Here is a 42,788-nt window from a genome sequence, read left to right on the forward strand (position 1 = left end):
TTTAAGAGCAGATCAAATAGCGGCAACAGACATCAAAACAACCTTATCAAGTGATCGACTTTTATTGCATAAAGAGCACTATTAACTGGCTATAACAAATAATCACCATTGCAAGTATATTTCCGCGTTTTGATACCGTAGTCCATATGTTCTAAAAGCGAATGATACTTTTTAAATTTTGTTCAGCAATCTACAGTATGTTTTTCCGCCATATCCATAGTTAATATAGAAGATAGTCGTCATATTCAAAGTAGTTTTGCTGTATTTTGGGCTCTATTGAATGGCGCTCTCTTAAAGGATCCAAACATGGTAAGAACTTTTTGGATAGAAACCCCTTGTGGAAGCGATTACCCTATAATTTCCTGTTATTTTAACTCTACTATTTCATTCTTTAAAAAGTTCAAATCTTTTTTCCTCCTGCAAATAAAAAGCACCCAATTTAATGGATGCTTAGATTTCCTTTCTTTCGTAATCTTATTTCAAATTTATCACTGAAAAATTCGCTTGCATTAAAAATAGTACTGATGTCTGAAATATCCCCTATGTTCACAATTAAGGCTTCGTCAACTTCTTGATCTGTGAGAACTATGCGATATTCATATTGATTTTCAAAGTATTTATCTTTCCAAAAATAAATATCAGTCCCTTGATTTTTATAAGAGTTCATCCTTGCTGAGGAATTGATGTTATAATCATCATATTTTACCAAGCCCCCTCTGTAAGCATAACCTTTTTCATTGAGTGTTCTAGTAATTCTGTCAATGAATTGCGATGGGGTAACAAAAATTAAGCTATCTCCGAACTCCCTGATCATTTTATCGATTTGTTCATTAGGTAAATCAAATTTGGTATAGTAATACTTTTCATCCTCGTTAACCACTTTTAACATATCGCCAATAATGGCAAACATACAATATAATGGTCTTTTTTCATTTATATTTTTTCTGAAATTCAATTTTTTAGTTCGCCCCGACATTATTAATTCATTGGTATCTTGAGTAAAGAAATTCATTGTTAATTCCGTAAAAACATGTGCTGCTTCAAATTTGTCTCCTACACCTTTTTCTCCTGAAGCACTTTCTATATCAATATACTTTTTGAAATTATTCATATATAAATCTCCAGACAAAAAACTTTCCACAAAAGGTGTGAACTTTATAAATCCAAAAACTTGGCCTTTAAATCCAACGTCTGACATTTTCATACTCTTCTTTCCCTCCTATTTAACTACTAAATTCACAAAAGGGACTATTCACCGGTATTTATTCCAAGACTATTATGAACGGTTACTATTAGTGAACATGTAAAAATGTATGCCTAGTTTACAAAGAATATACTTCAGTAAAAAACGCTTATCCAAGGGGATACAGTCTTTCTTCTTTACAGTCTTCTTTTTAACCTAGAAAAAATAGAAATACCGCTTTTATTGTAGGGTCCAATATCCTTTTTCAAATTTAATTAAAGCAGGAATCGTGAATATACCGAATATCACTTGGGCAGCGGTACTGTATAATGGAAGGATAAGTTTACCTATTTTTAATAATATATTAATTGGCGTTCAGCTTATTAACTAATCTATCGGCAGAAAGGTTGGTAACTACTTTGAGTATAAATCCAAATATGGCGGAGATAGCCTCCCTACTTGGGGAAACGTCACGTGCAACAATACTAACAAGTCTGCTGGATGGGCGTTTTCATACGGCAGGTGAATTAGCATTGATGGCTGTAATAACACCTCAAACGGCCAGCTTTCACCTTGCTAAATTAGGGGAAGGAAACCTTGTTATAGTTGAAAAACACGGACGACATCGCTATTATCAGCTAGCAAATGGAGAAATTGCGCACATTTTGGAATCGTTTCTTGCCATTTCCCCACCTCCTGAAGTTCGGTCGTTAAAGCAATCAAGTCAAGTCAAAATGCTCCAAGAAGCCAGAACTTGCTATGATCATTTGGCAGGAAAGCTAGGAGTCCAATTAACTGAATCGATGTTGAAAGCCGGATATATGAAAAAAGAAGAGCGGGAGTTTACAGTTACACCCAAAGGAGATCATTTTTTTTCTGAATTCGGCATCGATTTACTTGATTTAAGAAGAAAACGCCGTTCATTTTCCCACTCATGTTTAGACTGGAGTGAACGACATCATCATCTTGGCGGAGCTTTAGGGAATGGACTTCTTACACATTTTTTCGATTTAGGCTGGATAATCCGTGTTCCATCTATTCGCGCAGTAAAAGTCACACTTAAAGGGAAAGAAGGATTTAAAGAAGTTTTTTGTATAGAGGTATAATTAATAATCCCTCATGGTAAGAATCTTTTATTTTTCACCATGAGGGGCTTTCTGTCTTTAACGGCTTACAACAATCCATGCGATTACTATAAAGCTCTTTTAACTAATTTATTTTCCTTTTGGAAATTGCTATTTACAAGATAGATGCCAATGATGATAAACAGTCCGCCAATTAGGAGTGACGTGTATATCTGCTCACCTAATAGTGCCCACCCTGATAAAACACCGAAGAAAGGTGCCAAAAATAAAAAGGCACTTGTTTTTCCGGGATCACTCTTTTGTAAAAGGTAATACCAAACAGCAAATTGCACGATCGATGACATGATACTTAACCATAATAAAATGAACAACGAATTGCCATTCAGTATGAAAAATGGTTTTTCAAGAATAAAGCTGCCAAGTAAAAGCAGGAAACCGCCAAAAAGCATCTGATAGGCAGATAAAACCCATGTATCGTAAATCGCCCCCCATTTTTTCGCCAATAAAGTGGAAATCGCCCAGAAAACAGCAGAAAGAATGCCGAAAAGAATACCAACCTTAAATTCAAGTTGCGCTCCCATCGTTATAATTACTCCAACTAATCCTAATGAAACTCCAATCCATTGATATAGTTTATAGCGTGTTTGTGAAAAGATCGTACCGAATACAACAACAAGTAACGGGTTCGTGAATGTAAGAATGGAGGATTCACTTGCTGTAATCGTGCGTAAACTCAGGAAAATGCAGCCCATTACTCCGGCTGTTTGAAAAGTGCCGATAATGAGCATTTTAATCCAATCCCCTCTAGAGTTTGGATGCGGTCTTTTTAAAAAGTTTACGATCATCACCATTATGAGCCCTGCAAGTGTGAAGCGTAATGCTGCTAATAATAATGGGGATGAATACGGTAGACCAAGTTTAACTACTGCAAAAGAAGAACCCATCAAAAATGTCGTTAAAAGTATCAACACTGTAAATTTGTAAACATTCATTTTTTTATCTCCTGACATATTTAAATGACCGATCTACCGATATTATAGCTGGCGATTATTTCAGCTATTATCGAAATATGGAATACAAGTGGAGATAAATTTATAGTATTGACATATCATAGAGAACCTTCATAGTTTAATTGGCATAAGTAACCTCTTTAAATCATCGTATTCATTTTTGAAATCAACTAAAAAAAGAAATACCCTCAAGTTTTCCCCTCTCCCTATCAAACTTCATGCTTTATAGCCCTCTAAGCTTGTAATTCCTATTTTTCATATATTTCAAGAGGCAAATCATCCGGATCACTAAAAAAAGTGAACCTTTTTCCTGTTATCTCATCAACACGGATAGGTTCGACTGGAATGTTCTCTTTTTCTAAATCTTCAATCGCTTGATTAATATCTTCCACTTCAAAAGCAAGATGTCTAAGGCCCCTAGCTTCAGGATAACTAGGTCGATTTGGGCTATCGGGAAATGAGAACAATTCCAGCTGATATTCCCCTCCGACGATTAAGTCCAATTTATACGATTTCCTTTCTGACCGATATGTTTCCTTCTCGATATCACACCCTAAAATATTCACATAGAAGTTTTTTGATTTTTCATAATCGGAACAAATTATTGCTACATGATGTATTTTATTTACTTTCATTTGCTTCCTCCTTAAAAACATTGGTTATTTTCATCTGATTTTACCAAAGTTATACATTAATAAAAACATAGATTTAAGTGCTTCCCTCGGACTTTACTGCACGATACTGGTATATGCATTTCCCTTTCACAGGTCCACCATTTAGATTAATTGCAGAATTAGAAAAATTATATTTTAATCATGGAAAATGCCAAGGCCATACTGTTTGATTAATATTATTGCTAATGTCATATAAAAAAATAAAAAGCCCTGTTAGCTGAAATTCAGTAACATCAGGCTTTCAAGATCTAACCGATAGAGTTTTTGCACTTGTGGTATATACCCTTTCGAACAAACTTTTATAAATCCTAATACCCACTTTATCCTGCATTGATTTCAAACTATTTTACAGCAGGAATTGTTTGTGGATATTCAGTCATGAAATTTCCCTTACCCGATTTCAAGATCATAATAGCGAGAAAACAAACGACTCCGAATGAAACCAATAACCAAACAGCTCCATTAAACGATCCATCGAAAGCGGCTATGACAAAACCAATCGTTAAAGGAGCGATGAAGCCCCACCAATTGCATCTCTAAATTGACCACCCCAATGTTGAACCTCCATTGGGTGCAGTTCACTTCGGGTATGCTTTTCTTTACCAGTTTTCCGTTTTATCTAATAATTGATCAATATCAAATGCATCGAGATGAAATGGAATTGACTCTTCGGCAAGTTCTTCAGTAGCAAAAAGCAATTGGTCAATATCTATTATAGGCAAGAACAATTCCCCTCCCTTTAACTTTACCTCAAACATTACTTCTAATAGGTAATTCTTTTGAGGGTATCATAACTACATTTATTTATTCGGTAGTTCACAGGAAGACAACGCTCTTTGTCTCCACAATCTCTCCAGAACTAGCTCCAAAAAGCAGATTTTGTTCTAAGGAAGAACAAAGTACCAAGCTAAAGGTTTAATAGCCTTGAATGGTGGTTAAGCCAAAAAGCATGAGTACTTCACCATAGTTCTATATGTAAATATTCATACACCAGAATACATTTCTAATAATTTCCATTATACCGCAAATGAAACTGTATAATTTTACAGTTGTATAACAATTATCATTTAGCATTTAACTTGTATTTATCGAATTTTCATTTAAGTCCAAAAAACCTTATGGGACTTTTTATTTTTGTAAGAATGCTAATAATATAGTTCTATAAGTAAAGCGATTTTTAATAAAAGATCGCTCCCTAATGTGGAACAAGAACCGGTTAAAATAAAGATAAGTTCAGGAAATTTATACCATATTCTTTTCCGGTTTTAACTGGTATAATATGGATGATTTTGTAAGTGAGAGGGGAGAAAAGATGAATCAACTTATATTTAAGCAATTTGAGATGACGAGGGAATATTTCATCAAGAATGTAGAGTCCATTTCCATGGAACTAAAAGATGTGCAGCCAGATGGCTTTAATAACACAATTCATTGGCATACTGGTCACGTTTTGACAATTACAGAACAAACTATGTTTGGTTTCCCGAATGTAACAACCCATCTTCCCACGAATTATATAAAGTTGTTTGGGAATGGCACAAAACCAGCTGATTGGACAGGGAATATACATATACCTGCTATGGATCAGCTGGTTGTGCAGTTGAAAGATCAATTAACTCGTTTAAAGCAAATCCCTCCTGAACAGCTAGATCAAGATTTGGATACACCATTCTTAGGATGTAACACTGTTGGAGAACTTGCAGGTTTAACATTAATGCATGAAGCGACTCATATGGGGCAAATTCAGGCAGTGAAGCGTATGATTGAGCATGTAAGTCTTAAAAACTGAATTTAATAACAAAGTGTTATATTAAGCTGAAAAAACCAGTCTAATAAAACTGGTTTTTTCTTCTGTTATATTTTATACCTCATTAGTCTACACACAACAAACCATTCCTTCTTTAACAACCTTAATCTACCTATTTTTATTAAGCTATTCTGCCCCATAGCTATGATTTATCTTAATGGGGTTTTCTATTATGTCAAAAAACAATCAACTGCAAAAACAAATAGACACTCAACTATCTGTAGGTGGCCCAGCAAATCTAGCTTCAAACTCATAAAAAAACAGATAGTATCATACAGTTCTCAAGCTCAACAACAAATGAAGAAAGCAGATCAACAAGAAGAAACTCCAATAGAAAAACACAATATAAGAGATTATGATAGGGCATGGGAAGATGACCGCCATTAATAGGGGGCATCTTCCTTTAATTTTTTTGACTCAAGTCCTTCATTTACTTTCACTAAAAAGGAGATGCCGATCAGCTCCTGATAATGAAGTAAAGCACCTCTCAGCCATCCATTAAGCGCAAAAATCAGCGCTCCACTACAGAGAATGAAAATCGCGGGAAATCGCTACTCATTCTATGGCTGGGTGAGTAAGGCGATGAACTATGGTACCAATAGAGCCCATTCGTTAGTCTGACTCCAACGGCCTCGGTGCATCACAGACTAGCTCACCTCGACAATAAACCCATGAGCTAGCCTGTTTTGACCCTGATTATGTAGATGTACAAGAGTTCCCAGATTATCCTCTGGGGTTATTGTTTACTTTAAGATATCCAATCCAACTTTAAAGAATGAGTTTAACCCATAAGCCACTGATTGAACCGTATTTGCATTATCCAATAGTGACTGTTTATTCTCCCCAGTTGGATTCTCTTTTGCACGTATGAATGAGGCTTCCAGAGCTGACAACTTTTGTTTCAACTCATTGATTTGCTCTTGGACTGAACCCTTAATTGCAGTAGCTTCCCTGAAGCACTGTTTACCTTTTGGACTAATCGTTGCTCTGCTTATCTTCCCGGTTGTACTCTTTTTGATAGCTATGAGTTTCTTGTTCGCAAGTATCACTAACTCAGCCCTTACCACTTCAAGATTTTTATCGTACTTTTGAGCAATTTTACTTACACATCTTTCTCTATTGCATTCCTCAAGGAAAGAAAGTATTTGCTTTTGTAGATGATTCATATTGGTTTCTCCTCTTAAGTTTGTTTCCATTTGCAAGAATTATAAAGTTTCTTTCTACCGTTTCTTTAAAGTTTGCATACCATAAAACCCCAAAACACATATATTGTTTTTTCGTATTTTCTCTTACAAAAAACATCTTTAATTTATCACAGAAACCACAGAATCTAATATAATACTACAGAAACTAACAAATATTTTTTAAATATTCAATTAATCGCACAAAAATTGGAAGTATACACATTCATAACGTAAGGGAAAGAACGAGACAAGCATTGTTTAAGGATATAAAGACAAGAGGATCATGCTGGAAGTATTAGGCACCAACTCGAAGAGTAATAAAAACAGCTGCTATGTTAACCGAAATCGATGAATATCGTAAAAAGGATCTAAGATCATTTCACCAAGAAAAGCTGGTGGCAGAGATTACGAAAGTAATTTAAAATTCCCATATGGGTTATACCAAGATAAAATTCTGGCACCCGCTAAGAAAACAGGTTTTTTCTGAAGTATATATCAATTAGGGTTTTCCATCCTTTTCCCAAACAATGTTAGCTCGGATTTTGAAGATATATCATCTATAAATTCTTCTTCACGATTTCTATATCCCTTTTCCGTCTGAAGTAAAAAGTCATTCCACCTTGTGAAATCATATTTCCACTCAAATGCTTTACTTTCGGATAATTGATTTACCGTTTCATCTCCAAGGCTTTTTACACTTTTAAATCTTTCGATTAATCTTTAAATATTCGTTTCCAATATCATAGTCAGCCCTTCCAAAAATATTATTTTCTTAAAATTGACTTGAAATTTTTACCACAACCATTAAAATAAAGTTTTCTTCAACTAACTGCCCATTTAGTTCATTAAGAAAAACCGAAATCAGGTCATTTCGGTTTTTCTTTTTTATATACAGTACAACTTTTTTTCTAATCCACAATTTCGATTCTTATCGCAGTTAAAACATCTATTAAAAACCGATAATACTTAACAACTTTCATTTTCTTTTCATTTGTATATTGCTCAAAACTTTTGCCCTTTTTAAGCAATTAAAAACCCCCAAGATAGTAGTTGTAACATCGTTTGATCATGATTTGTTATACTGCCTACCTTAAGGGGATAATATGACTAAAAAAATTCAAATAGTCTAACTCTCTCGTGTCTATCTTAGTCCATATTATTGATTTGAACTTGCCCAAAACTTTCGAACTTCTTATTAAAATAACTTGAAGTAAGGTCAGAAATATGAACACCAGTATTCCTTGTTGTATGAATAAAGCGACCATCCCCTAGATAAATACCGACATGGGTTATCTCTTGACTTAAGTCTGTATCGCTAAAAAATACTAAGTCCCCTGCCTTGGGATCTCTGAGTTTCGGCAGCAAGGAATAGTAGTCCGCTGCCGAACCCCGTTTAAGGGAAATGCCCTGCTCCTTCATGGCCCAATAGATAAAACCACTGCAATCCATTCCAATCATCGGATCATATTCTCCGAAAACATAGGTAAATCCACGTAGAGTATAAGCATACTTTATGACATCATAAGCTCTATCATAAGAAGCCTCTTGATTTGCATAAAATGGATACAAGGGACTGCTGTATATTTGAAGATACTGTCCCTGCATCAAGCTATCAGTTGGTAACGCGTTACGCTTTTTGATTGTATCCACCGATACACCGTAATTATCCGAGATACTTTTAAGTGTTTCATTATTTTGAACGACATGCTCTCCTTTTGGTGTATACGTTTTATACTCGGCTTGGTATTGTGCAAAATATTTTTCTATGGTAGATCTCACCTGAACTGTCTCCGCTCCGTATCCAGAATTAACGAACTGATTCCCCCCCAGATAGATCCCAGCGGTCACGACTTTTGAACTCCCCTTTTCCAGAAAAAATATAACATCTCCAGCCTTAGGAGTATTTGTATCCATTCCTTGCTTATAATAGCCTTCAACTGACAAACGGTCGATAGGCACCTTTTGCCGGGAGAGTACCCAGTGAATCAATCCGCTAGAATCAAACCCTTTGATAGGTGTCTCTTCTCCAGCCGTTTTTTTAAATCCTGTAAATGATTTCGCATAATTCGCAATTTGTTTCCCTCTCTCTGACCACTGATAGTTCGAAGGAGTATAAGCAGTCTGAATGGTTAACTCCTGGCCAATATATAACTTACCATCCGGTAAACCATTCATATCCATTAATTGCTCTGTCGATATATCATAGATTGCTGCAATCGATTCTACCGTTTCTTGAGAGGATACAGTATGCACTGGATCTGCTGCTTCAACTTTTAAGCCAGATAAAAAAGTAAAACTAGCGATGCCTAGTAATAAAAACAACATACTACCTAATATTCTTTTCGCCATTTAACCCTTCCTTTAACATACAGATTTTGTTCCTTCCTAATGAAATTCTATAAAATATCAACTGTATAACTTTAACATAAAAATACTATTAATTGGATTCACTTCTACTTTCATCATTGAACTAACCTTCTCTTTTGTTTATACTTTTTGCGATATTAATATAAGGCCATTTTGTAAAAAAATGCCCCTTTGTAGGAGTGTCTTTTACGAAATACGCTATTAAGCTAATTATAGGATCAACAATAAGAATGATATGACGTGAAATACAAAAAGCTCAGTTCCGAAGTAAGAAAGAACTGAGTTCAGACTGTAGACGAACTCGATGAAGAACAAGTTTGTCTCCATTTTATTTAGGTTTATAAAACCTTGAACGTCGCTTGGAACATAGGGCACTCGTTTTTCGCGGGCGGTCCGCCCTCGGTGCTTTTGCGCCTGTGGGGTCTCCCTCGACGTGCTTGTCCCGCAGGAGTCTCCCACATACGCTCCAATCAACTCTGTTTTGAATTTTAGATAAAACCCCCTTTTTTCCCCGGACGTATATAAATTTATATAGAGAATATCTATAAAGCGACCGATCTAGATCGTAATCAAATTATCCATTTGGCCTTTTTTATCGCTGCACATTCAAAAAGAGTATAAATGTATCCTCCATAAACATAAAAATTACTGAATTCCCTCTCCCCTGCAACTGCTGTATCGTTTCTTCTTCCAAGGAAATGTTTTTAACATTCCCTTGGATTTTTTCTTTATATGCAAAAAAAAGAGCCCTCCAGCAAAGTTGAGTAATCTAACACCACTCATCTTCCTGAAGAAGCTCTATTTTACCTGTAATTATCACATCAAACGAAATTGACTGATTGATAGAACCAGCTATTAACCCTTACACGTTTTTATACTGCCGTATAACCGCCGTCGACAATTAGGCTAGTGCCAGTAACAAATGATGCATCGTCACTTGCAAGGAAGAGAACGGCTTTAGCCACTTCTTCCGCTCTGCCTAAACGGCCGATTGGATGTAAATCGATCAAACCTTGTCTTATTTCACCTTGTGCTTCGGCAATAAGTGGTGTATCAATATATCCAGGGCAAACGGCATTAACACGGATGCCATCTTTCGCATAAGTCGTACCTAATGTTTGTGTCAATAGTTTGACCCCGCCTTTAGCAGCAGAATAGGCTGTTACCCCCGGTTTCCCTGCATGGCTATGGATGGAGCCTGTATTGACAATGGCGCCTCCAGTAGATTGTTTTTGCATTTGCTCTATCGCATATTTATCGGATAGGAAGACACCCGATAAATTAATATCAATCGTTTTTTGCCATTGCTCGTAGCTTAACTCATGAATGTTTCCGTCTCTGGCAATTCCTGCGTTTGCGAACATGATATCCAGTTTTCCATATTTGTTAACCGTCTCTTCGATCATATTCTTTACGTCATTTTCATTCGTCACGTCCGTTTTAACAAAAAGAGTATCATGCCCTTTTCCATTTAACTCTTCTGACACCGCTTGTCCATGATCAGCAAAATCGGCAATGACCACCTTTGCTCCTTCTTCTGCAAATAATTTAGCCGTACTTGCTCCAATCCCGCTTGCTCCCCCTGTTACGATTGCCACTTTATTTTCTAATCTCATATCTAAACACTCCTTAGTTTTTAGTTTCTAATATCCGCTAGAAAGTTAGGTTTTAGCGAGCAGTCGCTCCGCCGTCTATCACAAATTCAGTTTACCTTTCGTATAGGAAGATTCGTCCGAGGCAATGAAAAGCACTGTATTCGCCACATTATTGACGCTGCCCAGATGTCCCAACGGGAATTCTTTACCCAATTCATCTATTGAACTGCCCGTTTGTTCAAAGGCATAGTCCGCCTATCAAAAGTTTCGATCGTTTCCTTTGCAACCTTTTTCCAATCTTCTTCATTGCTGACATCATGACGGGTGAATACGGCCTCACCGCCGATTGCCCGAATGTCTTTCACAGCTTGATCACCGGATTCCTGGTTGATGTCAGTGATGACCATTTTTGCTCCCTCCGTAGGAAATAACAATGCGTTTCTTTCCCGATTCCGGTACCCCGCCTGTAATGATTTCCACTTTGTTTCCAAGTCTCATCATATTACCAGATCTCCTTTTCTTATTCGTACAGATACCTTGAGCACCTGAAAATCTCCATCCCTAGAGGTTCTCCCTGGACGACCATTCTTATACAAACAAAAAGCTGATGACAATGTTGAAATAAAATGGCCACAAAATAGCTTCATTCTGTGTTCATACATTTATTTTACTCCTTACAATTTGAATTACTATCCTATAAAGTGCTGTATAATAATAGGGTTAGTTTCCCCTTTTTATAGGGTATTTTGTTTTTAGGAGAAGGAATTCACATGGCTCATCCCTTTCATGCACATGAAGAAATAACATTTCAGCAATTCATATTATTCATAAAAAGTCATAACAAAAGGATTGAAGAAAATATCAATATTCATTTGAATCTAGAGCCCTTCATATTAGAACCTGAACGTAAGATGATACAAACATTACTGGAATCATTTTTACGATTTTTATCCGCTCCAAATATCGACGACATAAAAGACACATACGAAGAGCATTTGGATACTTGGCTCCAATCACATTTACCCCTTTTAAAGGATAATCATTTCAGCATGTTCCGATTGATCTTTGAAAAGTCCATCGTTACCTCATTGGGAAACCTGAAACATGCCCAAACCCTTTCCATCCTTATGTTCCTATTATCCATTTTCTCTCATCTCATCCATAGCTATAACAAGTGGACAGGCGACGAACCGGAGCAACACCACAAAACCAAACAAGAGAATGCAGAACTTAAAAGACTGCAGCTACTGGACCAATTAGATGAACTTTTAATTATCTCAGCAGGATTTAAGGATTTTGCTTTTATCCTAAAAAAATGTGAGGATTTCTTTAACTATAAAAGATGTGTTTTTTATGCTTATATTCCTTGGTCCAATCAATTTCACGGCGCCATTGGATCCGAACTGCCAAAAGTTCAGAGTATGAGGGGACACGTCAGCTCCAAGCAATCCATGGTATTCAATTCAAAAAAGCCGGTATTTTTAAAGAATCCCCATATTTACATTAAAGAGGAACATATACAGCTATTTAATCTTTCATCTGTCATTTTTGTACCGATTGTTCATGACCAGCAAGTGTTCGGCTGGCTGACCTTTGATCAATTAGGAGAGGAATTCGATTATTCAATGGATGAAATGACTTTACTAGAACAAGTCGGAAAAAGACTCGGTTTATATTTATCAAGAAAGGATGATGAGGTATCAATTGGTACCGACATACAATTGACGGAACGTGAATCCATGATTTTATATCTGCTGGCTGAGGGCCATAACAATAAAAAAATGGCCGATTTGCTGCAATTAAGCGAGCATACCGTTAGAGATTATGTAAGCAGTTTAATGACAAAGTTTAAAGCTAAAAACCGTACACAGGCAGTCGTTTATGGTTTTCGGTTAGGCCTATTGAAGTAAGAGTGAATTACTGATTTTTTATGATGATGTGTCAATATTACCGATCTATAAAGAACCAAAAAAAGACCGAAAAATCTTTTTCGGTCTTTTGGAAATTTTTATTTATTACAAAAGAATATACTTTATTTACCTTCACTTTTTTCCACCGTTTTTCCAGATAAAAACCATCCGCCTATAGCGATAAGAAGCATGACTGACCAAAAGATTATATTCCAAATCGGTCCTTCAACAAAATCATGAGAGATAATGTGCACGGCTGGATGTGCAAGGGTATGCATTAATAACTTAACCCCTACCCAACCAACGATTAACATGGCTGCCGTTTCGAGGCTAGGCCGATCCGTCAGTACCTTGACGAAGTATCCTGCCGCAAACCGGATGACGATTAAACCTGCAATGGCCCCTAATAAAATAACAATGAACTTTGCCCCATCCATACCTCCTATATCACCCATTGGCGTATCTGGCAAGGCTATCACAAGAGCGACTGCAGCTAAAATGGAATCAATAGCAAAAGCAATATCAGCCAATGCAATTTGCGCAACGGTCATACGGTAGCTTTTCCCTTTTTTTTCTTTGTCACCATGGTCCCTTTTTAGTAAATGCTTTAATGAAATGAAAATTAGGTATGCAGCCCCAATGGCTTGAACTTGCCAAACATGGAAAAGGTACGAAATGATGAAGATTGCACCAATCCTAAATATAAAAGCCAAAAGCAACCCAATATTAATCGCTTTTTTTTGCTGTTCTTTTGGTAAATGCTTTGACATTATGGCTAAAACCAATGCATTATCAGCAGATAATAAACCTTCTAAAAAAATTAGAATAATTAACACCCAGCCATATTCCAATAATAACGATAGTTCCATGATACCCCCCTAAAAGCATGAAAAGAATGCGTATATGACTTCAAACCCAACAACACTTTCTCCTCCAATATTGTCCCATCTTCTCTTCTTCCTTATTCAATCCTTCCGTCCAATCAGCTCTATAATATTCTTTTATGCTAAGACTTCATTCCAATTAGGAAAAGTTAGGATTTACACCTTCGCACTTCGAAAAGCACCAACTCAATTCCTATTCTGCCATTAAATGATATTTCTGTAAAACTTTTTGTGATGTTCCTGGCGTCAGCAATAGTGGGGAGATATTTGTTACAAAAGCATATTCACTTTCATTTAACTCAATATTATTAAGATTAAGAATTCTCATCTTTTCATAAGCTTAATTAAAAAGTTGCAACCTTAATCAAATGAATAAAATCAAGGCTTTTCCTAAATAATAGGAAGACTAATTAACAGGGAGGGATTCATATGGATGCTAAGCGTATAAAGCAAATTCTTTCTTCTTCATCTGACATTGAGGTTAGATATAATGGAACTTCAGTTTGGATTGATAATTTAAATGAAGATGGAAGAACGGCTACAGTACATCTAAGAGGCCCATTAGAGGAAAGATCAGATGTAGCAATAGACGAACTTAAAGAAATATAATATCCATTAAAATAAGCTCCTCTTTAAAAAGAAGAGCCAGTTTGTCTAAAGTAAATTAAGGTTTTGTACAATTTGTACGTTGATCTACTCTCCAGGCATTCGCCTTCCGCGGGCGTTCCAGGAAGCCTCCCCGGCGCCTTCGCGCCTGTGGGGTCTCCCCTGGACTTGCTTTCCCGCAGGAGTCTCACACCCGCTCCCTTCTACTTTGTTTTGACCTTTTGATAGAACCCATACCCCTCGTATTAAAAAGTTCCTTTACTCATTTCAACCTTAATTTTTGACCGATATAAATTTTGTCTGGGTCTTTAATTCCGTTTAGACTGACAAGCAAGTTTACGGTTGTTTTATGTTTTTTTGCAATGAAGCTAAGTGTGTCGCCTTTTGTTACAGTATAAGTTCTGGTTGTTTCAGTTTTCAATGCACGGGGTTCGTCAGTCCTAAAAGTATTTATGGTATTTGTAAAATCCCTATAGGCTATATTCAAATCCACTTTTGTGCTGATCCCACTTACTTGACCTGTATCAGAATGCTGCCAAATGTCCGTGCTGCGCCCCAACGTCGTGTTGTATCTGGCAATCCAAAAAGCGTAGTTCTTCAACCTTGATTCATCTAAAGTATTTTCAAGAAAGTATTTACCAGTATACAGCATAGCCGTGTATCCAGCTTTTTCAATGGCAGCTAAAAAAGCGATTGCGGCATCGGTCAGCGTTTTTTTATTTGCTTTTTTTTTATTTTCCTCAAGATCAAGAACAACAGGGTAATTTAAAGCAAAAGAGCTGATTGAATCTAAAAAATAAGCAGCCTCAGCCTTTGCTTCTGCAACAGTTGCAAACTTTGCATAATGATAGGCCCCGACTTTCAATCCCGCTGCCAATGCTAGTGGTGCATTTTCTTTGAAATAGGATAGCTTAGAATAACTCGTTCCCTCTGTTGCTTTAATGAAAACGAACTTCACGCCTGCCTTTGCAACTTCCCCCCAATTTATAGCACCTTGCCAATGTGAAACATCGATTCCCTTGATATATTCCATATTAAAGTCCTCCTTAAGGAAACAACCCTATGGGGGTAAATGTTTTATGATTTTAACATATCCTTTATAAAAACATCATATAGTGAAAAATGCAGTCCTGTTGCCCACTGCCCCCTTATAATAAGATATTTGATTGAGTTAAAACAATTTTATATCTTTAAATTTGGCTCTTTTCGTAAAGATTGTTGTTTTTATAACGAAACGATTTAAGGTTGATTGGAGCGGAAGTGCGAGACTCCTGCGGGAGCAGCGGGACAGGTGAGACCCCACAGGCGTTTACGCCGAGGAGGCTCTCCCCCCGCCCCGCGGAAAGTGAGCATCTGGAGGGGAAATCAACCACACCTCACTACTTGGTAAATAGCAACAAAGTATGTGAAAACAGCCTTAAATTTAGATTAAAGCAAAGTATTATGCTGTTTCCTTTTGTTTTCAAAGATTATTTTATGCTATACTGATTTTATTAATATCAGAAGGGATGATGGGTGGCCGATGATTAACTAATCTTATTTTTTAAATTTGAAATCGCATATTTCAAATCATACAAAATAGGATTAGTCTGCCCATTTTCTATAAATTTTAGAGCTGTGAAAATAGCTCTTATTTGATAATGCACAGGTACGACTAATCCTTCCATATGAACTGGGAGGATTTTTTTTATTCTCCCTAAAGAGAGGGATGGATTATATGAAAGAACTTTTAAAATTAACCAATATAAGCTATGAAGTATTGGACCAGAACATTTTTGAAAAAGTTAATGCTACAGTTCAACAAGGTGAGATCATCGGTATCATTGGTAAAAATGGTGCCGGAAAATCTACGTTGTTGCAATTAATCAACAATGATTTAGAGCCTGCACATGGACAAATCCAATGGCTGCAGCAAGACGTGAAAGTTTTTATGGTTGAACAAGAAGTCGAGTCCCATTCTTCAGAAGATAAGACGCCCTCAGAAGTTAAATTACTTGATAAAATGCATGTACCAAGCCATGACTTCCCACAATTAAGCGGGGGAGAAAAACTGAAAGCCCGGTTAGCAAAAGGACTTTCTAAAGATGCTGACCTTTTACTATTAGATGAACCGACGAACCACCTTGATGAGGAAAGTTTAGAATTCCTCAAAGGACAAATTAAAAATTATGGAGGTACCATCATTTTTGTTTCGCACGATCGTTACTTTTTGGATGCTGTAGCAACGAAAATTTGGTCGATTGAAGATAAAAAGCTAATTGAGCACAGAGGGAATTATTCCAGTTATATGGAGGTTCGTAAACAGAGAAGACTAACACAACAACGTGAATATGAAAAACAGCAAAAAATGGTTGAACGGATTGAGGGACAAATGAAAGAAATCACTTCTTGGTCAAAAAAAGCCCATTCACAATCGACCAAAAAGGAAGGGATTAAGGAATACTATCGCGTAAAAGCAAAGCGCATGGATGCACAGGTAAAGTCTAAACAAAAGCGTCTTGAAAAAGAGCTTGAAAAAGCAAAAACTGAACCTGTTGAACCTGAATACACTGTAAGCTTTTCAATTAATGCAAAAAACAAGATGGGAAAACGTTTTTTGGAAGTTAAGAATTTAACTAAGTCTTTTAACGGTCGAACACTATTTAAAAACGTCAATTTCACGATTCAACATGGTGAGAAGGTTTCCATAATAGGTCCCAATGGCAGCGGAAAGACGACATTATTAAAAATAATCCTTGGACATGAAACTTATGAAGGCGATGTATGGATTTCACCATCTGTAAAAATAGGCTATTTGACACAGGAAGTGTTTGATTTACCACTTGAACTAACACCTGCCCAGCTATTTCATAAAGAAACTTTCGAGTCTAGAGGGCACGTTCAAACTTTAATGAAGCATTTAGGCTTCACGGTATCCCATTGGACAGAACCGATTAAGAATATGAGTATGGGTGAGCGAGTGAAATGTAAGTTAATGGAATATATATTAGAGGAAAAAGATGTGCTCATTTTGGATGAGCCGACAAATCACCTGGATTTAGCTTCACGGGAACAACTTGAGGATACCTTAGCTCAGTACACCGGAACGCTTCTCGTCGTTTCGCATGATCGATATTTTCTCGAAAAAACGACAAGCAGCAAACTCGTCATTTCAAATAATCGCATACAAAAGCAATTGTATGAATCCCCCTTAAAAAGAGATGATCTGGAAGAACTGCGATTAACGCTTGAAACAGAAAGACAAGAAGTTTTAGGAAAGCTTAGCTTTATGACTCCAAACGATAAAGCGTACACAGAACTCGACCAAAAGTTTAATGAGCTTACGAAAAAAATAAATGAAATTGCTGACAAATGACTATCAACTTTAACTTATTGAAACGGATAAATTAAATGTAGAAACCCTTAGAATGATTTAAGTCTAAGGGTTTTTTAGATAGGCTCTTTTCGTAAAGATTGTTGTTTTTAAACGAAACTATTTAAGGTTGATTGGAGCGGAAGTGCGAGACTCCTGCGGGAGCAGCGGGACAGGTGAGACCCCACAGGCGTTTACGCCGAGGAGGCTCACCGCCCGCCCCGCGGAAAGCGAGCATCTGGAGGGGAAATCAACCACAACTCACTACCTGGTAAATAGCAACAAAGTATGTGAAAACAGCCTTTAGATAAGACTCAAATCGGCCAGGATTTTTGTACACCCCTCAGTTCGAAATCCATTCCCTTCCTTTATACTCGCTTACTTTTCTTCAAGAACATGGATGAATGACGGTGTTTTTCCTACAAGAGAAAACAAAAAACATTGGTTTGAGGTATTAAAAGGATATCGGTAATGATACGATTTGCAATTTGAACAGAATAATAATGCCCCCTCGTTAATATGCTTTTAATGATGGATTTGTTAAAAGGGGGCATTAGTTATGAGTGAGAACATACAGGAAGCCAATATGAGGAATAACTCGGTAATGTTTGTTGCGCGCTCTTTAGATGAGATTCGTTTTTGGTCTAGAATAATGAAGGAACACTCGTTATTTCTAAGACTGGGCTTCAGATGTGAGGATACACAGCTAATTGAGGAAGCTAATCAGTTTTATCATTTGTTTGAACGGATAGAACAGCAATCCCATTCATTAACAAATCAAGCTGATCCCGAACAGATCAGGAGATTTAACTCGGAGGTGCAGCAAGCTGCTACAGGCATATTTTTATTTAAAAGAAAAGTATTGGGATTAATACTAACGTGTAAATTGCCTGGTGCGAACAATTTCCCGCTATTAGTTGACCATACAAGCAGGGAAGCCAATTATTTTAGAAAACGATTAAAAGAATTAAATGAGGGTAAATTGAAACCTCTTGCAGATGCGATCATCAAAGAAAATGTTTTCTTTTTAAGAATCATGGCGGATCATGCAAAATTCATCGGACATCTCCTTGATCCATCGGAAAGAAAGCTGGTGGATATGGCGCGAAACTTCAGTAATGATTTTGATCAATTAGTCTTTCAAGCCGTAGACTTAGAGTCCATGAAACCGCAATCACAAACCGCCCCTCTTCTGGATCAATTTCTAGATCAGAACCGTGTTTCCGTCGTATCACTTCGGGACTTTAAGAAAACGGCCAGGGATTTAATCGAAGAATGCAAAATCAAGAGCATTATCCATCCACTTCTGGCTGATCACGTTTTCCGTGAGGCCGAACGGTTCCTTGAAATTATCGATATGTTTGAATCCCACCTTACAGGTTAACAAATACAATTAATTGAGTTTGACGGATTTAGAAAATTGCAATTATAGGATAAAGAAATTCTAACCTAAAATGGGCCCCTCTCGATATAGAGAAGGGCTTTTATATTTGAAAAGTTAAGATTGGGAGTTCACCATAGCTTTAAGTTTCTCTTTATCAGAAACAGAAATCCAAGGTAATTCCTGATTAACTTCATTAATACCAGGTTGGATAACGCGGCTATTTAAAAGGTCACAAATACAATCATTTATTAATTGGATATCCTGTTCTGATATTTTCCGGTTATATGTAGCAGCTCCTGTTTGTTTGGTTATCCCCCCTATCAAGCCTCTTTGATTTAAAGAACTCCTGATCACTTCTCTGATAGCCTCTATACTAGTCAACGGAAATACATCAAGATGCTTAACAATCATTCTAAAAATATCCTCTCTAGATAAATCCTGTTCACTCAAATAATCCACCCCCATTTGTCAAAATATTCTCCAAATGAAACGTAAAATCCTCCTTTTTCCCTAATAAGGACGATACAGACTTCCCTTTGAGTACCGCACTGACCCTATATTCCTAATATAGAAATTAACACATAAAAACCAGATTAAATAACGATTTTCCGCAACGAACACCGCGCCTGTCCGTTTTGCAAAGGAAGCTTCATTGTATGGAAACTCATCTGCCATAACTGAATTGATTTTTTCTTTGAAAATTAACATTCATATTTTGGTGAATATTTGTATTATAATAAAATAAATATTTAATTTGTTACATTTTGATAAAGATTATTTAACGAAGGGAAGGTTGCTTATCTTTAAGACCATTCTATTCATTCACATTTGCGCTGGAGTAATATGTCTTATTAGTGGAATAGGTGCTATGTCTTCAAAGAAAAGAAGAGGTATGCATACAATTTGTGGTGAAATTTATCACAGTGCATATGTTGTAGTCTTTGTCACATCCCTGACAATGGCAATATTGAATTGGGAAAGCAGCGCATATTTATTTTTCATTGGAATATTTTCATATTCTTTTGCACTTATAGGCTATGTAGCTGGTAAGAAGAAATGGAAAAACTGGATTGCCTCTCATATTAGCGGGATGCTCGGTTCCTATATCGCTATTTGTACAGCAATTCTTGTAGTGAATGTATCCAATATTACTATCTTGAATGAATGGAACCCATTAATTTTTTGGTTTCTTCCAAGCATTATAGGTTCCCCTCTTATATTGTTGGTTGGAAAAAAGTATAAAAAATCCAATTCGATCTAAGTTCAGTACAAATACCTCCTATTAACAAGAATCATTTAACAAATCCCAAAACAAAAAACCCCTCTCAATTAAGAGAAGGGCTTTTAACAATGGAGGAGTACCACTTAGGGGGTAGTACAATAATATAATTATCGCCAAACGAATACATTTATATTCACCCCCTTCCTCAAGTTGGTGAAAACGGTCTTGCGTGACATTGAAAAGTGACGCCATAGTCGTTCCCGTTCTGCCCTTCCAACGTTTTATCTCCTTTGATCGGAGTGTTGTGATTGGCATTATATTAAAGGATTCAAATGATTAAACGGTTGGATGGTCCATCTTTGGTATTAAGGATGCCTCTTACACTATTCAATTTTCACCATGTTTCTGTTATGCTTTTATCAATTGACAAAAGAAAGGTGTAGTTACAATGATAAAGGAATTCAAGGAATTTATTACTAAAGGAAACGTTCTCGATCTTGCAATAGCTGTTGTAATGGGTGCTGCTTTTGGGAAAATCGTTTCATCACTAGTCGAAAATATTATCACACCGCTAATAGAAATTTTATTAGGTGGGGTAAATTTTTCTTCGTTATCTTTCCCAGTTGGAAAAGCAGTTGTTCAATACGGTCAATTTGTCCAAGCAGTGATTGATTTCTTGATCATTTCATTTGCGATTTTCATGTTTATGAAGGTAGCGAATTCTCTTATTAGAAAAAAACAAGAGACCGAGGAAGAGGTATTGGAAGCGGTACCCGCATCCGAGCAATATTTAAAGGAAATCCGTGATCTTTTACAAAAAAATGCACGGCAGGATGAAACATTGTAAGTATATACTGAATCATTGAAAAATACTTGAGAACAAGTTAAACCCCCTCTTAATGGAGAGGGGCTCAGACTATAGACAAACTCGATGAAAATTGAGTTTGTCTATTTTTATGACTTGTATAATTTGGAAGTCGATTGGAACGTAGGGCACTCGCTTTCCGAAGACGGTCGGCCCTCGGCTTTCGCCTGCGGGTATCCCCTAGACGCGCTTTTTCCGCAGGAGTCTCGTACACCCGCTCCAATCAACTTTGTCTTACCTTTTAGATAGAACACTTTTGCCTAGAGTCATTTTTGTTTTAAATTAAAAGTATGAAAACCTGAGGTGTTGATGTTGTTTTCTAAACATGATTCTATTCAGCAAGAGTAGACGGGGTTTTATGCCTCATCCATTCCCCAATTATAGCGCACGCTACTAAATTCCCAATTAAATCCAAATACTCACACCTTTTCATTCATGAAACAAACAATCTATTACCTTCTTAGAATGAATGTAACATACAATTAATTCACCCATTCTCCCATTGAAGCAATTTTTTACCTTTTATTATAAAAATTTCAGAGAAGAAGAATTTCAATTACCCAGAGCGTGGCTTTTTCCACTTATTTAACTACAAGGAAGCTTCCTCCGCTCAATGAAAAGCTCCTTCCCCCCTGCCTAGACTACACCATTTTATTCATTTCAGACTGGGCTAAATCACCAGCGGCTTTCACACGAATAAGGGTTGCATTCCCAGGCATATACGCTAAAGGTACATCTTCTAATTTTCGAGTGATTTTTTATTATGCCTCAAGAAATTCGTCACTGGTCAAACAAATCCTTTGGCAACATCGGCATTAGTATGTACTTTTTGTTGGATCCAGATAGCCTATTCACGTTTTAAAAATCATTTTGTTTTGATTTCCAAAAAAACCAAAAATCTACTGATAAAGGTTGGAAAAATTTGTTCATAAATCTCCTCACTCCTTATATTTTTACATTTATTATTATAAGGAGGAGGATCATTTAGCAAGCTACAGGTTATAAACGGTTCTCTTATTTACACTTATAAACGTTAAGAATTTCGTTGTAATGAAGGAGAAAAATTCAAAAAAGAAATATTCATTTCCCTCCAGAAGGGATGCACTTACATTGTTTCATAGTTTTTTATTTCAAATTCATTTAAGGGCCGATTAATCGACATACTCAATTTTTTAATAAGCTCTTGGTAATCCTTAGTATCATTTGGATCTATACCTTCTCTGACGTTTAGTATCTCGTATCGGTCATACTGTTCTGGAATAAGTTTTCCGTCTACATGGATATAAAGCCTATATTTGATCCTCAGATTCATATTACCATCTCCTTTACTATCAATTCGATATAGGGAGCTCTTTTCCTGCATGAAAAAATGCCTATATGTTATGCTCCACCATCCATTCATTTTATACATCTTAATTATATATATTACATTTGAGGAGCACATATACCGGTAGAATCATCAGAAGGAATTGTTATATAAATTAGAGAACAGCATATTAATGAATATACTGTATTGAATTCATCTGAATACTTTTGTTCTTATTGCATAAATTGTCCAATACGAAAAAACTAGTGTATATGGAGGTTTTTTAATGAATCACCGCGAGCCAGTATTAGAAATGTATAACTACCACGCATGGGCAAATGGAGTCATCATCGATCGGTTAAATGAACTTCCAGAACACATTTACCATAAGGAAATTCAGAGTGGTTTTTCGTCGGTATCAAAAGTGTTGTCTCACATTTATCTCACAGATTACATGTGGTTTGATATTATCTCTGGTATAAGTATGGATAAAGCAATGGCATCTTCTAGTGAATTAAAAAAAGAGGTGGAAAAGAAAAGTATTGAGGAAATGAAAAAAATATTTATAGACTTGTACGAAAGAAACAAAGCACTTCTGAGTACAGAGGATATGGAAAAGGTAATGGTTGTGGATAACCCATATGCTGGGTCGCTTGAAACTACCATTTCCGAATCGGTATTACACGTTGTCACTCACGGATCATATCATCGTGGCAATATAGCTACCATGTTACGGCAAATGGGGCACACTTCCGTTATGCAAGATTTTGGTCTATACCTTTATACAAAATAGAACACCAAACTATATACCATTTCCTGAATAGGGGGATGTATTGATGGATGAACTAGTTGGCTCTTGTGTTCGCTGTGCACATGATGTGTATTGTACGGCTGGTTTTCTGAACGGTATTCTTTTAGATAACAAGAATATCTTATGTTTTAATTGTAAGGATATTTTAAATGCGATGATCAAAGAAGAAAGTTTGGAGGAGGAAAATCAAAACTAGATGTTTAAATAGGTCATGCCAAATTAATGGCATGACCTATTTTGCCCGATGAACAGTCAGATTGACCTTGTTGGTTTCACACATGAACGTTGAGAGGTGAACAGGCTGGTCGTTTGCATCGAAAGCAATCTTCACTATTCTAAATAAATTTGCGCCAATATCGCATTCTAAATATTTAGCAAAGTTTTTTGTAGCACCAATCACGTCTATAATTTTATCGTTACTGACTATTTCGGTATGGTAATCTTCCAATAGGATCTTATAAGTTGATTCATCCCTTGCAATCTTCTTTTCCAAATCCGGAAAACGGAGTAACGAATAATGAGCGGTATCATAGAAAAGCGGACGCTCATCTACATACATGAGTCGCTCAAGTTCGAGAACCGGACTTCCTTCTTCAATGAGGAGATGACCTGCAACATCTTTTGGTGCGGCTATGACCTCACTTCTTAAAATCCGGGAATTCGGTATCTTCCCAAGCTGATGACTAAACTCTGAGAATCCACTTATGGATAACAACTCATTATGAAACTTATTAGAGGTAACAAAGGTACCCCTGCGCGGAATACGTGTCAGTGTTCCTTCCTTCACCAATTCCTCGATTGCTTTCCGTATGGTGATTCGGCTAACGTTATAAGTTTCACAAAGCTCTGCTTCGGTTGGGATCTGTTCATCTGGTTTGTATTTACCGTTCTGAATATCATTCTTCAACATTTGCCTTATTTGCATATATAGTGGCTGGGGGGTTGAAGGATTTAAATTCATATTAAATTCATCCTTATCCGTCAAAATTTATTATTTACTACCTATTATACATGATTTACTGTCCCAGTCACCACGCACCGAAATAGCTTATTGTTTTCGCAGCAGACTCTGTGCCCATTTCTAAGCAATTTTCGATAGATTGACCTTTCAATAATCCATAAATAAAACCGGAAATGAAGGAATCCCCCGCACCCATGGTATCCACCACATTCGCTTCAACGGCACCGCATTGATAAAATTGAATGCCGTCATAGGCAAGTGAACCATTTTCACCTAAAGTGGCGACCGCAATTTTAGATCCTTGATTTTTTACATCATTTAAAAATTGGCGGATAAAAGCATCATCCTTCGTATAAGAGAAAAAAGGATAATCAACAAACTGCGGTAAAGTCTTCACTAAATCGTGATCTAGCTGATCTGAGAAATCAAAAGACGTGAGCATTCCATTTTCTTTAAATATGGAATAATACTTATCCGCATGTCCCCAAATCCCTGAATGTATGAGTTGGTATGTTTGAATGTAATGGAGTTCTTCCGTCGTTAAGCAGAAATGTTTCATGACACCTTCGTCGTATTCTCCAAACCTGCGGTCATTTCCTACCATTTCAACAAAGGTAACAGCTGTTTTTCCTTCTTTCCGCGAAAGATGAGAAATATCAACGCCTTTTTCCTGTATCGCTTTAACCATTTTTTCACTGTAATGATCGGATCCCACCCAGCCGATATATGCAGAGTCAGCACCTAATCCTTTTAAATAGACAGCCACATTTAAAGGATTACCGCCAGGATAGACCTCCCCGCTCTTTTGATAGATATCCATACAGTTATCTCCGACTGTAACCGTTCTCATCATTTTCCCCCGCTTTCTTTAAACTTAAGAGCACTACTAAGTAGTGCTCCACTTATCTTAATATTCCATTTGGCGATAGTATCTTCTAAGTGTTAATGGATGATTTCTTTCACGCTCAAGGTATACGCTGATTCGACTTAATACTGACCAGTTGATGCTAACTGAAAAGTGCTTTCTGAATTCTTCGCTGATGCCTTCCATTTCAAAGCTTTTGGTATCAATAACCGTTATATTTTTTGAGATTTTTTCTACAAATCTCTCTACACGGTCCATCAGCGGTCTAGTTTCATCTTCCCCTTTAAGTAAAATAACACTTGTATCTTCTACAACAAGTTCAAGCGTTCCATGGAAAAACTCTGCAGCGTGGATGGATTTCGCCTGGATCCATTGCATTTCCTCTAAAATGCACATGGCATATGAATAAGTGTTTCCCCATAGGTTACCAGAACCGACCATCATGTGGTAATCCGTGTCTTTATGTGTAATGGCGAATTCCTCTGCTTTTTTGTCAAAAGATTTAACTGCATCTAGAATTGCACGCGGAAGTAGAGAAACCTCCTTCGTGAATTGTTCATATTGTGGGAATTCATCGTTGTTATACATGAAACGGAAGACGACCATGTACAAAAGCATAAAAAAAGTATCAAAAGAGTGCGTTTCAGAACCGGTCGTTATACAGTAATCTGCAATTTGTGTTAACGGAGTATTTGGCTCTGCAACTAAAGCGATTGTAGTCGCCCCATTTTCTTTACAATACTCAGCCGCTGCAACTGTTTCTTGAGTAGTCCCGGATACAGATGTAAAAATGCAGACTGAATCTTTGCTGAAATGCTTATGATTCATCACCATGAACTCAGCAGCAATTTCTGCATGGACATCAATGGTAGAATTTGATTTTAAAATGTATTCATATGGATACATCATGGCGATGGTGCCGCCAGCACCGATAAGGAAAATATTGCTGTAGCCCCTTTTTGTGATTCCATCTACGATTTCTTCAATCTGGCCTCTAAAAGCAAGGCCCTCTTTTTCGACAAGATTAAGAAATAACTCCTCATCAAACTTTAGCATCAACAGCTTCCTCCCTATATCCCTGTTTATTTGTTATGTCTTGTATTATATCTAAACATAATGATTTGTACAATTGTTTTATTTTAAATTTTAACTTGGTTTATCAATAGAAGGACTAACTCCCCTTATCATTCTGCTAAGCCACGATATCGCTGTCGTTATTTCTCTTTGATCCATATTTCTTTTCCCAATAATAGTAAACCGGCAGACCTGTTGCGATGACGATCAGCGCTGCAATCACTCCTTGAATAGGCGCCCAAGTAAATGTTCCCCAAGCCAGCCATGATGCTCCAAGAATAGCTAAAACTGTCGTTAACCTCCACATTGGCATACGATAGATTGGGTTATAATCATCCCTTTTACGGCATTTATAAACAGCGGCAAAGTCCATGATATTAATTACCAATTGAATGAGTGTAAAATAGCCAAGTAACACTGTTAAATTACTGAAGCACACAAGTATACATGCATATGTAACCTGAACGATGATGGAGAAACTAGGAGTTTCATATTTAGGATGAACTCTTGCAAAACGTTGAAAGAATAGTCCGTCCTTTGCCATTGCGTACTCAAGTCGGGGCTGAAACATTATGCAAGAACTCAGCGAACCCAAGATAACAATAATCGCCGTAATGGCCACGAATGATGATGCAATATCCGATAATCCCGGAATATATTTTACAGCTTCAGAAACAGCCGCATTGGAGCTGATTAATTCTTCAAATGGCATCAAACCGATGACACAAACCGCTAACAGCGTATATAAAGCCAACACGATGAATACCGAACTAATAAGAGCTCGTGGAAGTATTTTCCCTGGATTTTTGAACTCCCCAGCCATGAAACAAATCGCAGCCATTCCCGTATATGCCCATGTGGTTGCAGATACACCACCTATTAAACTTGAATTTTGGGCACCAGGTCCTGGAGCATAACCAAAATTATCAGGGTTCATGTACATAATTCCCAGGACAATGACTATCAGGAAAGGAATGATCTTGATACCCGTGATAATGACCTGGATAAGACCTCCTTCTTTCACACTTCGATAATGAATCGATGTGATGAGCAGGATGATCGCAATACCCAATAATTTCCCGGCAACCCCTGAGAAAAATGGGAAAAAGGTTGCTAAATAAGAAACGATCGCTAAAGCCATAATCGATATGGATGGAGGATCCAACGCCCAGAAAGTGGCCCATCCATATAAAAATGCCAAAGGCCTCCACCCAGCTTTATTTAAATAAACGTAACCGCTTCCATTTTGGGGGTATGCTGTCGATAACTCCGCCAGCACCATTACTTGCGGAATGGCAATCACCCCGCCTATTATCCAGGCTAGAATGGAAATGGAAGGAGTACCCGCAGCCCTTGCAACATCACCGGATGAGACGAAAATACCCGACCCTATTGTAGTTCCAACAGCAATAGCCAGAGCAGACCAAAAACCCAGTTTTCGTGTAAGTGTGCCATTACTCATAAAGAGTTCCTCCAAATCAGATGATTAAATTCCCAATTCCCTTGCTTTTTCAATAGATTTCATGATTGCATCGCTTGGATTTTGATAATAATTTGATCCCATAATCTCTAAAGTGCAACTTCCTTTGTAACGATGGCTTTTAAGACTCGTTAAATATTCCCTCCAATTTAAAACACCATCATCTAGTGCCAAATGCGTATCTGATTGACCATCTCCATCGATTAGGTGAAAGTGGCTTAATTCGGGAAGAAAGGAAAAGTAATCATCAGGTGTTTCACCTGCCAGTTGCATGGAAACTGTATCGATCATTCCTTTTAGCGAAGGAGATTGGATTTCCTCTAACATTTTCTTTAGCCCCTTAGAGTCAATTACCAGATTGGATTCATATTTTGTCAATGGCTCTAAAGCAAGAATCAAACCTTCCTTCTCAGCTACTTTGGTTAATTGAAAGATTGAGTCACTTGCATACTTCCATGATTCCTCTTGTGAGACAGAAAAGTCCCCTATTCCAGAAGTGATAAGCATCATGTTTGTGTCTAACTCCAGCGCGGCATAAAGATTCTCCATAAAATATTCCATGCTTTTTTTTCGCCAATGAGCATCCGAGGATGCAATGTTATAAGGATAGATACATTGTTCTGGAGTATAGCAGATGATTTTCATATTTTTAGACTTAATTTCCCTTCTCAAACTCCTTATATTTCCTAATATGTTGCGATAAACATACAAATGTGGCTCCCCACCCCATAATTCAATGCTATTAATCCCAAGGTTGTCCATGCAATCCAAAAAAAAATGAAAAGGGAAATGCCTAAAAGTGATATTCATCCCTGCAATATTCAATTATTTCACCCCCTCATAATGTCTTTTTATTTGTTATGCTTTGTATTATAATTAACTAATACATTGATTGCAATCATTATTTTGAATATTTAAAAAACATCCGTTCTCAAAATACGGAAAAGGCATGATTTTATTGTTCATCACACCTTTTTACTAATTAACTGTTTTTTAGTGAATACGAATGGTAAAATGTTAAAGTATTTATTCCCAGTGCAAAAATCTCTCTATACATGGTAAGTATTATATTGGTGATTATTGTTTGAAATATGATATACCTGTAGAATGGATGTTAACCTGGGGGATTTCCAAGAGATATTGTATCCTGAACTATTATCAAGTGAGTAGTTAATAAAGAATAAACACCTCAAAAAAGCCGTAATTGAGGTGAATCTCCTTAAATGGTGTATTTTATCGGAAAATATAGGTGGGTTTACACTAATGCTTCGTGAGACGAATTAGTTATTAAAACTTTTAAACATAGCAGACAGTACAATTTGTACTATCCTAGCGGAAAGGACGTGCCATAATAATGAATCACGACAAAACAGCCATCACTAAAGTACGTACAGGTCCCATGTTTGCGGTGATGCTGGCTGGTGCTCTAGTCGCTTTCTTAAATCAGACTTTAATCAATATCGCATTGCCTCAATTAATGACTCATTTTGACATATCAGCTGCAACAGCGAATTGGCTTACTACTATCTTCTTATTGGTCAATGGGATTGTCATCCCGATTACCGCTTTCTTAATGGAACGATTCAATACAAGACAATTATATCTAGCTTCGATGGGACTCTTCGCCTTAGGAACTTTTTTATGCGGAATTGCACCCAGCTTCTCCGTCTTATTGATCGGACGTGTGGTTCAAGCAGCAGGTGCGGGGATTTTGTTCCCGTTGATCACAAATGTAATCTTCACTTTATTTCCGCCTAACAGACGCGGTTTCGCAATGGGCATATTTGGTATCGCGATGAATTTTGCCCCAGCTGTAGGACCTACTCTATCAGGCTGGATTATCCAAAACTATTCTTGGCGGGTTCTGTTTTTTATCATTTTCCCATTTGCCCTGCTTGACTTCATCTTTGCCATTTTCATCATTAAAAAAGTAGGGAAAACCAGCCGGCCTAAACTCGACAAACTGGGTGTAATTCTATCCACTATCGGATTCGGCGGGGTTCTATATGGATTTGCTACTGGCGGTACCAAGGGATGGGGCAGTCCCGAAGTACTGACGATGTTCCTTGTTGGAGGAATCAGTTTAGTTTTATTTGTCTGGAGGCAATTTACTGTATCTCATCCTATTTTGGAATTTAGAATTTTTCGGTACCGGATGTTCACTTTAACGACAATCATCAACATCATCGCAACTATGGGTATGTTCTCTGGAATGATCATCATGCCGATCTATATGCAGAATATCCGTGGCTTCACTCCGATGGAATCCGGTCTCATGCTATTGCCTGGCGGGATTTTAATGGGGATCATGTCCCCTATCACAGGTAAGCTGTTTGATCGATTTGGTGCGAGATGGCTTGCGGTGAGCGGACTTGCCATCACTATCATTACAACCTATCTTTTAACGCGGCTTCAAACAGATACGTCCTATTCTTATGTGGTGTGGGTATATACGATTAGAATGTTCGGAATGTCGATACTGATGATGCCTATCTTCACAGCCGGATTAAATGAATTGGCACTTAGCCTAAATAAATACGGCACAGCAATGGTCAATACATTGAGAATGGTGGCAGGTGCTGTTGGCATGGCATTCTTTGTGTCCATCATGACAAACCAAGGAACGAAACATGTTCAGGAAATCTTATCTCAAAGGAACATATCACCGGATAATACATCACAAATGGCGATGGCCATTAAACAAGGCAGCGTAATGGGAGTGGATGATGCATTCATGATAGCAACAGGTTTGACCATAGTTGCATTCATTCTGGCCTTTTATATACGGCAAACTTCACCACAAGAAGATACCATTACAAATCGCCTATCAAAAAAAACATCTTGAATAAAAAAGGCTAAATCCAACCTATTTTCCAAGGTAAAAAAAATTCTTATATTATTAAACTGACTTGCCCCATGAAAACAAGGCAAAAAAAAGAGACTCTTTTAGTGTCTCTTTTTTTTTTGCCCTAATTACATCATGGCCTCAACGAGAAGGCCTTTACTTTGATTAGCTTACTCCCAAGTGAATTAAAAATATCTTATGAAGAACAAATAGCAATCGTAATTTCCAATCAGCTAAGTATATATTTAGATTCCTCTCATATATTTTAAGATAATGATTTGGACAAGGGGAATTTTTTTATGAAAAAGTTTGTTTCGCTGCTTTTTTCAAGTTTTTGCATTGGAGTAGGTCTTAACTTATTTATTATCCCCATTCATCTAATAAATGGCGGGATATTTGGCATAAGTTTATTAATCAAATATGTTTGGGGAATCCAGGTAGGACATACCATGATCATGATCAATATTCCCATATACCTTCTATCTCTTCTATACGATAAGTCTTATTTCTTTAATGCCATCCTTGGGTTAGTTTTCACTTCAACCATTATTGATTGGCTAATACCACTAAACGGTTTGGTTCACCTGCCGATCATAACAAGTGCCATTATCGGTGGAATGACGATTGGGATTGGTGTCGGTTTTATGCTGAGACAACATATTAGCCCCGGTGGAGTGGATTTACTAGCACTATTAATATCTAAAACCACAACAACCAATCCTGGAATTATTATTTTTATCATTGATTCTCTCATAGTAATCGCGGGAATCATTATATTGAAAGACTTAAAGTTAATGTATTCCCTCATCACGATATCCTGTGTCGGGTTCTGCGTCATTATAATCAATTCTTTTAAGACAATAAACTATTTAAGATAAAGTTGTACTTACAAGTGCTCCCTTACGATATACATCTTGCTTGTACTGTACTCGGGATTTTGTACGTTTTCCCATTAATTCGAGCCGTTTACGCGTGAGTTTGGTCCGTTTACTCGTAAGTTACGGCCATTCACTCGTGAATTCGGCTTATTTACTCGTGAGTTTTGCTGTTTTACTCGTGAATTCACCCTATTTACTCGTGAGTTCGTACTATACCCATGATTTCAGCTGTCACCTTGTGGGAACAGATTTCTGAAATCAAATGAATATTTTTCAAGAAATAACTGCAGGCAAACTCGCTTTTCTTCAAGTTATCCTACAGTCAAGCGCGATTCCTAGAGGATTGCGCAACAACTGTTTAAGATTAAGGTTTTTTTAGAATGCATTAAAAAAAGAAAAGTGGAATATGATTAAAATGTCAATCTAAGGGAGGGAATGAGAATAAATGAAAAAAACAAAAATTATATATTGGATCTTCACAGGACTTTTGGTGGCCCTAATGGTTTTGGGTTCTATTCCGGATATAATGTCTGTTCCCGATGCAGTCGCTTTATTTAATCATTTAGGTTATCCTACTTACCTCCTGCCCTTTATTGGGATTGCCAAATTATTAGGTGTCGTGGCAATACTCATTCCAGGTTTTCCAAGAATCAAGGAATGGGCTTATGCCGGTTTTGTATTTGATCTGACGGGGGCTATGTATTCAAGCATTTCAGTGGGCGACCCTGTCAGTGGATGGCTGATTTTCATTATCGGGTATATATTGATAGCCGGCTCTTATATTTACCATCATAAAATACTAAAATCCACTTCAGTGAGTAATAAAGTAACATAATAATATAAATAAATTGGCAATGAAAAAATATCGATATCGATGTTTTTTCATTTGGTTATAATGACTTTCACCTTCGTTTTCTTTTCTAAATAGAAATTAAAAGAGCCCCAATAGGGTTTCCTTATTGGGACTCTTGTTTTAGTACATTTGATTAACTTACTGTTTTTGAAGTCAAATACGCGACAAGTATATAACGTTCAGGTGCTGACCCAATATAATCAAAAGGGTAACAGGTACTGACGGTTAGCGTTGCCCGTGGCTTTGGTACGATTACGGTTCGATCATCCTCATCCACAATCCGAACTTTGTTGACTTTGTATGTGAACTCTCCTGCCGATGTTCTAACTATCAACAAATCTCCTTCGCCCACTTGCCCGAGTTTACGGAATACCGTATCTCTATGACCGGAAAGAACGGAATTGTCATTTTCACCAGGTAGCACACTTCCTGCAAAGTGACCAACGCCTTTTTCCAATTCATCCTCATTCGTGCCATGGAAAATAGGGAGTTTTGTTTTTAGTTTGGGTATATACAATTCCCCGATTTCTTCACCCGTTTCAGGTCGGACAGGATATAGCTCTTTCTTTGTTGTTTTATTACCCGCTGGTTTATCACTTGGTGTTTTCTGGACTGTTTCATTCCCTTGACTACTTGGAGAATGAGTCTTGTAAAGAAAGTAGCCTTTTGCAAACTTATACATATTGGATGTTGAAAACCAAATCCCAAATAAAATGATGGCAATTGTACAAGAAAGCAGCAACAACCGCTTTTTCTTTAATTGTTTCATATTAAGCTTTCCTGATTTTTCGATACATCAAGCTTCCGAACAAGACAAGAACTAGTCCTAAAAGGGCACTAGGTAAATAATTGGAAGCGGTATTTGGCAGTTTAGCACCTTTTACGGTTTGATGTTCTGAATTAGTATGGGCACTGATCTTTTGTTTTACTGGTTTAGCAACTGGTGCCTTTTCAATGGTCTTTTGTACCTCTTTGGCAGATTCCTTTATTTGTCCGCCTGCATTGGTAAGAGTATCAGAATCGACCATATCACCTGTTATTAACAGATCAGCCAAGAACTTCCCGTCAGTATTATATATCATTATTTTCAGGTTAGCACCCTTCAATTCTTCCAATTTCATTAAATCCATAAGGGTTACAGGTGATTCCGAGCCACTTTTCACAAGGGAATAGGAAACATTAAGCTTAAAGATGGACAGTAATTCTTCATAGATTGAGGCCATTTCAGCTATCTGTTCAGCTGTAAGCTCGGTTGCAACATCAAATTCCTCGAAAGCCATCATACGGTTGCCCAATTCTTCAAGTTGCTTGACTGTTTCCGGGTTGGAAAGATGGTCTTCCAAAGACATCATGTGGTCTTCAAGCCGCTGCAATTCCTCTTCCGTTAGACCGAGTTCCTGCTCGAAAATAGGAAGAAGATCTTCGGCAACTTCGCCATCCATCCCGCCACCAGTAAGGTTCCAAACAGTTTCTTCAAGATTATCTATGTATATATAATCGTTAATATCTTCACCATTTTCTTCTAACATTTGAAGCAAGGCTTGTTTATCCAATCCATAATTCTCATTAAAATAATCTAAGTTGCTTAGATCTTCCTTTATGACGTCACCTAGGAATTCGCTAAGCTCTTCGACAGATTCAAATTCTTCCGTACTAAAATCATAGAGTTCCAATGACGCTTCGATATCATCTTGTGTTACTTCGAAGCCTCTTTCCTTACTAACCTTGGCTAAATAATTGACTAATTCTTTGTCAAAATTCGGATCGCGTTCAAAATCGCCCTCTTCTGTCTCTTCTGTATAGAAATAAACAGCTTCATCGAGGTCCCAGATAAAGATATAATCGTCAAGTTCCTCGCCATTTTCTTGTAATAGATTAATTAGGCTCTCATTAGTTAGATTATAATCATCATAGATGACATCTAAATTACTTAAATCAGCCTTAATAACTTCACCTAAGGCTTCTTTTAGATCACCAATAGATTCAAAGTTCTCAATACTTTCATCGTAAAAAGAAAGAGAGGTTTCTATGTCATCCTTCGTCACTTCAAAACCCCTGACAAGGCTCACCTCTTTTAAATATTTTGTTAGTTCTCGCTCAAAATTCTTGCTTGGTGCTGCCGATGCTAATTGGGGGAATAAGCTAAGTAACAACGTAAATGAAACTAAAATGGTCCACAGTTTTTTCATACTTTTCTCCTATTCATAACATTTCATATGTTTCTAGAAAATTATAAGGTAATAACAAAAATTTAACAACGAGGTTATTTTTTCCAATAAGGGAAATTTGCTATTTTAATTACATAGCTAACAAGCTTTTTAACAGTGTATTTATCTATTAACGTTAATCTAGTCGTATTTCTTCCTATTAATATATTGATTTCAAAAAGAGGGATTAAAGCACTCCCGCTACTGTGACTCCAGATAAAAGAATTATTAATATTTTATTGGAAACATAACTTAGCTCAAGCAAAATGAATATAAATTCACCACCGGGCTACATCAATTTCAAGTAAAGTAGTCAGTCTATAAGTATCAGACCTCATATCTTTAACTTCATCTATAATGATTCCTGGTTAGTGAATCCAAATCCAGCTTGTGAATTATAGTAGTGTCACCATTTTTAATCGTCTAAAAAACTACTTATTGATAAGAATCTTCATTCAGCGGTTTCTACCAAAATAGATGATTTAAAAATAATGAGTTCAGAGCAAGCGTTCAGCATTTTTTCAAATAACCAAAACCGAATTCATTGCTGAATCCGGCTTTGGCTAATTCTACTATTTTTCGAAAATTGCATTAGATAGAAGACGGAACAAGTAATCCGGGTGGTCGCGGAAACCTGCTTCTAACCCAATAAGAGTTACATCTTTGTTCTGTTCTTTTACGATTACGGCTTGGCCCTTGGCGGTTATGTTATTTTTCCAGTGACCAGCTACGAAGAAATTATCTGAATCTGCAAGGGTCGCGACAATTTCATCATTATCAGTATCCGTGAACCATGTTGGACGATAGACAAAGCCGATATCATTTTCTCCATAACCTGCTGTTAAACCGGTTCCCTCATAATCGACTTTTACGATACCATTACTGTTGGAACCTCCTACATTAATGGTGTCGTCTGTAAGACCTAGTGTCTTAGTTGCTCTAGATGCACCAGCACCTACAGCTATATATTTGCCTCCTTCATTTAAGAAGCTTGTCACATTATCTTTAAATGCATTAAGTTGCCCGGCGTTCTGTAATCCAAATTCTTTATTAGCTTCGGAAAGGTTAGTGGAAATGAGACTTTCCGTTCCACTATAGACAAAAATATCAAAAGCGTTAAGGGGATTTTTAGCCACTTCGACTGGCGTAACTTCTGTCACATCAAAACCTAGTCTTTTCAAAGCAAGCTTTGTTCCTGCGTGTGATTTCTGTTTACCCATACCTCCATCCTTTAATATAGCCACTCTTAAAGACGTAATAGCCACTGCATCTGCCGGTACATCAGCAGTTCCAACCTGTAACCCAGATTCTTTCACCGCTGCTGATACCTGATTAGCTACTGTTTTTGCAAAGAAGTTACCTTGTGCATCACGTACAATAGGTATTCCTTGCTTAAGCAATGCATTTACTAAATTTACCGATTGGACAGAGCTGTTCGGTATCATAAACGGTCCTTTTCCTGAAACCTTGCCTTGACCTGTAATCTGGTTTACTTTCGTTGCATTGACGTTAATAGGATTTTGTGTGGCTACTGCCTCGAATCCCCAAAGCTCCGGTAAGCTCCATGCGGAAATGTCGTACATTGCTGGGGTATCGTTCGTGATGTCTTCCCCATCCCAGAGCATCGTGTTTGCTAATCCGGCTTTCGCCTGATCCATCTCAACAAGATAAGTTCCTTTTGGATATAACTCTCCATCCGCTTCAAATGCATTCACAGCTTGAACAACTTCAATATCATTATTGATCAAATGATTTACAGCCTTATTCGTAACAGTCGGATCCTTAGGGTCTAGTGGAAGTATGTAGGCTTTTGGAAATAGCCCTTCCTTATGAAATGGATGGTCAAAGTTAATTCCTCTTTTAAAAATTTCAATTTGATCAGTAATCATGGATTGCTTGTTAGCTGTTGCAAATTTCAGTGCTCCCATAATCGAATTATACATCCATCGTACGCCATCCCAATCATTTGTGGGAGCTTCTAATGTATGACCGTAAGCACCATGATACATCGCATACATTGGTGTGAAAATTGGTGGGTAATCATCCCAGCCAGCGGAGTCATCGCGCAGCGGAATATAGGTACCTTTCATGTTTTGATACAAGGATCCTGAATAGTTCTCATGATCCTTCATTATTTCCGCTTCCATCGCTTCTGCCTGTTTATAGGCCCATTTTCCGTATAAGTCATACTCGTAATTAGGATTATGCGGTGGCGTACAAGGCTCAATTAACCCCTGCAGATTTGGCTGATAATCCTTCACATATCCATGAGTATCTAGGAACACCATCGGGTTCCATTCTTTAATGAGCTCAACCATCTCTTTTGTTTCTGGCTGCGATTGGGTGATAAAGTCACGATTTATGTCAATTCCTTCACCATTAAAGCGGGTGGCATCAATACGTCCATCAGGGTTTTGTACGACATTGAAAATAAGAATATTATTCTCTAAAACGTCTTTGGTTGTTGCATCATTTTGGGTAGCAAAACGTTCAATTAATTGAAGGATTGCATCGCTTCCGACAAATTCAGTCCCATGAATAGAACCATTAATCATGATTGGAACTTTAAAGTCAGGATTATTGGCAACCCATTCTTGAGCTTTGCCTGGATTCTTAAACATTTGCTTTCTAAGTGCCTTCACTTTTCCGAACTTCCCTTGTGTTGTTGGGTCGGCAATCGTGACAACATAGAGTGGGTTTCCATCAGCTGATGTTCCACGGACTTCAACTTTCACACGGTTTGAAAGTTTTTCAATCTCTTTTAATTTGGAACCAATTTGTGAAAATTTCACAAAGTCATAGTTTTCGCTATTAAACTTGCTTCCGTCCTGTTCCTCATATGTATTCACATTTGTCCATTGAGGTTTCTCAGCATGTCCAAAACTCCACGGAATTACTGTTAATAAACTCACAGCCATCAGGCCGGATAGTGCTTTTTTCTTTTTCACCCTTAAACCTCCAGTATGTATATAGTGATTTTTTTGTATATATCCCATCAGATCGTTCAATGTTTATTTTATTGGGATTCGCTCTCCTATTGCAGCACTAGTTTCGGAAGGTCAAATTTATGTAGTGTTACTTGCTGGGGGAGCTTATCAAATTTTATAAAGAATATTTTTAAAGAAGTGGTTTGTTCAACATAATAAAATTAAATCGCATTCAACAGGATTTGTTCAGCCATTTAGCGAGTCATTTCGTGTTGTAATCAATTAAAATATGTATTAATTAACCCAATACCTAAACCCGCATTGGCTACTGTAGCTGATTAAATTCCTTTCTAGACTAATAAATTTCTCCTTTTCTGCTCCCTACTAATATTTTAAATTTCCATACATGTTTAAGAGAATCGCCTCCTTATTAAGAAATAGTAACCCACAAACTTAGATAACTGTTTTATAATATTATACACTTATTTTTGTGTGAATTAAGAATTTTCAGTTAATAATAATTGAATTTTTATCCTATTTTTCATTACATCAGAAACATAAAATTATTTACAAATAATTTCCATGCGCTAAATTAGTAAAAATCTGTATAACTGTTTTGAAGTTTGTCCCAACGGCCAAGTTACATGGAAATCCCTCGAATCCTATGAAATTCATGTGCTTTTTGATTTCCTCTAATCAGTATTATGCAAACTAAAAAAGCTCACTTTTCTGATACCTTATATTGAGCATAGTAAATAGATCAGCCCCAAATGTTGAACTTCCGTACTTGGATTTGTAAATACATATTCAGTATTGCACCCTGCGAAGGAATCCCGAGAGGACTATTATAAAACTCCTAGGCCACAGTTTATAAAAAAGCAACCGTTCTATATCCAAACTTTTGCTTTTTTTCATTGCTATAAACGTTTCCAAAGTCTCTTTAAATCTATTGGTACGAATACTTTATCCCCATATATTTCCTTAGGTATGATGAGATGTGAAAAGTATGGTTCTAAACTTAACCCTTCTATGTCTAGCTGGATTTATTGATAATAGGAGCCCATTCATTGCACTTACACCATTATATTTAAATCCCCACACAAATAACTGACAAGGAACTTGAATATAATTTTCAGGCATCGCACTCAATGAAATTTAATCGATTGGAGCATTCGCTCCTTCCTTTTCTGTATTATGGCACATAAATCGAAGAATAGTCTTGGTCTACGACTATCAGATGAACTTTTCCACCTTATTTAAGGGCAGTTTTTATAACAATGTGATTATCATACTTATACCTTGGCTAAAAGCTCCAAAGGTTTACTGAGCTTTCTTGAAAAGATTGCCTAATCAAAAAGAAGATAGAGCACCATTTTGGTCTAGATCATATTTAAGCAAAAGTTGCAGTACTAAAATACTTGCTTTATTATTTAGGGTATAGTATATTAATTGATGCATCAACTATTGAGCTATCAATTAATTTGTCTAACGTATGAAAAGAGGGTGTTTCTTGACGAATTCATGTTCTAATGAATCCATTATTTTATATAAAATGAACTGCCTTAACAAACAGATAAGTTCAAAATTTGAAAGTTGTACAGGCATTAGTCAATCAAGACATGATATCTTATATCAGCTTTATCAAGTTGATGAAATTAGTCAAACTGCACTTCAAAAAGAGGTTAACATTGACAGTGCAGCGATTACCCGGCATTTAAAACAACTTGAAGCGACTGGGATGATTTTAAGACGCAAAGATCCGGAGGATAATCGATTTACTCTTGTCTGTCTTTCAGATCATGGTCGCAAACAGATTATTCTCTACCAAGCTGAAAAGGCTCGTTTTGTCACTTTAATGCTTAAAGATTTTAAAGAAGAAGAACGTCAAGAGTTAACAGATATGCTGACACGCATCCAAAAAAATATAAGCCAAGTCTAACACTTGCTTAAATTAAACTACTAAAGTTAAAAAGAGGAGACTATCAACTATGACCACTACAGCACAATTAACAAATGATTTCAAAGAAATTGTCACAGGACGCCGCTCCATAAAAAATTACGACAAATCCGTAAAAATCAGTAGGGAAGAAATGGAGGAAATACTTACGTTAGCGACACTTGCTCCTTCTTCAGTTAATATGCAACCATGGCGCTTCCTTGTAATTGAAAGTCCTGAGGGAAAAGCAACACTTGCACCTCTTGCTCGCTTTAACCAAAATCAAGTTGAAACATCTTCCGCAGTAATTGCCGTATTTGGTGATATGAACAATTTTGATAACGGCGAAGAAATCTACGGTAAAGCTGTAGATTTAGGGCTTATGCCTTTAGAAGTAAAAGAAAACATATTAGCCTCATTTGCTGGATATTTCGAAAAAATCACTAGTGAAGAGATGAAAGACGTCGTTCTAGTTGATGGTGGTCTTGTATCCATGCAACTGATGCTTGCGGCTCGTGCTTATGGCTATGATACAAATCCAATCGGTGGCTATGAAAAAGACCAGATCGCAGAAGCTTTTGGATTAGATAAAGATCGATACGTACCAGTTATGCTAATTTCAATCGGTAAAGCAGCAGATAATGGCCATCAATCAGTTCGTCTTCCAATTGATAAAGTTGCTCAATGGAAGTAAAGAATCCATTCATAAAATTTCAACCGAGATGTATTTTTATATATTAAGTTTATTATGCTTAACAAATGAGAGGATGACGTTTAATGATTATCATTCATGCCGTATTCAATATTAATCCAGCAAAACAAGATGCATTTCTAGAGGAGATTCAACCGCTAATCGCAGCTTCAAGAGCGGAAAGTGGAAATGTTTCTTACAATCTTCACAAAGCTACAGAAAAAGACAATGAGTTTACAATGGTTGAAGTTTGGCAAGATCATCTAGCGGTTGCAAGCCATAATTCAAGTGAGCACTTCACCTCGTTTGTTGGTAAAGCTAAAGAATTCCTCTCATCACCTTTAATTGTTAACGCATTTGAAGGACAACCATTAAAATAATTAGTTAAAATGTATGGGATTTCCTATATCCCATCTTATAAAACAAAGAGTTGCTGCTTCGATTAAACAAGCAGCAACTCTTGTTTATTTCTATTCCATTTTCTCGAACATCACGCGCTTATTTGGCGTACATAATCTGTGTGACAATTTCCATGGAAAGAGGAATGCAAAAAGTTCCATTTATTTATCGAATTTCAGTTTTTCCAAAGTATCCGCCAATTCTGTATTAAACGGTTCTTCTTTATTTTGCTTCTTCATGAATTGGAGATTTCTTTTTTCGACACTTTTCGATTTTTGTTTTGTTAATTATTTTTATGTTCATACGAATTCTAAAAGGAGGGCTGAAAGTGTATATGCCTTCATTCACCCAGAATGGATATCCTCCCCAATAAAGCGAAATATCTAAGGATGGCCGGCTAATTTTTGGACGGGTTTCTTCTATTACTTGAGCTTCTGTCGCCCGAAAGGCACACCGTTTTGCAAAGCCACATCAATTCCTTCACGCTGCCGTTTCCGGATCCTATCCCGTTATTCTTCCTCCATCCAGGAAAGAATTTGCAAAACTAAATCTGCAATGAATGTACCGGGACTATCTTTAAATTGCGTTGTATCGAGCAATGGCATATCCAAAACGACGATATCCGCCTGGATATTTTTTGTAATGTCATTCCACTCTTTTAGAATCTCCTCGTTGTTCCGACCAAAACGATTACCACACGTTTTAGTAATTGGCATCGAGCCCCGTTAGTGCGATAAGAAAACTCATTCTTTACTGAGGTAAAGAACCCGTTAGTTTCTTAAGACTTATTGTAGAGTTGAAACAAACTGTGCAATAGCAGAAGAAAGACTCTGACGGGAAGCATAAGCTAGAGGAGTACACGTTTCCCTTATGGATAGTTACCGGCAGGATTTACAGTTGCCTCGGAGCTTCCGAAACCCGTACCTTGTGACCCGCTGGCTTCAATGTTTTCCAGTGGCCTTCCCTTTTAGAGCTACAGGTGAGTTTTACTTTACTTAATCGCTGCCTTAATTTACTTTAAATTCTATGTATATAACCCTTAACAATATCAAAACCTATGACTAGCAACACATTATATTCATAGGAGCTGACAACATGGCTAGAAATAACAACAATAATCAATTAGTAGTTAATGGTGCAGAGCAAGCTCTAGAACAAATGAAATACGAAATCGCTAGTGAATTCGGTGTTACACTTGGCGCTGATACAACATCTCGTGCAAACGGATCTGTTGGTGGAGAAATCACAAAACGTTTAGTGCAAATGGCTGAACAACAATTAGGCGGAAGAACTCGTTAATCGAAATAATATGTATTGTTAGGGATAGTGATTGGACTATCCCTATTTATAATTCTCCAAATCAAAAAAGAAACAGAAACATCAGTTGCTGTTATTTTGCATTGTCGCAGTACGAATACACTACGCTAATTCAACTAACCTGCCCCGTTTGCATATCAGGTTTGAAAAAATAGAGCCCCTCACTAAGATACGAGTATAGAGACCAATCTAACTCAAAATCTTAAGGAGGAAGCCCTACTATAAATTTTAAAATGCAAAACAAACAAAATCAACTAATTGAGAGAATTACGCCTCAACATCTAGTTGTTGGTGTGGATATTGCCCAACACGTACACGTGGCCCGTGCTGTAAACTTTAGGGGCATTGTGGTCGGGAAACCCTTGTCTTTTGAAAATATCGAAGAGGGTTTTACTCGATTACTAAACTGGATCCAGGAACTAAAACACATGAAAAAACCTAGACAAAACGATAGTCGGAATGGAACCTATCGGACATTATGGGATAAACCTTTCAAAGTGGCTAGTCAAACAAAACATGGATGTCGTCACCGTCAATCCTCACCATGTCAAAAGAAACAAAGAAAACCGTGATAATACGCAATCCAAAAGTGATAAAAAAGATGCCCTTTTCATCGCTGATATGGTGAAGAATGGCTTCCATACCTTCGTTCGTTCCACTTCAGAATCATTTGAAAAACTTCGTGTCCTTATGGCTAACCGAGATGTGATCGTTAAGTGTCTTGTTAGCTCCATCAACCTAATTAATCGCTGGGTGGATGTGGTCTTTCCCGAGCTCCGGCAAGTGTTTAAAGACGTATCATGTAAAGGGGCAATCCCAACCCTTCGCCTCTTTCCTACCCAAGCTGAATTATGTTCCTTACAGCCTCAAGATATCGTAACCGGGTGGAAATCATGTATGAAGCGATATTCCGGGCATAAAAAAGCCCGTTCCCTGCTTGCATTGGCCAAGCTTTCAATTGGTACGAAACAAGCCTTTGATGCGTTAAACTTCACTTGGAACAGTTATTAGAGGAATATGATCTCGCTTCATCCCAACTCGAAAGAGTGACAAAAGCTGCCTTAAAGACAGCTCTGATCTTTAGCTAATGCACCCGTTAGCCATCCATGA

The 42,788-nt window shown here is 37.1% G+C and carries 39 protein-coding genes and 2 pseudogenes; 20 read left to right on the plus strand and 21 right to left on the minus strand.

Annotation, left to right across the window (positions count from 1 at the left end; genetic code table 11):
* Positions 1-439: 439 nt before the first annotated feature.
* On the minus strand, positions 440-1,204 hold the full coding sequence (locus J7I90_RS22910) for a hypothetical protein (protein WP_214773900.1): 765 nt from the start codon (positions 1,202-1,204) through the stop codon (positions 440-442).
* A gap of 398 nt (positions 1,205-1,602) precedes the next feature.
* On the opposite strand from J7I90_RS22910, the gene J7I90_RS22915 reads away from it, so the two are divergent.
* The gene (locus J7I90_RS22915) at positions 1,603-2,289 is read left to right on the plus strand and encodes an ArsR/SmtB family transcription factor (protein WP_214773935.1); all 687 of its coding nucleotides are present in this window, start codon (positions 1,603-1,605) and stop codon (positions 2,287-2,289) included.
* Positions 2,290-2,375: 86 nt separating this feature from the next.
* Here J7I90_RS22915 and J7I90_RS22920 read toward each other — a convergent pair whose 3' ends face one another.
* Both J7I90_RS22920 and gloA2 read right to left on the minus strand, forming a co-directional pair.
* Positions 2,376-3,260, minus strand: a complete 885-nt coding sequence (locus tag J7I90_RS22920) for a DMT family transporter (RefSeq protein WP_214773901.1) — start codon at positions 3,258-3,260, stop codon at positions 2,376-2,378.
* Positions 3,261-3,526: 266 nt separating this feature from the next.
* Positions 3,527-3,913: an SMU1112c/YaeR family gloxylase I-like metalloprotein gene (gloA2, locus tag J7I90_RS22925; protein WP_214773902.1), complete on the minus strand. Its 387-nt coding sequence runs from the start codon at positions 3,911-3,913 to the stop codon at positions 3,527-3,529.
* A gap of 417 nt (positions 3,914-4,330) precedes the next feature.
* Here gloA2 and J7I90_RS22930 point away from each other — a divergent pair, with 417 nt between their 5' ends.
* A complete protein-coding gene (locus tag J7I90_RS22930; protein ID WP_214773903.1) occupies positions 4,331-4,492 on the plus strand; it encodes a hypothetical protein in 162 nt (53 codons plus the stop codon).
* Between the two features lie 59 nt (positions 4,493-4,551).
* On the opposite strand, the gene J7I90_RS22935 is transcribed toward J7I90_RS22930, so the two are convergent.
* Positions 4,552-4,710, minus strand: coding sequence for a hypothetical protein (locus tag J7I90_RS22935; RefSeq protein WP_214773904.1), 159 nt, complete (start codon positions 4,708-4,710; stop codon positions 4,552-4,554).
* A gap of 554 nt (positions 4,711-5,264) precedes the next feature.
* Between J7I90_RS22935 and J7I90_RS22940 the strand changes: the two genes are divergently transcribed.
* Positions 5,265-5,741, plus strand: coding sequence for a DinB family protein (locus tag J7I90_RS22940; protein ID WP_214773936.1), 477 nt, complete (start codon positions 5,265-5,267; stop codon positions 5,739-5,741).
* Between the two features lie 761 nt (positions 5,742-6,502).
* Here J7I90_RS22940 and J7I90_RS22945 read toward each other — a convergent pair.
* The 4 genes from J7I90_RS22945 to J7I90_RS27560 all read right to left on the minus strand — a co-directional run bounded on the left by J7I90_RS22945 (position 6,503) and on the right by J7I90_RS27560 (position 11,312).
* Positions 6,503-6,925, minus strand: coding sequence for a hypothetical protein (locus tag J7I90_RS22945; protein ID WP_214773905.1), 423 nt, complete (start codon positions 6,923-6,925; stop codon positions 6,503-6,505).
* 1,164 nt (positions 6,926-8,089) lie between these two features.
* On the minus strand, positions 8,090-9,292 hold the full coding sequence (locus J7I90_RS22955) for a C40 family peptidase (RefSeq protein ID WP_214773906.1): 1,203 nt from the start codon (positions 9,290-9,292) through the stop codon (positions 8,090-8,092).
* Between the two features lie 890 nt (positions 9,293-10,182).
* The gene (locus J7I90_RS22960) at positions 10,183-10,926 is read right to left on the minus strand and encodes an SDR family NAD(P)-dependent oxidoreductase (protein WP_214773907.1); all 744 of its coding nucleotides are present in this window, start codon (positions 10,924-10,926) and stop codon (positions 10,183-10,185) included.
* Between the two features lie 197 nt (positions 10,927-11,123).
* Entirely contained in the window at positions 11,124-11,312 is a 189-nt protein-coding gene (locus tag J7I90_RS27560; RefSeq protein WP_251025433.1) for a Rossmann-fold NAD(P)-binding domain-containing protein, read from the minus strand.
* Positions 11,313-11,675: 363 nt separating this feature from the next.
* On the opposite strand from J7I90_RS27560, the gene J7I90_RS22970 reads away from it, so the two are divergent.
* Positions 11,676-12,815, plus strand: a complete 1,140-nt coding sequence (locus J7I90_RS22970) for a LuxR C-terminal-related transcriptional regulator (protein ID WP_214773908.1) — start codon at positions 11,676-11,678, stop codon at positions 12,813-12,815.
* Positions 12,816-12,937: 122 nt separating this feature from the next.
* Here J7I90_RS22970 and J7I90_RS22975 read toward each other — a convergent pair whose 3' ends face one another.
* On the minus strand, positions 12,938-13,684 hold the full coding sequence (locus tag J7I90_RS22975) for a TerC family protein (RefSeq protein ID WP_214773909.1): 747 nt from the start codon (positions 13,682-13,684) through the stop codon (positions 12,938-12,940).
* Between the two features lie 444 nt (positions 13,685-14,128).
* Here J7I90_RS22975 and J7I90_RS22980 point away from each other — a divergent pair, with 444 nt between their 5' ends.
* A complete protein-coding gene (locus J7I90_RS22980) occupies positions 14,129-14,308 on the plus strand; it encodes an H-type small acid-soluble spore protein (protein ID WP_048679567.1) in 180 nt (59 codons plus the stop codon).
* Positions 14,309-14,567: 259 nt separating this feature from the next.
* Here J7I90_RS22980 and J7I90_RS22985 read toward each other — a convergent pair whose 3' ends face one another.
* Positions 14,568-15,338, minus strand: coding sequence for a GH25 family lysozyme (locus J7I90_RS22985; RefSeq protein WP_214773910.1), 771 nt, complete (start codon positions 15,336-15,338; stop codon positions 14,568-14,570).
* A gap of 684 nt (positions 15,339-16,022) precedes the next feature.
* Between J7I90_RS22985 and abc-f the strand changes: the two genes are divergently transcribed.
* Together abc-f and J7I90_RS22995 are read left to right on the plus strand one after the other, a co-directional pair.
* On the plus strand, positions 16,023-17,660 hold the full coding sequence (gene abc-f / locus J7I90_RS22990; protein ID WP_214773911.1) for a ribosomal protection-like ABC-F family protein: 1,638 nt from the start codon (positions 16,023-16,025) through the stop codon (positions 17,658-17,660).
* A 556-nt stretch (positions 17,661-18,216) separates the two neighbouring features.
* Positions 18,217-19,041, plus strand: a complete 825-nt coding sequence (locus J7I90_RS22995; protein WP_214773912.1) for a DUF2935 domain-containing protein — start codon at positions 18,217-18,219, stop codon at positions 19,039-19,041.
* A gap of 114 nt (positions 19,042-19,155) precedes the next feature.
* Here the strand turns inward: J7I90_RS22995 and J7I90_RS23000 are convergent, their stop codons facing one another.
* On the minus strand, positions 19,156-19,491 hold the full coding sequence (locus J7I90_RS23000) for a hypothetical protein (protein WP_214773913.1): 336 nt from the start codon (positions 19,489-19,491) through the stop codon (positions 19,156-19,158).
* Positions 19,492-19,834: 343 nt separating this feature from the next.
* On the opposite strand from J7I90_RS23000, the gene J7I90_RS23005 reads away from it, so the two are divergent.
* Positions 19,835-20,302, plus strand: coding sequence for a DUF2306 domain-containing protein (locus J7I90_RS23005; protein WP_214773937.1), 468 nt, complete (start codon positions 19,835-19,837; stop codon positions 20,300-20,302).
* A gap of 409 nt (positions 20,303-20,711) precedes the next feature.
* Positions 20,712-21,110, plus strand: a complete 399-nt coding sequence (gene mscL / locus J7I90_RS23010) for a large conductance mechanosensitive channel protein MscL (protein WP_214773914.1) — start codon at positions 20,712-20,714, stop codon at positions 21,108-21,110.
* A 1,123-nt stretch (positions 21,111-22,233) separates the two neighbouring features.
* Here the strand turns inward: mscL and J7I90_RS23015 are convergent.
* Positions 22,234-22,530 (minus strand): hypothetical protein, encoded by a 297-nt coding sequence (locus J7I90_RS23015; protein ID WP_214773915.1) that lies wholly within the window; start codon positions 22,528-22,530, stop codon positions 22,234-22,236.
* 190 nt (positions 22,531-22,720) lie between these two features.
* Between J7I90_RS23015 and J7I90_RS23020 the strand changes: the two genes are divergently transcribed.
* Both J7I90_RS23020 and J7I90_RS23025 read left to right on the plus strand, forming a co-directional pair.
* Positions 22,721-23,227: a DinB family protein gene (locus J7I90_RS23020; RefSeq protein ID WP_214773916.1), complete on the plus strand. Its 507-nt coding sequence runs from the start codon at positions 22,721-22,723 to the stop codon at positions 23,225-23,227.
* Positions 23,228-23,270: 43 nt separating this feature from the next.
* The gene (locus tag J7I90_RS23025; RefSeq protein WP_170946962.1) at positions 23,271-23,441 is read left to right on the plus strand and encodes a hypothetical protein; all 171 of its coding nucleotides are present in this window, start codon (positions 23,271-23,273) and stop codon (positions 23,439-23,441) included.
* A gap of 36 nt (positions 23,442-23,477) precedes the next feature.
* On the opposite strand, the gene J7I90_RS23030 is transcribed toward J7I90_RS23025, so the two are convergent.
* The 5 genes from J7I90_RS23030 to J7I90_RS23050 form a co-directional block, all read right to left on the minus strand.
* Positions 23,478-24,206, minus strand: a complete 729-nt coding sequence (locus tag J7I90_RS23030) for a GntR family transcriptional regulator (protein ID WP_214773917.1) — start codon at positions 24,204-24,206, stop codon at positions 23,478-23,480.
* Positions 24,207-24,273: 67 nt separating this feature from the next.
* Positions 24,274-25,056: a fructoselysine 6-kinase gene (frlD, locus tag J7I90_RS23035; protein ID WP_214773918.1), complete on the minus strand. Its 783-nt coding sequence runs from the start codon at positions 25,054-25,056 to the stop codon at positions 24,274-24,276.
* A gap of 57 nt (positions 25,057-25,113) precedes the next feature.
* Positions 25,114-26,127, minus strand: a complete 1,014-nt coding sequence (locus J7I90_RS23040; protein ID WP_214773919.1) for an SIS domain-containing protein — start codon at positions 26,125-26,127, stop codon at positions 25,114-25,116.
* Between the two features lie 136 nt (positions 26,128-26,263).
* Entirely contained in the window at positions 26,264-27,607 is a 1,344-nt protein-coding gene (locus tag J7I90_RS23045; RefSeq protein WP_214773920.1) for an amino acid permease, read from the minus strand.
* 24 nt (positions 27,608-27,631) lie between these two features.
* Positions 27,632-28,450, minus strand: coding sequence for a TIM barrel protein (locus tag J7I90_RS23050; protein ID WP_214773921.1), 819 nt, complete (start codon positions 28,448-28,450; stop codon positions 27,632-27,634).
* 529 nt (positions 28,451-28,979) lie between these two features.
* Here J7I90_RS23050 and J7I90_RS23055 point away from each other — a divergent pair.
* The 4 genes from J7I90_RS23055 (at position 28,980) to J7I90_RS23070 (ending at position 32,183) form a co-directional block, all read left to right on the plus strand.
* Complete coding sequence (locus J7I90_RS23055) at positions 28,980-30,470, plus strand: DHA2 family efflux MFS transporter permease subunit (RefSeq protein ID WP_034313176.1); 1,491 nt, start codon at positions 28,980-28,982, stop codon at positions 30,468-30,470.
* 299 nt (positions 30,471-30,769) lie between these two features.
* The gene (locus J7I90_RS23060) at positions 30,770-31,348 is read left to right on the plus strand and encodes a YitT family protein (RefSeq protein ID WP_214773922.1); all 579 of its coding nucleotides are present in this window, start codon (positions 30,770-30,772) and stop codon (positions 31,346-31,348) included.
* A 94-nt stretch (positions 31,349-31,442) separates the two neighbouring features.
* Positions 31,443-31,604: a hypothetical protein gene (locus tag J7I90_RS23065; RefSeq protein WP_214773923.1), complete on the plus strand. Its 162-nt coding sequence runs from the start codon at positions 31,443-31,445 to the stop codon at positions 31,602-31,604.
* Positions 31,605-31,793: 189 nt separating this feature from the next.
* Complete coding sequence (locus tag J7I90_RS23070; RefSeq protein ID WP_214773924.1) at positions 31,794-32,183, plus strand: DoxX family protein; 390 nt, start codon at positions 31,794-31,796, stop codon at positions 32,181-32,183.
* Positions 32,184-32,334: 151 nt separating this feature from the next.
* On the opposite strand, the gene J7I90_RS23075 is transcribed toward J7I90_RS23070, so the two are convergent.
* From J7I90_RS23075 to J7I90_RS23085, 3 genes are all read right to left on the minus strand, one after another.
* Positions 32,335-32,970 (minus strand): class D sortase, encoded by a 636-nt coding sequence (locus J7I90_RS23075; RefSeq protein WP_214773925.1) that lies wholly within the window; start codon positions 32,968-32,970, stop codon positions 32,335-32,337.
* Position 32,971: 1 nt separating this feature from the next.
* Complete coding sequence (locus J7I90_RS23080; RefSeq protein ID WP_214773926.1) at positions 32,972-34,390, minus strand: processed acidic surface protein; 1,419 nt, start codon at positions 34,388-34,390, stop codon at positions 32,972-32,974.
* Positions 34,391-34,980: 590 nt separating this feature from the next.
* Positions 34,981-37,356, minus strand: coding sequence for a M14 family zinc carboxypeptidase (locus J7I90_RS23085; protein WP_214773927.1), 2,376 nt, complete (start codon positions 37,354-37,356; stop codon positions 34,981-34,983).
* A gap of 1,489 nt (positions 37,357-38,845) precedes the next feature.
* Between J7I90_RS23085 and J7I90_RS23090 the strand changes: the two genes are divergently transcribed.
* The 3 genes from J7I90_RS23090 (at position 38,846) to J7I90_RS23100 (ending at position 40,342) form a co-directional block, all read left to right on the plus strand.
* Positions 38,846-39,274, plus strand: coding sequence for a MarR family winged helix-turn-helix transcriptional regulator (locus J7I90_RS23090; RefSeq protein WP_214773928.1), 429 nt, complete (start codon positions 38,846-38,848; stop codon positions 39,272-39,274).
* 49 nt (positions 39,275-39,323) lie between these two features.
* Entirely contained in the window at positions 39,324-39,965 is a 642-nt protein-coding gene (locus tag J7I90_RS23095) for a nitroreductase family protein (RefSeq protein WP_214773929.1), read from the plus strand.
* Between the two features lie 83 nt (positions 39,966-40,048).
* Positions 40,049-40,342, plus strand: a complete 294-nt coding sequence (locus J7I90_RS23100) for a putative quinol monooxygenase (RefSeq protein ID WP_034313214.1) — start codon at positions 40,049-40,051, stop codon at positions 40,340-40,342.
* Between the two features lie 450 nt (positions 40,343-40,792).
* Here the strand turns inward: J7I90_RS23100 and J7I90_RS23105 are convergent.
* Positions 40,793-41,053 (minus strand): annotated as a pseudogene (locus tag J7I90_RS23105) (recombinase family protein); the annotation flags it as partial.
* A gap of 403 nt (positions 41,054-41,456) precedes the next feature.
* Here J7I90_RS23105 and J7I90_RS23110 point away from each other — a divergent pair.
* Both J7I90_RS23110 and J7I90_RS23115 read left to right on the plus strand, forming a co-directional pair.
* Positions 41,457-41,660 (plus strand): alpha/beta-type small acid-soluble spore protein, encoded by a 204-nt coding sequence (locus tag J7I90_RS23110; protein WP_034315006.1) that lies wholly within the window; start codon positions 41,457-41,459, stop codon positions 41,658-41,660.
* Positions 41,661-41,899: 239 nt separating this feature from the next.
* Positions 41,900-42,727: pseudogene (locus J7I90_RS23115) on the plus strand (IS110 family transposase); the annotation flags it as partial.
* Between the last annotated feature and the right edge of the window lie 61 nt (positions 42,728-42,788).

It is taken from the genome of Bacillus sp. ISL-57 (genome assembly GCF_018613135.1).
GTDB classification, from domain to species: domain Bacteria; phylum Bacillota; class Bacilli; order Bacillales; family DSM-1321; genus Peribacillus; species Peribacillus frigoritolerans.

Bases quoted from the DNA above. Each gene is read 5' to 3' on its own strand.
- J7I90_RS22910 (WP_214773900.1), bottom strand. From the start codon at position 1,204: ATGAAAATGTCAGACGTTGGATTTAAAGGCCAAGTTTTTGGATTTATA.
- J7I90_RS22920 (WP_214773901.1), bottom strand. From the start codon at position 3,260: ATGAATGTTTACAAATTTACAGTGTTGATACTTTTAACGACATTTTTG.
- gloA2 (WP_214773902.1), bottom strand. From the start codon at position 3,913: ATGAAAGTAAATAAAATACATCATGTAGCAATAATTTGTTCCGATTAT.
- J7I90_RS22930 (WP_214773903.1), top strand. From the start codon at position 4,331: ATGAAATTTCCCTTACCCGATTTCAAGATCATAATAGCGAGAAAACAA.
- J7I90_RS22935 (WP_214773904.1), bottom strand. From the start codon at position 4,710: ATGTTTGAGGTAAAGTTAAAGGGAGGGGAATTGTTCTTGCCTATAATA.
- J7I90_RS22940 (WP_214773936.1), top strand. From the start codon at position 5,265: ATGAATCAACTTATATTTAAGCAATTTGAGATGACGAGGGAATATTTC.
- J7I90_RS22945 (WP_214773905.1), bottom strand. From the start codon at position 6,925: ATGAATCATCTACAAAAGCAAATACTTTCTTTCCTTGAGGAATGCAAT.
- J7I90_RS22955 (WP_214773906.1), bottom strand. From the start codon at position 9,292: ATGGCGAAAAGAATATTAGGTAGTATGTTGTTTTTATTACTAGGCATC.
- J7I90_RS22960 (WP_214773907.1), bottom strand. From the start codon at position 10,926: ATGAGATTAGAAAATAAAGTGGCAATCGTAACAGGGGGAGCAAGCGGG.
- J7I90_RS27560 (WP_251025433.1), bottom strand. From the start codon at position 11,312: ATGGTCATCACTGACATCAACCAGGAATCCGGTGATCAAGCTGTGAAA.
- J7I90_RS22970 (WP_214773908.1), top strand. From the start codon at position 11,676: ATGGCTCATCCCTTTCATGCACATGAAGAAATAACATTTCAGCAATTC.
- J7I90_RS22975 (WP_214773909.1), bottom strand. From the start codon at position 13,684: ATGGAACTATCGTTATTATTGGAATATGGCTGGGTGTTAATTATTCTA.
- J7I90_RS22980 (WP_048679567.1), top strand. From the start codon at position 14,129: ATGGATGCTAAGCGTATAAAGCAAATTCTTTCTTCTTCATCTGACATT.
- J7I90_RS22985 (WP_214773910.1), bottom strand. From the start codon at position 15,338: ATGGAATATATCAAGGGAATCGATGTTTCACATTGGCAAGGTGCTATA.
- abc-f (WP_214773911.1), top strand. From the start codon at position 16,023: ATGAAAGAACTTTTAAAATTAACCAATATAAGCTATGAAGTATTGGAC.
- J7I90_RS22995 (WP_214773912.1), top strand. From the start codon at position 18,217: ATGAGTGAGAACATACAGGAAGCCAATATGAGGAATAACTCGGTAATG.
- mscL (WP_214773914.1), top strand. From the start codon at position 20,712: ATGATAAAGGAATTCAAGGAATTTATTACTAAAGGAAACGTTCTCGAT.
- J7I90_RS23015 (WP_214773915.1), bottom strand. From the start codon at position 22,530: ATGAATGGATGGTGGAGCATAACATATAGGCATTTTTTCATGCAGGAA.
- J7I90_RS23020 (WP_214773916.1), top strand. From the start codon at position 22,721: ATGAATCACCGCGAGCCAGTATTAGAAATGTATAACTACCACGCATGG.
- J7I90_RS23025 (WP_170946962.1), top strand. From the start codon at position 23,271: ATGGATGAACTAGTTGGCTCTTGTGTTCGCTGTGCACATGATGTGTAT.
- J7I90_RS23030 (WP_214773917.1), bottom strand. From the start codon at position 24,206: ATGAATTTAAATCCTTCAACCCCCCAGCCACTATATATGCAAATAAGG.
- frlD (WP_214773918.1), bottom strand. From the start codon at position 25,056: ATGAGAACGGTTACAGTCGGAGATAACTGTATGGATATCTATCAAAAG.
- J7I90_RS23040 (WP_214773919.1), bottom strand. From the start codon at position 26,127: ATGCTAAAGTTTGATGAGGAGTTATTTCTTAATCTTGTCGAAAAAGAG.
- J7I90_RS23045 (WP_214773920.1), bottom strand. From the start codon at position 27,607: ATGAGTAATGGCACACTTACACGAAAACTGGGTTTTTGGTCTGCTCTG.
- J7I90_RS23055 (WP_034313176.1), top strand. From the start codon at position 28,980: ATGAATCACGACAAAACAGCCATCACTAAAGTACGTACAGGTCCCATG.
- J7I90_RS23060 (WP_214773922.1), top strand. From the start codon at position 30,770: ATGAAAAAGTTTGTTTCGCTGCTTTTTTCAAGTTTTTGCATTGGAGTA.
- J7I90_RS23070 (WP_214773924.1), top strand. From the start codon at position 31,794: ATGAAAAAAACAAAAATTATATATTGGATCTTCACAGGACTTTTGGTG.
- J7I90_RS23075 (WP_214773925.1), bottom strand. From the start codon at position 32,970: ATGAAACAATTAAAGAAAAAGCGGTTGTTGCTGCTTTCTTGTACAATT.
- J7I90_RS23080 (WP_214773926.1), bottom strand. From the start codon at position 34,390: ATGAAAAAACTGTGGACCATTTTAGTTTCATTTACGTTGTTACTTAGC.
- J7I90_RS23095 (WP_214773929.1), top strand. From the start codon at position 39,324: ATGACCACTACAGCACAATTAACAAATGATTTCAAAGAAATTGTCACA.
- J7I90_RS23100 (WP_034313214.1), top strand. From the start codon at position 40,049: ATGATTATCATTCATGCCGTATTCAATATTAATCCAGCAAAACAAGAT.
- J7I90_RS23110 (WP_034315006.1), top strand. From the start codon at position 41,457: ATGGCTAGAAATAACAACAATAATCAATTAGTAGTTAATGGTGCAGAG.